Annotated in this window: 50 protein-coding genes, 2 tRNA genes and 1 pseudogene; 8 read left to right on the forward strand and 45 right to left on the reverse strand. The window is 41.2% G+C overall.

Features of this window, described 5'->3' with window-relative positions; genetic code table 11:
• Window positions 1–439: 439 nt before the first annotated feature.
• The 11 genes and pseudogenes from lysS to nhaC form a co-directional block, all read right to left on the reverse strand.
• Complete coding sequence (lysS, locus tag KTHG_RS20160; RefSeq protein WP_370362829.1) at window positions 440–1921, reverse strand: lysine--tRNA ligase; 1482 nt, start codon at window positions 1919–1921, stop codon at window positions 440–442.
• Between the two features lie 219 nt (window positions 1922–2140).
• Window positions 2141–2629, reverse strand: coding sequence for a 2-amino-4-hydroxy-6-hydroxymethyldihydropteridine diphosphokinase (folK, locus tag KTHG_RS20165; protein ID WP_139996200.1), 489 nt, complete (start codon window positions 2627–2629; stop codon window positions 2141–2143).
• Window positions 2629–2994, reverse strand: a complete 366-nt coding sequence (gene folB / locus KTHG_RS20170) for a dihydroneopterin aldolase (RefSeq protein ID WP_126988965.1) — start codon at window positions 2992–2994, stop codon at window positions 2629–2631. The genes folK and folB overlap by 1 nt, the downstream gene beginning before the upstream one ends.
• Window positions 2995–3005: 11 nt before the next feature.
• A complete protein-coding gene (gene folP, locus KTHG_RS20175; protein WP_126988964.1) occupies window positions 3006–3833 on the reverse strand; it encodes a dihydropteroate synthase in 828 nt (275 codons plus the stop codon).
• Window positions 3834–3835: 2 nt separating this feature from the next.
• Window positions 3836–4660 carry an aminodeoxychorismate lyase gene (gene pabC, locus KTHG_RS20180; RefSeq protein ID WP_139996202.1) on the reverse strand — a complete coding sequence of 275 codons (825 nt, stop codon included), beginning with the start codon at window positions 4658–4660 and terminating at the stop codon, window positions 3836–3838.
• Window positions 4661–5239 carry an aminodeoxychorismate/anthranilate synthase component II gene (pabA, locus tag KTHG_RS20185; protein WP_139996204.1) on the reverse strand — a complete coding sequence of 193 codons (579 nt, stop codon included), beginning with the start codon at window positions 5237–5239 and terminating at the stop codon, window positions 4661–4663.
• Between the two features lie 4 nt (window positions 5240–5243).
• A pseudogene (locus tag KTHG_RS20190) lies at window positions 5244–6636 on the reverse strand (anthranilate synthase component I family protein).
• Between the two features lie 137 nt (window positions 6637–6773).
• Window positions 6774–7712 carry a cysteine synthase A gene (cysK, locus tag KTHG_RS20195; protein ID WP_126988960.1) on the reverse strand — a complete coding sequence of 313 codons (939 nt, stop codon included), beginning with the start codon at window positions 7710–7712 and terminating at the stop codon, window positions 6774–6776.
• Between the two features lie 133 nt (window positions 7713–7845).
• Window positions 7846–9321: an aldehyde dehydrogenase family protein gene (locus KTHG_RS20200; RefSeq protein WP_139996255.1), complete on the reverse strand. Its 1476-nt coding sequence runs from the start codon at window positions 9319–9321 to the stop codon at window positions 7846–7848.
• A gap of 46 nt (window positions 9322–9367) precedes the next feature.
• Window positions 9368–10729: a putrescine aminotransferase gene (locus tag KTHG_RS20205; protein ID WP_139996206.1), complete on the reverse strand. Its 1362-nt coding sequence runs from the start codon at window positions 10727–10729 to the stop codon at window positions 9368–9370.
• A 16-nt stretch (window positions 10730–10745) separates the two neighbouring features.
• Window positions 10746–12215, reverse strand: a complete 1470-nt coding sequence (nhaC, locus tag KTHG_RS20210) for a Na+/H+ antiporter NhaC (RefSeq protein ID WP_139996257.1) — start codon at window positions 12213–12215, stop codon at window positions 10746–10748.
• A gap of 328 nt (window positions 12216–12543) precedes the next feature.
• Here nhaC and gabR point away from each other — a divergent pair, with 328 nt between their 5' ends.
• Window positions 12544–13926 carry a MocR-like transcriptional regulator GabR gene (gabR, locus tag KTHG_RS20215; protein WP_139996208.1) on the forward strand — a complete coding sequence of 461 codons (1383 nt, stop codon included), beginning with the start codon at window positions 12544–12546 and terminating at the stop codon, window positions 13924–13926.
• 44 nt (window positions 13927–13970) lie between these two features.
• Here gabR and hslO read toward each other — a convergent pair whose 3' ends face one another.
• From hslO to tilS, 4 genes are all read right to left on the reverse strand, one after another.
• Entirely contained in the window at window positions 13971–14867 is an 897-nt protein-coding gene (gene hslO / locus KTHG_RS20220; protein WP_139996210.1) for an Hsp33 family molecular chaperone HslO, read from the reverse strand.
• A 140-nt stretch (window positions 14868–15007) separates the two neighbouring features.
• A complete protein-coding gene (gene ftsH / locus KTHG_RS20225) occupies window positions 15008–17047 on the reverse strand; it encodes an ATP-dependent zinc metalloprotease FtsH (RefSeq protein WP_139996212.1) in 2040 nt (679 codons plus the stop codon).
• A gap of 333 nt (window positions 17048–17380) precedes the next feature.
• Window positions 17381–17923 carry a hypoxanthine phosphoribosyltransferase gene (hpt, locus tag KTHG_RS20230; protein WP_126988955.1) on the reverse strand — a complete coding sequence of 181 codons (543 nt, stop codon included), beginning with the start codon at window positions 17921–17923 and terminating at the stop codon, window positions 17381–17383.
• Window positions 17924–17948: 25 nt separating this feature from the next.
• Window positions 17949–19355 carry a tRNA lysidine(34) synthetase TilS gene (gene tilS / locus KTHG_RS20235; RefSeq protein ID WP_139996214.1) on the reverse strand — a complete coding sequence of 469 codons (1407 nt, stop codon included), beginning with the start codon at window positions 19353–19355 and terminating at the stop codon, window positions 17949–17951.
• Window positions 19356–19572: 217 nt separating this feature from the next.
• Between tilS and KTHG_RS20240 the strand changes: the two genes are divergently transcribed.
• Window positions 19573–19649, forward strand: a tRNA-Met gene (locus KTHG_RS20240).
• 5 nt (window positions 19650–19654) lie between these two features.
• A tRNA-Glu gene (locus KTHG_RS20245) sits at window positions 19655–19726 on the forward strand.
• A 791-nt stretch (window positions 19727–20517) separates the two neighbouring features.
• On the opposite strand, the gene KTHG_RS20250 is transcribed toward KTHG_RS20245, so the two are convergent.
• From KTHG_RS20250 to KTHG_RS20270, 5 genes are all read right to left on the reverse strand, one after another.
• Window positions 20518–20976 carry a S1 domain-containing RNA-binding protein gene (locus tag KTHG_RS20250; RefSeq protein WP_139996216.1) on the reverse strand — a complete coding sequence of 153 codons (459 nt, stop codon included), beginning with the start codon at window positions 20974–20976 and terminating at the stop codon, window positions 20518–20520.
• A gap of 122 nt (window positions 20977–21098) precedes the next feature.
• A complete protein-coding gene (locus tag KTHG_RS20255; protein WP_126988952.1) occupies window positions 21099–21509 on the reverse strand; it encodes an FtsB family cell division protein in 411 nt (136 codons plus the stop codon).
• A gap of 233 nt (window positions 21510–21742) precedes the next feature.
• Window positions 21743–22033 carry an RNA-binding S4 domain-containing protein gene (locus KTHG_RS20260; RefSeq protein WP_139996218.1) on the reverse strand — a complete coding sequence of 97 codons (291 nt, stop codon included), beginning with the start codon at window positions 22031–22033 and terminating at the stop codon, window positions 21743–21745.
• A 5-nt stretch (window positions 22034–22038) separates the two neighbouring features.
• Window positions 22039–23493, reverse strand: a complete 1455-nt coding sequence (yabN, locus tag KTHG_RS20265; RefSeq protein ID WP_139996220.1) for a bifunctional methyltransferase/pyrophosphohydrolase YabN — start codon at window positions 23491–23493, stop codon at window positions 22039–22041.
• Between the two features lie 19 nt (window positions 23494–23512).
• Window positions 23513–25114 (reverse strand): putative polysaccharide biosynthesis protein, encoded by a 1602-nt coding sequence (locus tag KTHG_RS20270; RefSeq protein WP_139996222.1) that lies wholly within the window; start codon window positions 25112–25114, stop codon window positions 23513–23515.
• Window positions 25115–25211: 97 nt separating this feature from the next.
• On the opposite strand from KTHG_RS20270, the gene KTHG_RS20275 reads away from it, so the two are divergent.
• A complete protein-coding gene (locus KTHG_RS20275) occupies window positions 25212–25460 on the forward strand; it encodes a hypothetical protein (RefSeq protein ID WP_139996225.1) in 249 nt (82 codons plus the stop codon).
• A 32-nt stretch (window positions 25461–25492) separates the two neighbouring features.
• On the opposite strand, the gene mfd is transcribed toward KTHG_RS20275, so the two are convergent.
• The 6 genes from mfd to KTHG_RS20305 all read right to left on the reverse strand — a co-directional run bounded on the left by mfd (window position 25493) and on the right by KTHG_RS20305 (window position 34331).
• The gene (gene mfd / locus KTHG_RS20280; protein WP_139996227.1) at window positions 25493–29011 is read right to left on the reverse strand and encodes a transcription-repair coupling factor; all 3519 of its coding nucleotides are present in this window, start codon (window positions 29009–29011) and stop codon (window positions 25493–25495) included.
• Window positions 29012–29093: 82 nt separating this feature from the next.
• On the reverse strand, window positions 29094–29657 hold the full coding sequence (gene pth, locus KTHG_RS20285) for an aminoacyl-tRNA hydrolase (RefSeq protein ID WP_126988947.1): 564 nt from the start codon (window positions 29655–29657) through the stop codon (window positions 29094–29096).
• A gap of 157 nt (window positions 29658–29814) precedes the next feature.
• Window positions 29815–30447, reverse strand: coding sequence for a 50S ribosomal protein L25/general stress protein Ctc (locus KTHG_RS20290; protein ID WP_126988946.1), 633 nt, complete (start codon window positions 30445–30447; stop codon window positions 29815–29817).
• Window positions 30448–30676: 229 nt separating this feature from the next.
• Window positions 30677–31636, reverse strand: a complete 960-nt coding sequence (locus KTHG_RS20295; RefSeq protein WP_126988945.1) for a ribose-phosphate diphosphokinase — start codon at window positions 31634–31636, stop codon at window positions 30677–30679.
• 39 nt (window positions 31637–31675) lie between these two features.
• Window positions 31676–33031: a bifunctional UDP-N-acetylglucosamine diphosphorylase/glucosamine-1-phosphate N-acetyltransferase GlmU gene (gene glmU / locus KTHG_RS20300; RefSeq protein WP_139996229.1), complete on the reverse strand. Its 1356-nt coding sequence runs from the start codon at window positions 33029–33031 to the stop codon at window positions 31676–31678.
• Window positions 33032–33239: 208 nt separating this feature from the next.
• Window positions 33240–34331 (reverse strand): IscS subfamily cysteine desulfurase, encoded by a 1092-nt coding sequence (locus KTHG_RS20305; RefSeq protein ID WP_139996231.1) that lies wholly within the window; start codon window positions 34329–34331, stop codon window positions 33240–33242.
• Window positions 34332–34417: 86 nt separating this feature from the next.
• Here KTHG_RS20305 and nadB point away from each other — a divergent pair, with 86 nt between their 5' ends.
• From nadB to nadA, 3 genes are read left to right on the forward strand one after another with little or no spacing between them, the layout of a single operon-like run.
• Window positions 34418–35926, forward strand: a complete 1509-nt coding sequence (gene nadB, locus KTHG_RS20310) for an L-aspartate oxidase (RefSeq protein WP_139996233.1) — start codon at window positions 34418–34420, stop codon at window positions 35924–35926.
• Window positions 35880–36731 (forward strand): carboxylating nicotinate-nucleotide diphosphorylase, encoded by an 852-nt coding sequence (gene nadC / locus KTHG_RS20315; protein ID WP_139996235.1) that lies wholly within the window; start codon window positions 35880–35882, stop codon window positions 36729–36731. The genes nadB and nadC overlap by 47 nt, the downstream gene beginning before the upstream one ends.
• Complete coding sequence (nadA, locus tag KTHG_RS20320) at window positions 36731–37834, forward strand: quinolinate synthase NadA (RefSeq protein WP_370362830.1); 1104 nt, start codon at window positions 36731–36733, stop codon at window positions 37832–37834. Before nadC ends, nadA begins: the two co-directional genes overlap by 1 nt.
• 51 nt (window positions 37835–37885) lie before the next feature.
• On the opposite strand, the gene spoVG is transcribed toward nadA, so the two are convergent.
• The 10 genes from spoVG to metG all read right to left on the reverse strand — a co-directional run bounded on the left by spoVG (window position 37886) and on the right by metG (window position 46530).
• A complete protein-coding gene (gene spoVG / locus KTHG_RS20325; RefSeq protein ID WP_126988939.1) occupies window positions 37886–38176 on the reverse strand; it encodes a septation regulator SpoVG in 291 nt (96 codons plus the stop codon).
• A gap of 176 nt (window positions 38177–38352) precedes the next feature.
• Window positions 38353–38724: a RidA family protein gene (locus tag KTHG_RS20330; RefSeq protein ID WP_126988938.1), complete on the reverse strand. Its 372-nt coding sequence runs from the start codon at window positions 38722–38724 to the stop codon at window positions 38353–38355.
• Window positions 38725–38727: 3 nt separating this feature from the next.
• A complete protein-coding gene (gene purR / locus KTHG_RS20335; protein WP_126988937.1) occupies window positions 38728–39555 on the reverse strand; it encodes a pur operon repressor in 828 nt (275 codons plus the stop codon).
• Between the two features lie 67 nt (window positions 39556–39622).
• Window positions 39623–40477 (reverse strand): 4-(cytidine 5'-diphospho)-2-C-methyl-D-erythritol kinase, encoded by an 855-nt coding sequence (gene ispE, locus KTHG_RS20340; protein ID WP_139996239.1) that lies wholly within the window; start codon window positions 40475–40477, stop codon window positions 39623–39625.
• 206 nt (window positions 40478–40683) lie between these two features.
• On the reverse strand, window positions 40684–40944 hold the full coding sequence (gene veg / locus KTHG_RS20345; RefSeq protein ID WP_029501085.1) for a biofilm formation stimulator Veg: 261 nt from the start codon (window positions 40942–40944) through the stop codon (window positions 40684–40686).
• Between the two features lie 138 nt (window positions 40945–41082).
• Window positions 41083–41961: a 16S rRNA (adenine(1518)-N(6)/adenine(1519)-N(6))-dimethyltransferase RsmA gene (gene rsmA, locus KTHG_RS20350; protein WP_139996241.1), complete on the reverse strand. Its 879-nt coding sequence runs from the start codon at window positions 41959–41961 to the stop codon at window positions 41083–41085.
• Window positions 41954–42517 (reverse strand): ribonuclease M5, encoded by a 564-nt coding sequence (rnmV, locus tag KTHG_RS20355; protein ID WP_139996243.1) that lies wholly within the window; start codon window positions 42515–42517, stop codon window positions 41954–41956. Before rnmV ends, rsmA begins: the two co-directional genes overlap by 8 nt.
• 139 nt (window positions 42518–42656) lie before the next feature.
• The gene (locus KTHG_RS20360) at window positions 42657–43379 is read right to left on the reverse strand and encodes a 3D domain-containing protein (protein ID WP_126988933.1); all 723 of its coding nucleotides are present in this window, start codon (window positions 43377–43379) and stop codon (window positions 42657–42659) included.
• A 138-nt stretch (window positions 43380–43517) separates the two neighbouring features.
• Window positions 43518–44291: a TatD family hydrolase gene (locus tag KTHG_RS20365; RefSeq protein ID WP_126988932.1), complete on the reverse strand. Its 774-nt coding sequence runs from the start codon at window positions 44289–44291 to the stop codon at window positions 43518–43520.
• Window positions 44292–44556: 265 nt separating this feature from the next.
• Window positions 44557–46530 carry a methionine--tRNA ligase gene (gene metG / locus KTHG_RS20370; protein WP_139996245.1) on the reverse strand — a complete coding sequence of 658 codons (1974 nt, stop codon included), beginning with the start codon at window positions 46528–46530 and terminating at the stop codon, window positions 44557–44559.
• A 361-nt stretch (window positions 46531–46891) separates the two neighbouring features.
• On the opposite strand from metG, the gene KTHG_RS20375 reads away from it, so the two are divergent.
• Window positions 46892–47170: a transition state genes transcriptional regulator AbrB gene (locus tag KTHG_RS20375; RefSeq protein ID WP_126988930.1), complete on the forward strand. Its 279-nt coding sequence runs from the start codon at window positions 46892–46894 to the stop codon at window positions 47168–47170.
• A gap of 226 nt (window positions 47171–47396) precedes the next feature.
• Here KTHG_RS20375 and rsmI read toward each other — a convergent pair whose 3' ends face one another.
• From rsmI to tmk, 9 genes are all read right to left on the reverse strand, one after another.
• Window positions 47397–48266 carry a 16S rRNA (cytidine(1402)-2'-O)-methyltransferase gene (rsmI, locus tag KTHG_RS20380; protein WP_126988967.1) on the reverse strand — a complete coding sequence of 290 codons (870 nt, stop codon included), beginning with the start codon at window positions 48264–48266 and terminating at the stop codon, window positions 47397–47399.
• A complete protein-coding gene (locus KTHG_RS20385) occupies window positions 48244–48534 on the reverse strand; it encodes a GIY-YIG nuclease family protein (protein WP_139996247.1) in 291 nt (96 codons plus the stop codon). The genes rsmI and KTHG_RS20385 overlap by 23 nt, the downstream gene beginning before the upstream one ends.
• Entirely contained in the window at window positions 48518–49267 is a 750-nt protein-coding gene (locus KTHG_RS20390; protein WP_126988928.1) for a tRNA1(Val) (adenine(37)-N6)-methyltransferase, read from the reverse strand. Before KTHG_RS20390 ends, KTHG_RS20385 begins: the two co-directional genes overlap by 17 nt.
• A gap of 49 nt (window positions 49268–49316) precedes the next feature.
• The gene (yabA, locus tag KTHG_RS20395; RefSeq protein ID WP_126988927.1) at window positions 49317–49676 is read right to left on the reverse strand and encodes a DNA replication initiation control protein YabA; all 360 of its coding nucleotides are present in this window, start codon (window positions 49674–49676) and stop codon (window positions 49317–49319) included.
• A 20-nt stretch (window positions 49677–49696) separates the two neighbouring features.
• Window positions 49697–50515: a PSP1 domain-containing protein gene (locus KTHG_RS20400; RefSeq protein WP_139996249.1), complete on the reverse strand. Its 819-nt coding sequence runs from the start codon at window positions 50513–50515 to the stop codon at window positions 49697–49699.
• Window positions 50508–51515, reverse strand: coding sequence for a DNA polymerase III subunit delta' (gene holB, locus KTHG_RS20405; protein ID WP_126988925.1), 1008 nt, complete (start codon window positions 51513–51515; stop codon window positions 50508–50510). The genes KTHG_RS20400 and holB overlap by 8 nt, the downstream gene beginning before the upstream one ends.
• Before the next feature lie 107 nt (window positions 51516–51622).
• On the reverse strand, window positions 51623–52060 hold the full coding sequence (locus KTHG_RS20410; protein WP_126988924.1) for a YaaR family protein: 438 nt from the start codon (window positions 52058–52060) through the stop codon (window positions 51623–51625).
• Between the two features lie 19 nt (window positions 52061–52079).
• The gene (locus KTHG_RS20415) at window positions 52080–52409 is read right to left on the reverse strand and encodes a cyclic-di-AMP receptor (protein WP_029501099.1); all 330 of its coding nucleotides are present in this window, start codon (window positions 52407–52409) and stop codon (window positions 52080–52082) included.
• A gap of 60 nt (window positions 52410–52469) precedes the next feature.
• Window positions 52470–53096, reverse strand: a complete 627-nt coding sequence (gene tmk / locus KTHG_RS20420) for a dTMP kinase (protein WP_139996251.1) — start codon at window positions 53094–53096, stop codon at window positions 52470–52472.
• Window positions 53097–53300 lie beyond the last annotated feature (204 nt).

Raw genomic sequence — 53300 nt, forward strand, 5'->3', positions numbered from 1 at the left:
CGTTGTCAGTAAGTTTCCTTAGCGACTTAATTATTCTAACATAACTCATTTTCGATGTCAAGAACTTTTTTCAAATTCTTTTTTCGAATTTTTTATCGTTTTGTTAGCGTCACCTCTTAGCGACTTAAATATTATATCAAGTAGAGAACTTAATGTCAACAACTTTTTTAAAAATATTTAAATGCTTTATTTCAGCAACTTTATTAGTATACAGCTGCTAACGAAGTTTTTCAAGTGTGAATACCTCGTTGATGACAAATACTATTCTAATGTAATTTTGCAGTTATTACAAGACTTAAATTGAACTATTATTGCTCTCATAAGAACGTCTTTCGCTATTTCAAGTTCTCTCATTTTAAACATCCTTATAAAATCACTGTTTTTAAACAAAAAGAAAAGGAGCTAGCATAAATCTAGCTCCTTTTTCTACTATTATTAATTAGCGTTGGCGCATTAATGGGAATAATAATACGTCACGAATTGACTGTGCATTTGTTAATAACATGATCATACGGTCAATACCAATACCTAGACCACCTGTTGGCGGCATACCATACTCTAAAGCTTCTAAGAAGTCTTCATCCATATCATGCGCTTCATCATTACCTTGTTCTTTTTCTACCATTTGCGCTTCGAAGCGTTCGCGTTGGTCGATTGGATCATTAAGTTCTGTGAATGCATTTGCATGTTCACGACGTACGATGAATAATTCGAAACGGTCAGTGAAACGAGGATCTTCAGGGTTTTTCTTAGCTAATGGAGAGATTTCCACTGGGTGACCATAGACAAATGTAGGTTGTACTAATGTTTCTTCTACTTTTTGTTCGAAGAATTCATTAATAATGTGACCAACTTCCATTGTATCTTTGATATCAATGTGATGTTCTTTCGCAAGAGCTTGTGCTTCTTCTTTCGTCATTTCTTGGAAGAAGTCAACGCCTGTAGCTTCTTTAACTGCATCTACCATGTGTAGACGTTTCCAGCCTTTAGATAAATCGATAACGTCGTCGCCGTATTGTAATTGAGTTGTACCAATTACTTCTTGTGCTACGTGTACGAATAAATCTTCTGTTAAGTCCATGATATCGTTGTAGTCTGCATATGCTTCATATAACTCAAGAAGTGTAAACTCTGGGTTGTGACGAGTTGATACACCTTCGTTACGGAATACGCGGCCGATTTCATACACTTTTTCCATACCACCAACGATTAAACGTTTTAAGTATAGTTCGATTGCGATACGCATATACATTTGTGCATCTAAGGCATTGTGGTGTGTCACGAATGGACGTGCTGCTGCACCACCTGCTACTGCATTTAGCATCGGTGTTTCTACTTCTAAGAAACCTTTTGTATTTAAGAACGAACGAATTGCGCTAATAATTTGTGTACGAGTCACAAATGTTTTCATGCTATCATCACTTGTAATTAAATCTAAGTAGCGTTGACGGTAACGTTGCTCAACATCTTGTAAACCGTGGAATTTCTCTGGTAATGGGCGTAAACCTTTAGAAAGGAACGTAAATTCAGTAACTTTAACTGTTAATTCACCTACATGTGTTTTGAATAGATTCCCTTTTACACCGACGATATCGCCAAGATCGGATTTTTTCACGATTTCATAAGGATCTTCACCGATTGCATCTTTACGTACGTAAATTTGAATTTGTCCACCGAAGTCTTTGATGTTTGCGAAAGTTACTTTACCTTTACGACGTTTCGTCATGATACGACCTGCTAGTACTACTTCTACAGGGTTTTCTTCGAATTCTTCTTGCGTTGTGTCAGCGTATTGAGCGCGTAAGTCACTTGTTAAGTGCGTACGGTCAAAACGGTGACCGAAAGGATCGATGCCTTGTGAACGGATTTCATCCATTTTATCGCGTCGAACCTGTTGTTGGTCATTAATTTCTTCTGCCACGATTATTTCACTCCTTAGTATTGTTACAAAAACAGTCCATAATGGATTAATTGTACACAAAAATGCGTGCTAATTCACTACTTCTGCTTAAATTATTTGAAAATCTACCCTTCTATAATAGCAGAAATGAACGAAGTCGCCACTAATTCCTCTACAGCTTACGTCCATTCCACTGTGTTTAAAGGCGCTCTTATGCAAAAGTACACGCTCTGAAATTTTTTAGAATGAGCGATAAATACGTACGCCACCATCGCCAATTTCTTGTAGATGTTCACGAACCGTACGTTTTGTTGTTGGCAATGCGATGGCTTTGTCTAATTCCATTAATGGTACGAGCACAAACGCACGCTCATGCATACGTGGATGCGGTACGCTTAATGTATCGGTTTCAATTACTTCATCATTAAATAATAAAATATCTAAATCAATCGTACGTGGCCCCCAGCGAATGATACGCACACGCTTTAATTCCTGCTCAATTTTCTGGCACACTTCGAGTAATGGCTGTGCGGCGAGTGTCGTTTCAATTTTTACGACAATATTCAAAAACACATCCTGCTCCTCATAGCCAACGGGGTCCGTATCATATATAGAAGAAACTGCTAACACACGGATGCCTTCATGTTCATTTAAAAGCGCAACGGCATGGCGTAGTGCCTCCTCTTTATCGCCCATATTGGACCCTAGTGAAATATAAGCTTCATTCATTAAAAGTCACCTCGTGTAATTTCCACAGCGACCTCGCGGTAATGTCCACGAATCGGTGGATCGGGCTTAATGACTTCAACACGAATGCCTTTCACTGCTGTTGGATACGCCTCACGAACCGCTTTTGCGATGTGCTCTGCTACCGCTTCAATTAATTGATACGGCTTGCCTTCAACGATTTTTTGGCAAATCTCAAATACCTCCGCATAGCTTACCGTATCGGTTAAATCATCCGTTTCCCCTGCATGCTGTAAATCAACCGCAATCGCAAGTGTCACACGAAAGCGCTGACCAAGTACAGTCTCCTGCTCAAGCACACCATGGTAGCCGTAAAATTCCATATCCTTAATATGAATATAATCCATTTGTTTTCCTCCTATTTCAGTGCATCCATCATTTTCATCATGCGTGCAATCGGCTTCACATCATGCACACGTACCATATGACAGCCCTTGTCTACACCATAACAGCATGTAGCAGCTGTTCCTTCCATTCGCTCGTCCTTCGGTAAATCAAGTACATCACCAATGACGCGCTTACGCGATGTCGCCAATAGAACGGGATAGCCCATATCACTTAGCTCTGGTAGACAACGCATGATTTCTAAATCCTGCGCGCGTGTTTTCGCAAAGCCTACACCTGGGTCGAGCCAAATATGCTCATCAGGAACACCAGCATTTTTCGCAATCGTAATGCTTCGCTCGATATCAGCTTTTGCAGACGCCCAGAAGTTATCGCCGTAATCGGTATTAACACGATTATGCATTAAAATAATCGGGACATGCAGTTCTGCTGCCACATCCGCGATTTTCGGATCATGCTGTGCACCCCAAATATCATTAATAATATGAACACCCGCTTCAACTGCTGCGCGTGCTACCTCAGATTTGAATGTATCGACGGATAATAACACATCAACTTCACTACGAATCGCACGGATGACCGGTAAAATTCGTGCCATTTCCTCTTCAGCAGAAATTGGTGTATGCCCTGGGCGTGTAGACTCGCCACCAATATCGATAATTTTTGCGCCATCTGCGACCATTTGCTTTGCATGGGCAACGGCTGTTTCGACCGTATTAAATTGACCACCGTCAGAAAATGAATCTGGGGTCACGTTTAAAATACCCATCACAAAGGTTTCATGTTGAAAATCTAATGTATGTCCAGCTATCTCGACTGGCTTATAATGCTCTAAATTCACCGTTAAGACTCCTTTATCGTTTCAATATAACGTGCATGCAGTTCTTGATAGACCGCACCATCACTTCCCGCAAATTGCTTATCACCTACTGCACGAATCGGAATCAACTCCTGAATCGACGTCGTAATAAAGCATTCATCTGCTCGTAGCATATCCTCTTTTGTAAATGTACCTTCTATCACCGGGGTAAGTGTCATGACATGTGCACGCGTAATTCCTGGTAAAATACCTGTTGATAGGGCCGGTGTATAAATGATACCATCCGTTACCCAAAAGATATTCGACGTAATGCCCTCTGCTACATAGCCCTGATCATTTAAAAAGAAGCCTTCAAGCGATGCTAATGAAGGTACTTCAAAGCGAGCTACGATATTATTCGCATAATGATGTGACTTAAAACGGGTATGTTGCTCCGGCGAATTACGCACCGTATCTAGCCACACCGCATTTTTTTCCGCACCACGAGGCGGTAGCTCAAGCGGCTTGCGAAAAACGATAACAGTTGGCTCGTCGTAAGTCGTCTTCGCAAGACCAATGCCCGCTTCCCCTGCTGATACATTCACACGAAAATAACCATCATCACCGCCATTACGCACATTTAATTCCATTATAACATCGTGTAGCTCCTGCTCTGTATATGGCAATTGAATATGATAGACACTAAGCGCCTCCTGCATTCGTGTAAAATGTTCATGCCATAAAAAAGGCTTGCCGTCATAAGTTCGCAGTGTTTCAAAAACACCTAGGCCATACAAATAGCCATGATCAAACGGTGAAATGCGTAAATCCTCTGCCTTTACATACATACTATTATGAAAACACCACATTTATCCGACCTCCACATATGCATCAATAAAGTTTTGGAGCAGCTGCTTGCCACTTTCGGTCATGATTGACTCGGGGTGGAACTGCACCCCTTCGACTGCAAGCTCCTTATGTCGTAGCCCCATGATCTCCCCCTCTGCTGTCCATGCTGTAATTTCTAGACAATCTGGTAGGGTCTTGCGGTCTACAATTAGCGAATGATAGCGCGTCGCCAAATATGGATTTGCGAGTTGCTGATGGACGCCGGTATTGTTATGAAGAATTGGTGAGGTTTTACCGTGCATTAAACGCGTTGCGCGCACAACATCACCGCCAAATACTTGCGCAATCGCTTGATGCCCCAAGCACACACCAAAAATCGGAATCTGTCCCGCAAAGTAACGAATCACCTCAAGGCTAATGCCCGCATCATCTGGTGTACGTGGTCCTGGTGAAATAACAATCATTTTTGGCGCTAGCGCCTCAATGTCTTGAAGTGTCAGTTGGTCATTGCGTACAACACGAAGCTCCTGACCAAGCTCGCCAAAATACTGTACTAAGTTATACGTAAATGAATCATAATTATCAACCATTAAAATCATCGTGCTACGCCTCCGCCATCTGTTTTGCCTGCCACATTGCCTTCGCCTTATTAAGTGATTCGATATATTCACGCTCTGGTACCGAGTCAATGACAATGCCAGCTCCCGCTTGAATATATGCCGTATTATGCTGAATATACGCAGTGCGAATAACGATATTTAAATCAAAATCGCCATTGAAGCCAAGCCAGCCAATCGAGCCGGTATACAGACCACGGCGTACGGGCTCCAGTTCTTCAATAATTTCCATCGTACGAATTTTCGGTGCACCCGTAATCGTTCCTCCTGGGAATACGGCTCGAATCATATCTGCATTCGTTTGGTCTTTGCGTGCTGTACCTCGCACATTCGATACAATATGCTGCACATGGGAATATTTTTCGATAACCATAAATTCATCGACATGAACGGAGCCATATGCTGCTACACGCCCTAAATCATTGCGCTCTAAATCTACAAGCATCACATGTTCTGCACGTTCTTTTTCATTGTCGATTAATTCCTTCGCTAAGGCTAAATCCTCCGCATCATTTGCACCGCGTGGACGTGTGCCAGCAATCGGACGCGTCGATAAAGCGTCGCCCTTTTTCTCAATCAAGAGTTCCGGAGAGCCAGATGCTACCGCAAACGTAGGTGCCGCGATATAGGACATATATGGTGATGGATTAAATGTACGTAGCGCCTCGTATACATCAATTGGTGGGACATCAAGGGTTTCCTCCTGGCGCACCGATAAATTGACCTGAAAAAACGTCACCTGCCGCGATATAGTCCTGAATTTTTGTCACAGCTGCTTCAAACTGCGCGCCTGACATTGATTTTAAACGACGTACATCCATCGCTACCGGTAAGGCGTCTGTTTGATTGAATTTTCGCATAGTAAGCCCTACAGTCGCTGCCGCTTCGTAGTCTCTTGCCGCCTGCTCGACATCGATAGAGCTACTTTCTAGCTTCATCATACGTGCGGTATTTGTTGCGACATCTAATACTGCCCAGTGATCAACAACATAAAAGAAAATATCCGGTACCTGTAAGTCATCTTCAGCAATCGTCGGTATTTTTTCGATTTGACGTACATAATCATACGTAATAAACCCAATTGCCCCGCCATAAAAATAATCATGCGGGCAATCAGTGCGATACTGCATAACAAAATCTTCCGCAAGCTGTAGTGCCTCACCGTATTGCTGCTCTACGCGACCATCACGCCACGTAATTTTGATACCACCTTCAATTGCTTCCACAATAGCGAGTGGATTCCATGCGGCAATGGATTGCTTTCCACCTCGGCCGCTCTCTAAAAAAAGATGATGTGCTAGATGCGCTGTTTGCTGCTTATAGCCGTAAAAAAAGGCATCTGGTGTTAATGAAAAAGTGTTTGACTGTACAATGTTCACGTCTCGCTACCTCCAACATGTTCTCTGTCTTTTTTCTTACCTACGTGCATCATATAACATAAATTGTGCTCTGGGACACTTTTTTTCATTAAAAAAAGGAACCGCGTAAAAACGCGATTCCTCTTGCTTCAAACGAATTAATCGTCGAAGTGATATAAAGGAGTTGATAGGTAACGTTCACCGTTAGAAGCAAGTACTGCTACAACGTTTTTGCCTTTACCTAATTTTTTAGCTGTTTCAACAGCAGCCCAAATCGCAGCACCTGAAGAAATACCACCTAAGATACCTTCTTCTTTTGCTACTTTACGAGATGTTTCGAATGCATCGTCATTTTCTACACCGATTACTACATCATATACTTCTGTATCTAGCGTAGCTGGTACGAAACCTGCACCGATACCTTGGATTTTGTGAGGACCTGGTTTACCGCCTTCAAGAACTGGCGAATCTTTTGGTTCAACAGCGATGATTTCAACGTCAGAGAAGTTTTCTTTTAACGCTTTACCAACGCCTGATACTGTACCACCAGTACCAACACCTGCGATGAATGCATCTACTTGAAGATCAGCTTCTTTGAATGCTTTTACGATTTCTTGACCAGTTGTTTCGTAGTGCATTACTGCGTTCACTGGGTTTTCGAATTGTTGTGGTAAGAACCAACCGTTTTCTTTAGATAGTTCTTCCGCTTTCGCGATTGCACCTTTCATACCGTCCGCACCTGGAGTTAAAATTAATTCAGCACCGTAAGCGCGTAATAGGTTACGACGTTCTAGAGACATTGTATCAGGCATTACGATGACTGATTTGTACCCTTTTGCTGCAGCAATCATCGCAAGACCGATACCTGTGTTACCTGATGTTGGTTCGATTAATGTGCTACCTTCTTTTAGGATGCCATCTTTTTCTGCTTTTTCTACCATTGCTAATGCTAAACGGTCTTTTACAGAAGAACCTGGGTTCATATACTCTAATTTCACGTATACGTTTGCATCGTTCGGGCCTGTAGCGTGATTTAATTTTACTAATGGTGTGTTACCAACTAAGTCAGCAACAGAATTTGCGATTTGGTATGTCATAATGTTTTCCACTCCTAATTCCTAGTAATTTTATATGTTTTAAGTTTACTCTCACCGTTTCCGAATGTCAACGAAAAAACACACAATATTTTTTAGAATATTGTGTGTTTTTACATAATTCACTTTTTGTATATTACTCTGCCAGGAACCAGCCGTTTGGTTCGACAGATAAACGAATATTAATTTGCTTCACTTCTTGGAATTCTTCAAGGCTGTACTTGCCTAAGCTACGACCAATCCCAGATTGCTTGTAGCCACCCCAAGGAGCTTCTACATATGTTGGATGGTAATCATTCACCCATGTAATCCCAGCGCGTACTTTTTTAATGACGCGCAGCGCCTTCGCACCGTCACCCGAGAACACGCCCCCTGCAAGGCCATAATCGGTATCATTTGCGAGACGAATTGCTTCTTCCTCTGTTGAGAATTTTTGAATCGTCACGACCGGTCCAAAAATCTCCTCTCGTACAATACGCATCTCTGGCGTACAATCTGCAAACACTGTTGGCTCTATAAAGAATCCTTTATCAAGATTATTATCGACAACACGCTTCCCGCCTGCAACAAGACGCGCGCCTTCTGATTTACCAATCTCAATATAGTCTAAAATACGATTCAACTGTTTCTCACTAACGATTGCACCCATATTCGATGTAGGATCTAACCCTGGTCCTACTTTGATCAACTGCGCACGCTCTGCAAAGCGCTCTACATAGCGGTCATAGATACTTTCCTCTACTAGGATGCGGCTCCCTGCTGAGCACACTTGTCCTGAGCCAAAGAAAATACCAAATAAACCATAATCAACCGCCGTTTCTAAATCGGCATCCGCAAAAACGATATTTGGCGATTTACCACCTAGTTCAAGCGAAATCTTTTTCAAATTACCAGCAGCGGCTTTCATAATTTCACGGCCAACTGCTGTACTTCCTGTGAATGACACCATGTCCACCTCATGGCTTTCTGAAATTGTCTGACCGACCGTTGGACCGTCGCCGACAACCATATTTACCACACCGTGTGGGACACCCGCTTCTTCAAAAATCTCAAATAAACGCTGTGCATTCATTGGTGTTACCTCTGAAGGCTTATATACAATGGCGTTCCCTGCTGCTAACGCTGGTGCAAGTTTCCATACAGACATTAAAATTGGGAAATTCCACGGTACGATTAAACCCGTCACGCCAACTGGCTCCTTCACGACCATCGCTTGTACGTTGTCCGGCACGTGATAGGTTTCGCCATCTGGGTGCATAATAATGCCCGCGTAATAACGGAAGCATGTCGCCGCATCAGCTACATCAAATTCGGCTTCGGCTAAGATTTTACCATTATCGATTGTCTCTGCTTTTGCGAGTTCTTCTGCTTCAGCTTCGATTAAATCAGCAATTTTCAACAGGACAGCTGCGCGCTCATGCGTTGTTGCGTCAGCCCATACACCACTATCAAATGCTTGACGTGCGGCATCAATTGCACGCTCCGTATCCTCTTTTGTTGAAAAGGCAATTTTCCCAATCACTTCACCTGTCGCTGGATTAATAACATCTTCCACGCGGTCTGATGAAGGCGCCTGCCATTCACCATTAATATAGTTTTTTAATGTTTTCACTGCTTGCGTTGCTTCCATTTTTGTCATCCCCTTTTCATATGATTTGTTATTTTACTAACGCTTCGTCAAACTTCTCTGCTAATACTTTTTTAAATGTCCCAATTACTTGGTCTGCCTCTTCATATGAAATGGTTAGTGGTGGCTCAATACGAATTGTTTTCGAGTTGATTAATGTACCTGCTACAAGCACGCCCTCATCGAACATTCCTTTTGATACCTCATAGCCGATTTCATCTGTGTGGAATTCGATACCGATCATTAAGCCGATACCACGAATTTCTAATACTTTATCACCGTGTGCTTCCGCTGCCTCGCGAAGACCTTTTAGCATATATTCACCGACTTCTGCCGCACGTTGTGGTAGCTCGTCCTCGATTAAAACGCTAATTGTCGCAAGTGCTGCTGCACAAGCAAGTGGGTTCCCACCAAATGTAGTCGTATGCATGAATGGATTTTCGAATAATACCGAGAATACTTTTTCATTCCCAACAACTGCACCTGCTGGCATAATACCACCGCCGAATGCTTTTGCTAGCGCTAAAATATCTGGTGTTACGCCGAATAACTCGGATGCGAACATCGCACCTGTACGCCCCATCCCTGTTTGTACTTCATCAAAGATTAATAATGTGCCGAACTCGTCACATAAATCGCGAACACCTTGTAAGTATTCACGCGTTGGGATGATAATACCGCCCTCACCTTGGATTGGCTCTAAAATAACCGCTGCTACGTCATCACCTGTTGCCTGACATGCTTCAAATGTTTTACGCATATAATCTAAATCACCGTATGGTACATGGCGGAATCCTGGAATTAACGGTTGGAATGGCTTACGGAAAATGCCTTTTGCTGTGCTTGATAATGCACCTAAACTTTTACCGTGGAAGGCTTTTGTTGCTGCGATAAAAGTTGAGCGCTCTGTATTGTACATTTTCGCAATTTTCAGCGCACATTCTACAGATTCCGTCCCACTATTTGTGAAGAATGAATATTTTAAATCCCCTGGCGTAATTTCTGCTAATACTTTGCCAAGCATACCGCGTAGTGGATCTAATAAATCTTGTGAGTGAAGCGCTTGGTGTTGTAATTGATCTGTTACCGCCTTTAATACTTTCGGGTTACGGTGACCGACATTGTAAATACCGAAGCCGCCTAAGCAATCGATGTATTCTTTACCATTAACATCTTTAAAATGAGAGCCCTCATCTGACCATTCTACTGCGGCAAATTGGTTATCAACTGTTACCGTTTTACGATACTCTAAGAAGCCCGGGTTAATATTTTCGCGGAAGCCTTCAACTGTTTCTTCTGTAATCCATTTTGCATCCTCTGGCGTTAACTCTTTCTTTTCTACTAAGCTTAAAACTTGGTTAATATAATTTGCTACTTGTTGGTTTTTTGTCATGATTATTCTCTCCTTTTTAGTCGAAATCAACTTTATTATTTAAAATATATGGACGTTGTTGTTGTTCTTCAGTTGGTTCCTCATCGTCATGTGCATGAATTTCATCATACGTATCAAGCTTCGCAATTTTAATATCGAAGTAGCCAAAGATGACGGCGATGATTGGGCTGATGATACAAAGAAAAGCGTACGGGGCATATTGGACGGTGGCAACGCCAAGTGTAGCCGCCATAAAAGCACCGCATGTATTCCAAGGTACGAGCGGGGAGGTCATCGTTCCAGCATCCTCGATTGTTCGGGACAATGCCTTTGGGTGTAACCCGCGTTTCTTATACGCTGAAAGATACATGCGACCTGGTAGAAGGATTGAAAGATATTGGTCGCAAGCAATGACATTTGCTGAAATACATGTCACTACCGTCGTAGCAATCAAACTACCTGTCGACTTCGCGAACTTTAGTAAGCTCGTCACGAGCGTTTCCAAAATGCCTGTGCTTTCTAAAATCCCGCCTAAACTCATCGCGAGCATCACGAGACTAATCGTGTACATCATGGCTTCGATACCGCCATTATTCAGTAAATTGCTGATGATTTCATTGTCTGATTTTTGTGTGTATCCTGATACCATCATCGCGAGCATTTCCTTTATCGAAACACCCTGCACAACCACTGCCATCACAAGTCCTAAAATGGAACCGATTAATAACCCCGGTATCGCTGGCATTTTTAAGCCAATCAATACGAGCACAACGACCGGTACAAGCAATAGCCATGGTGAAATGGTGAATAATGCATCTAAATCGTTTTGTAATGTTGTAATCGTATCGGCGCTTCCACCTTTACTATGCTGTGTCCAGCCTAAAAAGAAGAACAGAATCACCGAAATCACCCAAGCGGGCATCGTCGTAAACATCATATTGCGAATATGGTCGAACAACTCAACACCTGTAATCCCAGGCGACATATTCGTCGTTTCAGATAGAGGGGACATTTTATCACCAAAGTAACAGCCCGAGATAACAGCTCCCGCAACCATCGCTGGGTTGTAACCAAAAACCGTTCCAATACCCATTACCGCAATCCCAATCGTTCCCGCTGCGGTCCAAGCATTCCCAGAGGAAACAGCAACAAGACTACAAATGATAATGGCAAGCGGTAAAAATAAACCTTGTGATAAAAACTCGACCCCGTAATAAATCATCGTCGGTACAATTCCGGCTGCTAACCATGTCGAAATCAATGTTCCTAAAATAATTAGAATAAGCAATGCCTGTAAGGAAAGGGTAATTCCCTTGATAATCCCTTGCTCTAATTCCTTCCAAGAAAATCCTAAGTACAATGCAACTAAACTCGCAACGACAGCGCTGATCATGATCGGTATGTGCGGGTCAGCTCCATAAATGAAAATCCCTACAAATAACACGATGACCATGGTGATAATGGGTATTAGAGCAATACCCACTGTTGGCACTCTTTTCTCTCGCATTCCCAAGCGAAGTCCCCTCCTTCAAGCTCCTGTTTATTCAGATTATGATGATCCGTTTAACTGACTATGTGCATGACGCCTCCTTTTTGGTATGTCCTGATTATTTTTCAGAAAAATAAGAATATGGTATAATGACTCTGAGTCATTTTTAGTGCAAAAAAAATTAAGTTTTCTTTTTACATCACACTATTTCTCGTTCGAGCATTTTTACGCTGTAAATAATCTTATTTTTCTAACATTACTGAAATTATGCCGATTTATTCAGCAAAAGAAAAGAACCACTTTCGAAAAAAATAAGAACCAGTTTTCTTAAAGGGAGTTGTGCCGCATGATTCTTCAAGATAAAAAATATAAATACCAAGTTGTGTACGAACGCATCAAAGAACAAATTTTATCAGGAAACTATCAGCCTCACGAAAAACTATTATCAAAACGTAAAATTTCCGAGCAATTTAATGTCAGCATTAATTCCGTCATTGTCGCACTCGACCAGCTAATCGTTGAGGGCTATCTCTATAGCTTAGAACGTAAAGGGTATTTTGTTGAGGACATTACGCATTATAGTCAGGATACGCAAAAGTGGCCGAAACTACCTGAAGAGTTAAAAGAGCAACCTTATAAACATCGCCATGTCACATCGTTTTCGCATATGGCGACGAATCTTCAGCAATTTCCTTATAACGAATGGGCCAAATGTGAGCATAAAGCATTCCACGAATTTCGCGATGAGCTCTCTCATCTTTCTCATCAGCAAGGTCCTTACACAGTACGTCAAACACTTGCGAAACATTTAAATTTCAAACGCGGCGTACGCTGTGAGCCCGAACAAATCATCTTTCATTCCTCTAGCCAAGGTCTAATGAGTCAAGTACTGGCGCTATTTGAACCTGGTACGATTGCGCTTGAAAATCCTGGCTATGCACGCTATCGCACATTAATTGAACAAGAGCAGTGGCAGGTGCACCCTGTACCCATTGATGAGCAGGGCTTTAATGTAGCGCATGTAAAAAGTGATGTAAAGCTGCTGTATACGACGCCTGCGCATCAATTTCCAATGGGCGTCATCATGCCGATTTCACGACGCTTTGAGCTACTGAACTGGCTTAATGTTCCACAGGAGCGTTACATTATCGAGGATGACTATGATAGTGAATACAAGTATGAAACTGCGCATATTCCGTCACTGCAAAGCCTTGATAAAAGCCAGCGCACGATTTATATGGGCACCTTTTCAAAAACATTGTTTCCTGGCATTCGCATTAGTTATATGGTGCTACCTCCAGCATTATTAAAACGCTATAAGGAACACTTCTCTCACCTACTTCCTTCATGTAATACGCTCAATTTATATACACTGCACTATTTTATGAAGGACGGTTACTACCAAAAGCATCTAGCGACGATGGCCCAACATTTTGAGAGCATTCGTAAAAAACTAATTCAAGAGTTGCGACATGTATTCGATGAAAAATTAACAATTGTTGATATACCAGCAGGGCTACATTTCATCATTCATTATGACACCACTACGTCATACGAGGAGATTATCGCAAGAGCTCAGGAGGAAAATGTGGAGCTTTTCACACTCGAGCGATTTCTATTAACGATGCTACCTACAAACAATCGTTCGTTTATTATTGGGTTTGCGAATCTACAAATGAATGAAATACCAAAAGCGGTACAAAAACTAAAGACTGTTTTAACGGCATAAGAAAAGAGGTCAGGAATCAACTCCTGACCTCTTTTACGTGTCAATTAGCGAGATGCTTTTTGTACGCGAATTTCTTCGATTATACTTGCAAGCTCTTCTTCTGAATATTGATATTTTTCCATACAGAAGTGGCATTGTGCTTCAGCACCATGATCTTCATCAATCATCGCTTGTAGTTCCACTTCACCAACACCGATTAAAGCGTTTGAGAAACGTTCTTTTGAACAATTACATGCGAATGCAACTGGTTTTGTATCTAAAAATTCAACGTTATCTTTACCTAGTACTGCTTCTAAAATTTGTTCTGGCGTATAGCCTTTTTCAATCATTTTAGAAACGGGTTCGATATTTGATAATGCTTGTTCGATTTGTGTAATCGTTTCGTCATCCACACCTGGCATTACTTGAACGATAAAGCCGCCCGCTGCAAGAATCGAATCGTCTGGATTTACAAGTACACCTAAGCCTACTGCTGATGGTGTTTGCTCTGATTTTGTGAAGTAATATGCGAAATCTTCGCCTAGTTCACCTGAAATTAATTCTACTTGGCCTGTGAAATAATCACGTAAGCCTGTATCTTTTACAACAGATAGAGAACCTGTTGTTCCTACTGCGCGACGCACATCTAATTTTCCTTGTGCATTTAAATCAAAGTGTACATGAGGATTCACAGCATAACCGCGTACTTCACCTTTTGCATTAGCATCAACGATAATTCCTTTAATATCGCCATCACCTTGTACTTTAATTGTTAAAAGGTCATCACCTTTTTGCATTGCGCCCATCATGGCAGCAGCTGTCATCGTACGACCTAGTGCTGCTGAAGCTGTTGGCCATGTATCATGGCGACGTTGAGCTTCACCTACTGTGTCTGTTGTACGAACGGCAAATGCACGCACGCTACCACCAAAGCCTAAAGCTCGAACTAAATAATCTGACATGCTAAAATTCCTCTTTTCTATAAATGACTTGCGTAAGTTCTGAAAGAATCATAACATAATTTGTTTTGGTTACAAAAGAAACTGTTTGAAGCAACAAAAAAGCGGCTAAAGTCAATGCCTCAGCCGCCTGTTTGGATTAATTAATCTCGTTCTTCTTGAATACCGTCATTATTTTTTCCAGTAACATTTTCATCAGGTAGATCTTTTTTCGTTGGGTCTGTATTTTTCCCTAAAGATACTTTATCTTCAGATACTACTTCTCCACCGCGTACATCACCCTCTAAAGCTTCTTCCTTTTCTTTAGCAGAAAGGCCTTCAGAGTTGACTGTATGTGTACTACTATACGTACGTTCTGGTAATTTACCGTATTTTTCAAGGTGTTCGATTTGTTCTGCATCTAATGTTTCTTCCACTAATAGTGTTTGAGCGATTAGTTCTAGCAGTTCGCGTCGTTCAGTTAAGATTTCTTTCGTACGTGCGTATTGTTCTTTTACCATACGTTGCATTTCTTCATCAATTTCTTTTGAAATCGCGTCTGAGAATGCTGCACTTGATTCGCCGCCAAGGAACATGTTCCCGCCGCCGCCTTGTTTGCTCGTATATTGTAATTGACCAATACGATCACTCATACCGTACTCTGTCACCATCGAGCGAATAATGCCCGTTACGCGTTCAAAGTCATTATGAGCGCCTGTAGAAACTTCACCAAATGTGATATCTTCTGCAGCACGACCACCTAGTAAGCCCGCTACTTTATCAAGTAACTCTGGTTTTGTCATGAAGTAACGATCTTCTTTTGGAAGCATTACTGCATAACCGCCCGCTTGGCCACGAGGTACGATTGTTACTTTATGAACTTTTTCCGCTTCATCTAGCGTTAAGCCGACAACAACGTGTCCTGCTTCATGGTACGCTACAATGTTACGTTCTTTTTCAGAAATAACGCGACCTTTTTTCGCAACACCCGCGATTACGCGGTCTGTTGCTTCATCGATATCGCCCATGTCGATTTTTTCCTTATTACTACGTGCCGCAACAAGCGCTGCTTCGTTTAATAAGTTTTCTAAATCTGCACCAGAGAACCCTGGTGTACGTTGAGCGATAGCCTTTAAATCTACAGTTTCATCTAAAGGTTTTTTACGAGCATGTACTTTAAGTACTGCTTCACGACCTTTAACGTCTGGGCGACCGACAGTAATTTGACGGTCAAAACGTCCTGGACGAAGTAATGCAGGGTCTAAAATGTCTGGGCGGTTTGTTGCAGCGACGATAATAATACCTTCGTTTGCACCGAAACCATCCATTTCAACAAGTAATTGGTTTAATGTTTGCTCACGTTCATCGTGACCACCACCAACACCTGCACCACGTTGGCGACCAACTGCATCAATTTCATCAATGAAGATGATACATGGTGCATTCTTTTTCGCGTTCTCGAATAAATCACGAACACGACTTGCACCAACACCGACGAACATCTCTACGAAATCAGAACCTGAGATCGAGAAGAATGGTACGCCAGCCTCACCCGCAACTGCACGAGCAAGTAATGTTTTACCAGTACCCGGAGGCCCTACTAATAGGATACCTTTCGGGATACGAGCTCCGATTTTCTCGAATTTCGTATGGTCTTTTAAGAAATCAACCACTTCAACAAGCTCTTGTTTTTCTTCATCCGCACCAGCAACATCTGTGAAACGAACCTTTTTCTTCTGATCGTCATACAGTTTTGCTTTGCTTTTACCAAAGCTCATCATGCGATTACCGCCGCCTTGAGATTGGTTCATTAAGAAGAAGAACAGAATTAAAATGATCACGAATGGGATAATGCCCGTAAAGAATTGAACGAAGCCGTTCGTTTCTGGGGCTTGTTTGAAGTCAAACGCGTTATCTTTCGCAGCAGCTCGAATATCATTCATAAGCTCTTGGTCATCACGAGGGATGTTTGCTACGAAGCTTTCGCCTTTATCATATCCTTCTAACTTACCTTTAACGACATACACTAGATTATCGGGCTGAATATCAGCTTCGGTAATTTTACCGTTCTCTAATGCTGTCACAAAATCGTGATATGATAATTCTTTCGTTGGTTTGTTTGCACTATTGAATGTGCCAAAAATCCCAACAATAACAAGGAAAATTAATAAATAAAGTATGGTGTATCGAAATATTCGATTCATCCCTAGCCTCCTCACAAGGTAAACAGAAAAACTTTATTGAACCTTTTTCCTACGAACAATGCCTACGTAATCCTACCTGTATAAATTACGCTATCATTTCTATTAGTAGACAATCCCCGTAGCTCAAACGGTTGTTGGTATACTCAGCTGTAATTCCAATCGGGTTTTTTCAATACAGATAATCCCGATTCTCTTATACAACTAAAGTTGGGAATACTTTCAACTTTACAATAAATCTTATCATATGCAATTTTCGGCGTACAATAAAAAGCACTAAAAATGACGAACTTTCAAATGATTGTTCGCCATAAATTTCTCACAAGCAATTAAGACTTAAAATGAGTAAACAGATTTTTTTAATACACCGATGTAAGGAAGATTACGATAACGTTCTGCGTAGTCTAAACCATAGCCAACTACGAATGCATCTGGAACGTCAAATCCAACGTAATCTGCTTTTAAATCTACTTTACGGCCTGTTGGTTTATCTAGTAAAGTAACGATTTTGATTGATTTCGCTTTACGGTGTTTAAATAGCTCTACTAAGTAGCTAAGTGTTAACCCACTATCGATGATATCTTCGATAATAACGATGTCGCGACCTTCAACGCTTGTGTTTAAATCTTTTAAGATTTTTACTTCACCTGAAGATACCGTTGCGTTACCGTAGCTAGAAACATCCATAAAATCGATTTCTACATATGTGTCAATACGTTTCATTAAATCTGTCATGAAAGGCATTGCACCTTTTAAAACACCAATTAATAACGGGAATTTATCTTGGTATTCTTCTGTTAATTGAGCACCTAGTTGACCAATTTTCTCCTGAAGTTGTTCCTCTGAAAGTAGTACTTCTTCAATATCTTTTTGAAGCATTGTAAGTTCCTCCTTGATTGTCCTTCTAGACATTATAAGTTGTCGGCGCAATCATAACAGCGACATCATCCGTCGCACGTCGCGTTTTTGAAAACGATGCACTCATTCGTAAGCCAATGACAGCGAGTATGTCTCCATGCTCGTTCACGAGTAGTGGCCATGTTTCCCTTGCGGTATCTGGTATTTTGGCATCAATAAAGATGCGCGATACCTTTTTTGTGCCGCTCATGCCAAGAGGCCGCATTCGGTCCCCGTCCTTTTTCGTACGAATTTGGAGTAATTGCCCCAAATCCGAACGATTCGCATAATAGGTCTGTGCATTTTCGACAAACAAATCATTTGAAATAAGTCGTACACACACGCGCATTTGGTTGGGAACTGTCAGCCATTCGTTTAGCTGTATATTTGCCGAAAAGGCTTCAGCTTGCGTTTTGACCGCCATTTCGATAACAAACTTATCGTAATTGCGACGTATCTGATACCCTTCTGGTAATGTAAGTAATTCATTTCCTACATTAGACTTAGCGATGTCGAGTACACGATTCAAAAGCGTATAACTTTGTATAATCGTCCTATCTTTGTAAAGATATTTTAATAGTAGTTGAATGATTCTCCTTTGTAAAGCTACTGGCTGTAGTTGAAATCGTTTTACATCAACATCTATTAAATTATTTTCACGTAGTATGACAATCTCATCGTAAACTTGCTGCGCCATCATTTGAAAATAAGCCTCATCTTGCTGACGCTGCTCTGTAAATACGCGCACTGCCTCTGCAATATTAGGATTTTCAGCACGTAATAATGGTACGACATGATGACGTAGACGATTGCGTACATACTCATCACTATTATTTGTAGAATCTTCCCGGTAGACGAGCTGATGCTTCGCTGCATAGTTCTCGATTTGCTGACGCGTTGAGGATAGAAATGGACGCACAAGTTCTGCGTTTCCTAACGCACGTCGAACCGGCATCCCTTGCGTACCTTGTTGCAGCCCTTTTGCTAACGCCATGATGACATTTTCAATTTGATCATCTGCATGGTGAGCGAGCGATAGTGTCGCAAAATGCTCTTTGTGCATCACTTCTTCAAAAAAGCGATAGCGCTCGCGTCGTGCAATCGCTTCAACATTTCCTTGCTCTTTTGCTACTAATGCCGGAATCGGAATCGCTTTTAGAAAAAGCTGAATACCGCGCGCCTCACAGTAAGCTTCGACAAACGCTGCATCCTCATCTGATTCTTTGCCACGTAGCATATGATTCACATGAACTGCTGCAACAGAAGTTAAATTTAAGCGCTGTTTTTGTGCTACAAGATAATCAAGTAATACCATTGAATCAATACCACCTGAACAAGCAACGAGGACATTCGTTTGTGCTTTATATAATTGACATTGTTTAATAAAGTCATACGCTTGTTTTTCAAGTTCCAAATGATTTCACCTCGCTATTAGTTTAGCATCGATTAGAAATTCATTCGCTACTTCCCTTTAATTAAACGCTGCAATAGGTTCTAAAGTCGCTCGTTACTTTCGTATTACCCTAATATTTGTAAGAACAAGCACCCGATGAAAAAAATTTATTATTTCTTCGAAAAAAATGTTGACGTCTCAAGCGTTGTCTTGTAATATTAATTTTGTTGTTGCAAATGGCGGCCTAGCTCAGCTGGCTAGAGCGTCCGGTTCATACCCGGGAGGTCGGGGGTTCGATCCCCTCGGCCGCCACCAATAACGGCCCCTTGGTCAAGCGGTTAAGACACCGCCCTTTCACGGCGGTAACACGGGTTCGAATCCCGTAGGGGTCATACTAAAGAAGCACTTACTTGATAAGTGCTTCTTTTTTTATGCCGTTTTCACGATATGATTTTAAAATTTTAATCCATTCGGCAGCAATCAACATAACGACTAACAGATACCAAAAAATAGTCAATGACCTTAGAAAGCGTCTTTTAGATACGACATATAATTAAATATGTGTCATCTATAGTCGAATACGTCTAGTTATTGGCTAATCATTTGCTTGAAATGAACAGCATCATAAATAATTACGCATTATTTGGCGATAATTACGATGAATTTATACAAACTTGAAACAATAACGGGATTATACAATCCCTTTTTTCGTATTTTTGAGCCTATTTTGAGTCTCTGACGGACTATTTTTGCAGCAATTATTTTTTAAGCGACGTTGACTTGACGCATTTTGTACCTTTTTAAATAAATGACATGTATTCTGTTCATCAAAGATTTTTTACATAAAAAACACCCGTTAGAGCGCGAAAATAGCCTCGTTTTTTTGATTTCTGTCTCTATTACACTAAGTGTCGTTCTTAAAAATCATAATGATTTGATAAAAAATTAGTAAATAAAAATTTTCATTGACAAGATATGCAAAAAAATTAAAAATACCTTATTTTTTCATGAAGAAATAGTCTTTAGATGACACTTATTTTTAATTATGTCGTAGCCAAAACCCGCTTCTTGGGGTCATGAGCGATTTCATCTAGATTATTTGAAATGGCTCTAAAAAAAGAGACTAGCAAAAATGCTAGTCTCTTGCTCAACTCATGCAATAGCTGAGCTGTATTCCAACGTATTAGCCTCGGCGAGCGCCGCGACCTCCGCGTTTTGATTCAGTTGCACGTTTTAATGTTGCTAAACGTTCGTCACTATCTTTAATGAAGCGCGCCATTTTTTGTTCAAAGTTCTCTTGTGGTTGACGAGTTTCGTGACGACCGCCTCCACGATTGTTGTTACGTGGGCGATGCGGACGATCTTGACGTTGTGGACGATCTTGACGTTCTGCTTGACGTTCTGATTCTGGTTTGGCTTTACGAATAGAAAGACCAATTTTACCGTCAGCTTCTACGTTCATTACTTTCACTTCAACTACGTCACCAACTTTTAAGTGATCGTTGATATCTTTTACATAGTTATCAGCAACTTCACTAATATGCACAAGACCTGTTGATTTGTCCGGAAGTTCTACGAACGCTCCGAAATTTGTAATACCTGTTACTTTACCTTGTACTTTGCTTCCTACTTCGATTGACATAAAAAAAATGCTCCTCCTTAAAATTTAAGCGACTCGTAAGTCAGTCAATAAAATCGATTGCGCGTATTTTTTCGCGCTACTACCTACTTATTATAACTAACAAAAGAACAGTGTCAACAACACTAATTTGACGACTCATCATTTTTTTGTTTCTTTTCATCTTTCTTTGGAAGAGTGAATAGAACCTCACCTTTTTCAGATAAAAATAGCTTTTCCCTTGCTAGCTGGGCAATATAGTCATCATCGTTCAGTTGTTTAATTTCTACTTCAAGGTCTTTTTTTAATTCTTTTTGGTCTTTTAACTCCTGAGTTAAAGCCTGACTTTGTTTTTGTTTTTCTTCTAGTACTTGGCGTTGTTCATGATACGTAAACGCCAATCCACCAATGATAAGGAAAAAGACACCAAACATAAGCATAAGGCGATTGCGGGCAACTTTACGCTGTCTTTTTTTATAATTAATTTTGCGCTGTTGTTGCTGGTTAAACTCCGGGTGCAATTGTGTCGTTTTGTTTTGAGGATTGCTTTTCGCCATATGTACTCCCTCTCTTTCGCACTCATTATATCGGAATTTTAAACGATTTTTAAGTAGCATCCTTAAAATTTCTATATTCAGGAAATAACACTTAGTCGAATGGCAAACATTAGACCTGTTTCTTATAAAAAATAGTAAATTTTCCAGAAAAAATGTTTTTCTGCATCATTGTAATTTTTCCCGATTTCTAAAAAAATAAACCCGGTTACCTAAAATGGCAACCAGGCTTATAATTAATCTTCGTCATCAATAAATTGAAGTTCCACTTTTTCTAGCTTCTCTTCACTTAAAACTGTATACATCAAATGCGCTTCATCTTTACGTACGATATCTTTTAACATTTCAATGCGAGCTGTAACGATTTTTTGACCAAAACGAATAGCGAGCACATCGCCAGCTTTTACTTTCGTACTTGGTTTCGCTACTTTGTCATTGATGGTAATACGTCCTTGCTCTGAAACCTCTTTCGCTAATGTACGACGTTTAATTAAACGTGATACTTTTAAAAATTTATCTAAACGCATCGTATCTATCCTTTCGCTTCCGCCCAAAATTGCAGTAACTCATCGACTGAAAAATCTTTCCACTCTTTGCCGCTCTCTTTTACGCGTGCTTCCATTTTACCGAAGCGTTTCGCATATTTCACATTGGCATGTAGCATAGCTTCTTCTGCAGAAATTTTATAATGACGTCCTAAGTTTACAAAGGCAATTAAGGCGTTACTGTATTGATCCATTTTGTTTTCGTTATTCGCTAAAGCAGCATCTTTGAAATCAGATAACTCTTCTTCAAAGTTCCACCAGTATTGTTCATCTTCAGGCCATTCAAAGCCTAATTTAGCAGCGCGACGTTGGTAATTGTACGCGGTTTGTAATGAAGACATCGCACGGTATTCACCGTCCATAATTGGTGCATCATTTGCTCCTGCTGCTTCATGCTCTTCTTTTTTGATTTTTTCCCAGTTTGCATTAATGTCCTCAACACTATTTACAACCGTATCACCAAAGACATGTGGGTGGCGACGCATCATTTTTTCAGCGGCCCCTGCTAATAGGTCCTCTAAGTTGAAGAAACCGGCATCTTCACCGATTTGCGCTTGCATGAAGACAAGCATCAGCATATCACCAAATTCCTCAATCATATGCTCGTCATCTTGCTCATCAATCGCTTGAAGTGCTTCATGCATTTCTTCAAGCATATAGCGTTTCATCGTCTCATGCGTTTGTGCTTTATCCCACTCACAACCATTTGGACCGCGCATCGTTGACATAATGTCACGGAATGTTGACCATTCGCGTAGCGCATCCTCACGCTTCGTTACAGGCGGCACATATACAGTCGTTAGATTACTAATTTCTGCGACGTGGTCTAGCTCGTAAAGAGGTACAGTAATAACTGACTCCTGTTTTGAACCAGCCGCTGTCACAATCGTTACGGGATATTCTGCATGGTATTTATCCATTAATGTTAATTTCACTTCTGAGGCGCTAAATTGATCGTACACTTGCGCGATTAGTAAATGATTGTTCATATTGACATGGTGAATCGAGAATGTTGCACCATCAACAAGCTGGAAGCCATCGATTGGATCAATTTTCAATGTTGCAAATACGGCATCTAAAAAGCTTTGACCGCCTTCGATTTTCAACTTCACATTGCCTTGTTTTTCTTCTTCAATTAATAGTTCCACAGTCATTTCAGCTACAAGTGGATGTCCTGGCACTGCATAGATTACATCATCATGTTCCGCATAGCCTTTTAATGTGTCGACGATTTCTTGATAGACGGGTAAAAACTCGCCATGTTTTTCATAAATAAGGTCAAAACTTTCGAACGTTACGCCCTCCTCTTTTAATTCGTCCAACACGGGATGGTCTTCCGTACGAACATAAATTTTCGGAGCGTTTTTTAACGTTTTATAAACACCCATTGGCAGTTGTTCAAAATCACCTGCGCCAAGCCCAATTACTGTAATTTGATGCATAATAAGTTCACCTGTTTCTTTATTTTTTAACGCGATTTACATAAAGCTGGAATGCGGCCACTCGTCGTCCTAATGGAAGAACCGACCAGTCCTCGACTGACAGCACCTCTCGTTTTGCACAAACGGTAAGAAATGCGATTGCTCCTACACAGACTGCTGTAAGTGCCGTAATCGTGGCGGTCATTCTAAATGACACATTATAAGTGGCGCACATGAATGTGATGCCGAAAATCCAAATTTCAACTGCAAACGCCATCGCCAATGTAGCCAACAGCACGCCACGTGTAAATGTGGGTGAAACGAGCGAGATAGGATACACTTTTTTGATAAAGCGAATAAGTAGTAGTGCAGTGAAAGCTAGACCGGCATTACTTGCAAGTGCAGCGCCTGCAATACCAAACCATTGGATAAAGACATCATTACATAAAAGTTTAACGATTAAACCGCCAATGAGCAATAGCGAAGGGTGTTTTGTATAGCCAAGTCCTTGTAAAACCGCCATCATCGGCATAATAATCGACAGCCAAACAATTTGTAGCACGAATAACGACAACACCCCTGATAGCGCATTTGTTTTAAACATCATCGCATTCATATAAGGCATAACTAGCATTAATCCAGCCGTTGCTGCAACACCAACGAGCATCGACACACTAAAGGTAAGGCGCATATAATTCGCCGCCTCCACCTTTTGATGACGCTTCATCGCCGTCGTAATCAGTGGCACAATTGCCATCGATAAGGACGAGGCAAGCACAAGACCAACTTGTACAAGCGGCTGCCCACGGTCGTATATCCCCTTCTCCGCCATCGCTTCGTTGGTGGCCATTCCTTTATCTACTAATGTCTCAAAAATTGTAAAGGAATCGACAAGCTGAAATAAAATAAGCAATAAGCTACTCAAGCTAATGCCGATACTATAAATCGTTAAGCGTTTCATTAGATGCCACTGGCGCGCGCGTGAAATGGTCGTACGCTTCCATGAAATATGCGCTTTTTTACGTAGCAATACGTACAGCACTAAAACCCCTGCAACCTCACCAACTACCGTCCCAATCGTTGCAACCTCGCCTGCGATATAAAGGGATGCGCCGGCACGCATGACAAGCCATGTACCAACTAAAATAATCGCGACGCGTACAATCTGCTCAGCGACCTGTGACTTAGCGACAACATGTAAATCCCCTGTTGCCTGCGCATGACCTTTATAAAGCGCTAAAAATGGAATGGTGAGCGCAATGTAACTACCAACTTTAAGTAGTGGTGCAAGACCGCTATCACCCATCATCGATGCGAAAAATGATGACAGACTATATAAACCAATAAATAATACGAGCGCGAGTGCTACTAAATAGCGTAGCATAACACGCATCAATTCATCCCAGGATTCGTTCGACTCCGTTAGTACACGAGAAATCGCAATCGCGAGTCCACTTGCCGTCCATGTCATAAATACGGCGACGAACGGATATACTTGCTGATAAATATAAAATCCTTCGTCTCCTACTAAGTTTTGGAAAGGGATGCGATATACCATGCTGAGTACTTTCACAAACAGCATCGCAAGCGTCAGTACCATGACGCCCTTCGCATAGTCCTTCATTCCATTGCTCTTAGACATTCGGCAACCTCTTTTCGTTTAAAATTTCTACGTCAGTATAGCATATAATCAATGTTCTAGGCTTGTGGCCGATAGGTAAGAAAAAGGGGGTGATGATATGCGTTTATCGAAAATTAATTCTTTTCACAATACAGCTTCGTACAACCAAACAGCGTCAAATCGCCAGTCATCAAATGTTTTTGCGGTGAATTTGAAGGCGGCGTCTAAGGCACGAATCATTACCGAGAAGAAGGGGGGCTGGATTCGCCTGTATCTTCTTCATCTAGATGGCACACGTGAATTACTAAGTGAAGAAATCGATACCGCAACGAGTGATTTAATAAAGCAATTAAATACTAGACGTTAAAAAAAAGAGGTCGGATGCACCCGACCTCTTTTTTATGCTTCTTTTAATGCATCTGGTAAGCTAAGTACTAATTTTTCAAGTACATCAAATGGCAGCTCACCACTTACTTTACGCTCATCAATTGTGAGCGCCAATTTATTTTCTTCAAATGAGAAGCCGACTGCGCGGCCAAATTGCATCGAATCTGAAACGATTTTAGCACCGTCAACCATACTAGAGCCCATTTCTGAAAACTGGATGCGTACGATTTTGTTTTTCTCTTTAATCGACTCAACGCCCACCTTCATCGCAGACGCACGAATTAACGCGATATGCATTAGACGTTCAGTTTCAGCTGGCATATCACCGAATCGGTCCGTCATTTCATCGATTAATTCGTCATACATTTCCTGTCCATCAATTGCTTTAATGCGCTTATACATCTGGATTTTTTGGAAGCCATCCGGGATATATTCATCTGGAATATACGCATCATATGGCAGCATGATTTCTGGGTCTGGTAGACGCGGTTTAGTATCTTCTCCTTTTGCGGCACGACGCTCATTCACCGCTTCTTCAAGCATTTGTGAATACAAGTCGAAGCCGACAGAATCAATAAAGCCATGTTGCTGTGCACCGAGTAGGTTACCCGCACCACGAATCGATAAATCACGCATCGCAATTTTAAAGCCTGAGCCAAGCTCTGTAAACTCTTTAATCGCTTGTAGACGTTGTTCTGATACTTCGGTTAACACTTTGTCTCGTTGGTACATAAAGTACGCATAGGCGACACGATTTGAACGCCCTACACGTCCACGCAACTGATACAGTTGTGAGAGGCCCATATGGTCAGCATTGTTGACGATTAACGTATTGGCGTTTGGCATATCGACACCGGTTTCAATAATCGTTGTCGTCACAAGAACATCATATTCACCCTCAAGGAAACCGTAAATCATTGATTCAAGTTCAGATTCAGTCATCTTACCATGCGCATGCCCAATGCGTGCTTCTGGTACAAGCATCTGGATTTTTTCTACCTCACGTGCCATATCCTCGACACGATTGTGTAAGTAGAATACCTGACCACCACGTGACATTTCACGCTCAATTGCCTCGCGCACAAGCGCTCCGTTATATTCCATGACATATGTCTGTACTGGGAAGCGGTTTGCGGGCGGTGTTTCAATAACCGATAAATCACGTACCCCAACCATCGACATATGCAGTGTCCGTGGAATCGGTGTCGCCGTTAATGTCAGCACATCCACATTCGCACGTAATGTTTTAATTTTTTCCTTATGTGTCACACCAAAGCGCTGTTCTTCATCGACAATCAGTAAGCCTAAGTCATTGTAAATAACATCCTTCGATAATAAACGATGTGTGCCGACCACAATATCAATCGTGCCGTCTTTTAAGCCTTTAATCGTTTCATTTTGCTGCTTACGCGTACGGAAACGACTTAGCATACCGACATTAACGGCCTCTTCTTGGAATCGCTCCTGAAGCGTCTCAAAATGTTGCTGTGCTAAAATCGTCGTTGGCACAAGGAAGGCCACTTGCTTGCCATCTAAAATCGCCTTATATGCTGCACGGATTGCTACCTCCGTTTTACCGTAACCAACATCACCGCACACAAGTCGGTCCATCGGGCGTTCACGTTCCATATCTGCCTTCACTTCACGAATCGTCCGCAGTTGATCGTCCGTTTCCTCATACGGGAAATTCATTTCGAATGAACGGATTTCATCGCCATCAGGAGAGAAAGCATAGCCGCGCTCCGCCTCACGTTTGGCATAGAGCTTAATTAAATCATCCGCAATGTCCTGCACCGCAGAAGATACTTTTCGCTTCGTTTTTTGCCACTCTGCGCCGCCTAATTTATGCACTTTCGGGGTTTTATCCTCTGAAGCCACATATTTTTGAATTAAATCAATTTGGTCAACCGGTACGAATAATTTATCGTCACCGCGGTACATAATATTCAAATAATCCTTATGTTTGCCGCCTACCTCAAGCGTTTCAATACCGATGTATTTACCAATCCCGTGATGCACGTGGACGATATAGTCACCCGGCTTAATTTCACTATAACTTTTAATACGCTCGGCATTGGTCATTTTTTGAGGGCGTGTTTTTTTCTTCGGCTTCTGCTTAAATAGCTCTTCTTCCGTTACGACCGCAATACGCTGTAACGGTAGCTCAAACCCCGCCGATAAATTGCCAGCCATCGCATAAACACCAGGTCCTTGGGGCGCCCCTAGCTGCACATGAATATTATATTCATCAAACATCGATTGAATAACTGGCAAACGTTCCTCGTCTTCAGTCATAAATAGCACTGTGAAGGCACTATTTAACCAGCGCTCCATTTCATTTTGTAACATCGCCATTTGACCGTGGAAATGTTGCATCGGTTTACATGAAAAGGCCTCGGTTTGTTGGAATCGAACGCCCGCAAAACTACGTGCAAATAACGCAAAGTAAACGGATTGTTGCGATAGATTTGCCATAATCTCTTTTAAATTAAACGATGGCTTTACCGCGTGAACCATTTTGCCCGCTTCAATTAACGATAAGAACCATTCCTGCTCCTCATTTTCCCATGCCTCCATTACTTCTTGCACGCGACCAAGCTCGTCATAAATGACAACGCCATCTTTCGCAAAATAGTCACCTAAAAATGCCGGTTTATCATAAAGTAATGAGCCAAAACGATTCGTGTAATCCGGTAGCTCTGCTTGCTTTAATAAATCAATATCCGCTTGAATGTTTTCGTAGAGTAATGTTTTAATGTCATCCGACTGCACCTGCTTCAAGCTATCCGCTAGTGCCGTCTCAAGTCGTGCTGCCAATTGCTGACGTTGTACTTTTGTTAACACAAACTCCGTAGCAGGTAATATCATCATGTGTTCTAGCTTATCAATCGAACGCTGGTCATCTGCTGAAAACGTACGAATCGAATCAATTTCTGTATCGAAAAACTCCACACGTATTGGCGTTTCCATATACGGAGGATACACGTCTAAAATGCCACCACGCAGCGCAAATTCGCCAGGAGATGTCACCATTTCACCGCGGCTGTAGCCCATCACAACGAGCTGTTCGAGCACCGCATTTATATCGACGTCCTCACCAACAACTAATGGCACACGTAGTTTTTTCCATTCCTCTTTAGGTTGCATCATCTTACGCATACCAGCGATTGGAATAATGTACACACCACGTGCATCATGAATTAAATGATCGAGTGTTTCGATACGCGCCGCACGTAACTCCGGACTCGCTACGGTCATATCTGCAGCGATAAATTCATCCGCAGGATAATAATGCACAACGTCATCCCCTAATAATTTTGCGAGGTCGTCATACATTTTTTGTCCTTGTAATAAGTTTGGTGCCATAATATAAATCGGTTTATTTAATGCTTTAAAAATTGTGTCGATAAAGGCAGGTCTTGCACTTCCTGATAACCCTGTTACGAGCACATTGCTTAAACCTTGCTCAAGCTGCTCGATGAAATGGCTAACATGCTGATCCTGCATAAGTAGCTTGCGTAAAGCTTCCATTCGTGTTCCTCCCGTTTTTGCTATATATAAAAGGCTTTGACCTCACATTCGGCCAAAGCTCATTCCTTATTCGCTGAATCCATTATTTTTGATTAAACTTGTTCATTACTTCTGCAAATGGTTTTTCTGTGAAGAAAGCACAGGCATCCGCCGCCTTGTCGAATGCTTTTTCCATATCAGGCCATTCTTCTTTAGAAAAACGCGATAATACGTAATCCGGTACTTTCATGCCTTGTGGCGGACGACTAATGCCGATGCGCACACGGTTGAAGTTTTGTGTACCTAAATGCTGAATCAATGATTTAATACCATTATGGCCACCAGCACTACCTTTTTGGCGTAAGCGAAGGGTGCCTTTATCAATATCCATATCATCGTAAATAACGACAATGTCTTCGATATCGATATCATAATAATCCATTAATGGGCGCACTGCTTCACCAGATAAGTTCATATACGTTAATGGTTTCATTAACACAACCTTACCTTCTGGGCGGTGAGCCATTCCAAAAACAGCGTTAAATTTCGTTTGGTTCATATCGATGCCCCATTTATCTGCTAATACATCGATTGTATCGAACCCAACATTGTGATGTGTATGTTCATATTGCTTCCCTGGATTTCCAAGGCCAATAAATAATTTCATATGTGAAACCTCTTCCTTTTCAGTTGCTAATCATCCTTTATTTTAACATATGTTGTATGAAATAGCCGAGGAGACTCACTATCGCAAAAATAAAGGCGGGCATCACGCCAACTGCGCAATCCCCGCCTTTTTTATTTATAAGCTTTTCAATTCTAGCTTATTCTTCTTTAGCCTCTTCATCAACCGTACCGTTATCTGCAACTGGTTCAGTTGTTTCAAGATCTGCCTCAAGCTCAGCCTCAGATACTGGTGCTGATACTGTTACTAATACAACGTCATCCTCATCGACAATTGTAAAGTCTACTTTGTCGCGGATGTCGCCAACTGTTAACGTATCACCAATTGCTAATTCTGTAATATCGACTTCGATATTTTCAGGAATATCAGATGGTTTCACCGTTAATTTCAGCTCACGATTTGGTTGTTGTAATACGCCGCCTTCTTTAACGCCGACAGATGTACCTGTTGCAACAACTGGCACCTCAACCTCAAGTTCTTGACGCATGCTTACTGCTAAGAAGTCTAAGTGAATTAATTTGCCTTTAAGTGGCTCTTTTTGTACTTCTTTTAATACGGCATTCACCTTTTTGCCATCTACATCTAACGATAAGATTGCATTACGGCCCTCCGTACGAATTGTTTTTTCCAATTCTTTTTCGTTTACTGCGATTGGGGTAGACTCTGTTTTAAAGCCGTACACGATTGCTGGCACGTACCCCGTCTTACGCAATTCTGTTTTTACTGAACGCTTATGCGCTTCTCGAGCTTTTGCTTTGATTGATGTACTCATAAAAAAATTTCCCCTTTCTCATCTATCGAAAAAATTTATATTTGTTTGTGTCACATATAATCTCTTCCCAATATGAACGGAATTAAAACATTTACGAGTAAAAAGCACTACTTTTCAAGCAATTAAAACAAGCCCCTAACATGCATCGTAATAGGATTTGGCAACATTTTAATATAAAAAAAGGAAACTCGATAATTTTACCGAGTTCCCTTATCAAATACGTTAAATATTAATCAAATAATTTACTTACTGATTTGTTTTCGTAAATACGTACGATCGCATCAGCTAATAATTTTGCAACAGAAAGTTGGTGAATCTTTGGTGATTTTTTCTCTTCTGATAATTGGATTGAGTCAGTTACAACTAATTCTTTAATTACAGAGTTTTCGATACGTTCGATTGCTGGACCAGAAAGAACTGGGTGAGTACAGCAAGCGTAAACTTCTTTCGCGCCAGACTCTTTAAGAGCTGCAGCACCGATAGTGATTGTACCAGCAGTATCGATGATGTCATCGATTAAGATACATGTTTTGCCTTCAACATTACCAACGATGTTCATTACTTCAGCAACGTTTGGTTTTGGACGACGTTTATCGATGATAGCGATTGGTGCTTTAAGACGTTCAGCCATTTTACGCGCACGAGTTACGCCACCGTGGTCAGGTGATACGATTACTAAATCATTACCTTCGAAACCTTTTGATTTGAAGTGATCAGATAATAATGGAACACCTACTAAGTGGTCGATTAAGATATCGAAGAAACCTTGGATTTGTGGAGCATGTAAATCTAGTAATACTACGCGAGTTGCGCCAGCTGTTTCTAGAAGGTTTGCTACAAGTTTTGCCGTAATTGGTTCACGTGAACGTGCTTTACGATCTTGACGAGCATAGCCGTAATAAGGCATTACTACGTTTACTGTGCGTGCAGAAGCACGTTTCACAGCGTCGACCATGATTAATAACTCCATTAAGTTTTCGTTTACTGGAGCTGAAGTTGACTGCACGATAAATACGTCACAACCACGAATACTTTCCTCAATACTGATTTGAATTTCTCCATCACTGAAGTGTTTTACAGAACTTTTACCTAGCTCTACGCCCATTTCCTCGGCGATTGCAGAAGCAAGGGGTTCATTTGAGTTTAGTGAAAAGATTTTTAAATTTGAGTTAGCATATTGATACGGCATGATGGCCTCCTGTTTGATTATAAATTATTTTAAATTTAATTACTTCACGTAGTTTTCTTTGTTCTCTTGACGAGAGCGACCAATTGCAAGCGCGTTGTCCGGTACATCTTTTGAGACCGTCGTGCCCGCTGCAATTAGCGATTTTTCACCTAAAGTGACTGGTGCCATTAAGTTTGCATTACAACCAACGAACGCTTTGTCCTTGATGATTGTTTTGAACTTATTAACGCCATCATAGTTCACAGTAATTGTACCACAACCAATGTTGACGTCAGTACCAATCTCAGCATCGCCTAAGTAAGTTAAGTGAGAAGCTTTACTTCCCTCACCTAGTGTTGTTTTCTTCAATTCAACGAAGTTCCCAACTTTTGCGTGGTTGCCCACATTCGATGCCGGACGAAGATGTGCGAAAGGTCCAACGGCTACGTCTTCTCCAATAACACTTTCTTCTACAACCGAATTTTTCACGTTTGTACGATCGCCGATTTGGCTATCTTTAACGTGCGTATTCGGTCCGATAACACAATCTTCCCCGATAACTACTTTCCCTTCAAGCATTGTGCCTGGCAGTAAAATCGTATCGCGGCCGATTTCAACGTCGGTACCGATATACGTATTATCTGGATTAATGATTGTGACACCGTTACGCATATGTTTCTCATTGATGCGAGCGCGCATAAGTGTTTCCGCTTGTGCTAAAGCAAAGCGGTCATTAACACCAAGCGTTTCAGAGAAGTCATCGCAGATTGAAGCTGCAACGATTTCACCTTGCTCTTTTAGAATGCTAATAACGTCCGGTAAGTAGTACTCACCTTGAACGTTGTCATTGTTTACTGATTTCAATGCAGTAAATAATGCTTTGTTGTCAAAGCAATATGTGCCTGTATTGATTTCAGTTACTAAACGTTGTTCTTCTGTTGCATCTTTATGTTCGACAATCGCTTCAACTTGACCGTCAGCAGCGCGTAGAACACGACCGTAACCAGTTGGATCCTCCGCTACTGCAGTTAAAATTGTTGCTTTTGCGTTTTCAGATTCATGATGTTCGATAAGCGCTTTCATTGTTTCTGGACGAATCAATGGCGTATCACCACAAATAACGATTGTTGTCCCTTCAAGGTCGCCTAGTAATGATTCTGCTTGTTGAACGGCGTGACCTGTACCAAGCTGTTCGGCTTGTAGTACATATTCACTCTTATCGCCAAGTTGTTCTTTTACTTTTTCTGCACCATGACCAACAATTGATACTGTACGTGCTACATCAAGCGTTTGAATATGGTCTACCACATGTTCTACCATTGGTTTTCCACATACAGAATGAAGAACTTTATATAATTTAGACTTCATACGTGTGCCTTGGCCAGCAGCCAAAATAACGGCATAAATATTTTTCATGTCAGTAAGTCCTCCAATTAGCTGATTTTCTATTATGACTATATAGCAAATTTCGTTACTTTTCAAGGCTTTAAGACTTGACAAAAAGATGTCATACAACTTAAAATTAAAGCCTTTTGTTTTTTTATATAAGCAAAAATCTCTCGAAACTCTTGTGAAATCAATCTTTCAAGGAATGATTTGACAACTTGTCACTACAATTTACGTCTTAAAAATCATTTAAAATTTCACAAAGAATTTCAATTTCCTTTATCGTTGTCCGAGTACCAAATGAAATACGGAAAAATTGGCGCGCCTCATCAATTGACGCGCCCATTGCCATAATGGCTTTTGTTCCCGCTTCATGCGAACTATCACAAGCACTTCCAGTCGAGACCATCACCCCTCGTTCGCTTAGCCGTAACATGACATACTGCCCCTCATAGCCATGCACGAGTAAGCCACAAATACCAGGATACTGAACAGACGCTTCTAGTAACGTGTATTTATTACCCGCTAAACGCTTCTTTAACACGTTTCGAAGCGTTGTAAAATGCCGATGGTTTGTTTGATTACTACATGCCTCAGCTGCAACTGCAAACGCGCCATTTGCAGCCACATCCACTGTGCCACCTCGTAAGCCCTTCTCATGTGTTAATCCTGGGAAAAGAGGGACTATCCTGCTTCCCGGCTTAATATAAACCGCTCCACAGCTTTTAGGCCCGCCTATTTTATGAGCCGAACACGAAAAAGAATCAATATGCCGAACAAAATCGAGTGGCACTTTCGCAAAAGACTGTACACAATCTACATGTAGTAATACATCATGGCGCCGTGCGATTTCTGCAAGTTGCGCAATTGGCTGAATACTACCGATTTCCGGATTAATATGCTGTAGCGCAAGCATGCACGTATCGTTATCAATCATGCGCTCCACCTCATCACAGTCGATTAAGCCATTTTGCTGTAGCGGCAAACGCGTCACACGATAGCCCATGCGTTCAAGCGCATTCATCGCCGCATGTACCGACGTATGCTCGGCCATTGACGTAATAATGTGCCGCTTCTTTGATGCGAGTGCGAGCGACATAATGCCAATTAAATTAGCCTCGGTGCCACTGCCGGTAAAATAAATTCCTCGTGCCTCAACGCCTGCAATACGCGCAATCATCGCCCGTGCATTGTCGAGTACTTGCTTTGCCATCCAGCCATCCTCATGCAAGCTAGATGCATTACCATAATATTGTCGTGCAATTTTTTCATACGTTTCAAGCGCCGCCTCACTCATCGGTGATGTGGCCGCATAATCTAAATAAACCATCGCAATCCCCTTTTCTAGCTCTTGTCTTATTGAATATTTTATGTAAATATATGTGACAAGACAACTGTAAAAGAAGGTATGTACACATGCATGTAGACATTATCATCCTCGGTAGCGGCATTGCGGCACTTCAAACGGCACGCCTGCTACCAAAACACAAGCACGTCTTAGTTATTACGAAAGGTGATTTGCGCACGAGTAGCTCATATATTGCGCAAGGTGGCATTGCGTCTGTCACACAGCCAAAGGATTCATTTGCGAGCCATATCGCAGACACACTTGCTGCTGGTGTCGCGCATAATTACGAGCCACATGTTAACAACCTTGTTACGGATGGCAAGACGGCGCTTGATGCGCTCATCACGCAAGGCTTTGCTATCGATGCGCACGTTGGTTTAGAGGGCGCACATAGTCATCACCGCATCGTTCATGCTGGCGGTGATGCGACCGGGCGACATTTAACCGAGCATTTAATCAACCAGCTTCCTAGCAATGTACACATCCATACACATGAACTTGCCTATGCGCTATTGCACAATACAGCAGGTGACATTATCGGTGTTCGGACAACAACGCAATGTTATTTTGCAGCGCAGACGATTATCGCAACGGGCGGGGCTGGCGCGCTCTACACGTACACATCTAATCAACCTAAAAGTTTCGGTGATGGTATCGCAATGGCCGCACTCGCCGGGGCAGCTGTTGCCGATATGGAATTTATGCAATTTCACCCAAGCTTATTGTATAAAGATGAACGTTGCTTTGGACTTGTATCTGAAGCGGTGCGCGGGGCCGGTGCACGTTTTGTAGACGATACCGGCGATTACTTTATGAATGGACAAGACCTTGCACCTCGTCACATCACAGCACGCGCCGTCTATGAGCGTCGTGCAGCCGGTCATGACGTCTATTTAGACATTTCAGCGATTGCAAATTTTGAACAACATTTTCCGACTGTTAGTGCCATTTGTCAGCACGCAGACGTTCCACTATCCACGCAGCGTATTCCGATTGCACCGGGTAGCCACTTTTTAATGGGCGGCATTTTAACCGATGATGTTGGGCAAACGTCACTGCGAGGCTTATATGCGGTCGGCGAAGCGGCATGTAGTGGCGTCCACGGGGCGAATCGCCTCGCGAGCAATTCATTATTAGAAGGACTGGCGTTTGGTATGCGCCTTGCAGAGCATTTAGCACAAGCGCCAGCACAAACAAATTGGCACTTGCGGCATGCACCTGTCGCACCAAATACGGCGCTATTGCCGCTTGAACAACTTCAACAACTTATGATGCAGCACGCCGGTATTATGCGAAGCGGACTTACGTTACAACAGCTTAAAAATAAGCTCCCGATTATCCACCAGATTGCGCCGGACCAGGCCGAGCTCGCACTTGCACATGTGACTGCACGATTGATTGTCAGCGGAGCACTTGCACGCCAAGAAACACGCGGGGCGCATATACGCGAAGATTACCCTCAACAAAATGACGCGCTATCAAACCGCTTATTGATACAACAACAGCACACCATCATTAGGAGGACATGGCATGAATTTATTCAAACTACAGCACATGCTGAAAGAATTTTTTATTGAAGATATTGGCGACAATGATTTATCGAGTACGACGATTTTCCCAGCAGATGAAGCCGGACAATTTTCTTTTTATGCAAAAGAAGACGGTATTTTTTGCGGCACGCCTATTATCGAAACGGGCTTTGCGCTATTGCATCCATCTATTCGCGTCACAATGCACGTAGCAGAAGGTGCGCGCATTGCATACGGCGACAAACTTGCAACGATTGCAGGGCCGATTCAACTCTTATTGTCAGGCGAACGTGTCGTACTAAATCTCGTACAGCGCCTTTGTGCAATTGCTACGATGACACACGCTGCCACTTCGCAAACAGCCGGCACAACGACAAAAATTTGCGATACGCGTAAAACGACACCGGGGCTACGAATGCTCGAAAAGTATGCCGTACGTATCGGCGGTGGCTACAATCATCGCAGCGGCTTATATGACTGCATTATGTTAAAGGACAACCATATCGCGTTTTGCGGTTCGATTACTGAAGCAGTGACGCGCGCACGCCAAGCGATTGGGCACACCGTCAAAATCGAGGTCGAAATCGAAACGCGCGCGCAACTTCAAGAAGCGATCGAGGCGCACGCGGACATTATTATGTTTGATAATCAAACACCTGAAACGATTCGTGAGTGGCAACAGCTCGTACCAGAGACGATTGTCACCGAGGCATCAGGCGGTATTACACTCGACACGATTGCTAGCTACGCACAAAGTGGCGTTCACTATATTTCACTTGGCTTCCTGACACATTCGGTGAAAGCTTTCGATATTTCTGCACTTGTTGAACTGAAAGGAGCGTTAAACGCATGATGAATCCAACATTATTCGATCAATTATCAAAATTACCTGAACGTTATAAAACGATGTCTACAACGGAAATGGAGGCGCGCGTTCGAGCGATTAAACAACAGCTTGGTGAGGAGCTTTTCATCCCAGGTCATCACTATCAGCGCGATGAAGTCATCCAATTTGCCGACGCGGCAGGTGATTCTCTGCAGCTCGCACAAATTTGCGCGAGCAACACGCGCGCGAAACATATCGTTTTTTGCGGCGTGCATTTTATGGCCGAGACTGCCGATATGCTAACAAAAGATGACCAAACAGTTTACCTACCAGACATGCGTGCTGGTTGCTCGATGGCCGATATGGCAAATATCGAGCAAACAGAAAGCGCTTGGCAACAACTTCAGCAGTTATTCGGCGATACGATTGTGCCGCTGACATACGTCAATTCGACTGCGAGCATCAAAGCTTTTGTCGGTCGTCACGGCGGGGCATGTGTCACGTCATCAAATGCAAAAACGATGGTCGAATGGGCCTTTCAGCAAAAGTCTCGCCTATTATTTTTACCAGACCAGCATCTTGGACGTAATACCGCATTTGCGCTCGGTGTGCCACTTGAACATATGGCTGTCTGGGACCCGATTCGTGAAAAGCTCGAATATGATGGTGAGCTTGAAGACGTACAAGTGATTTTATGGAAAGGCCATTGTTCGGTCCATGAAGGTTTTAATAAATGGCATATTGACGACATTCGTAAAAATGACCCGGACATGCGCGTTATCGTCCATCCTGAATGTAGTCATGACGTCATACAGGCGGCCGATGATAACGGGTCGACAAAGTATATTATCGACACGATTGAAAGCGCTCCTACAGGTTCTCGCTGGGCGATTGGCACCGAGATGAATCTCGTGAAGCGCCTGATTACGAAGCACCCTGATAAACACATCATTTCTCTCAATACGAATATGTGCCCTTGTTTAACAATGAATCGAATTGATTTGCCACATCTATTATGGGCGCTTGAGACGATTGTAGAAGGCGGTCGCGGCAATGTCATCACCGTTGACGCCGACACAACAGCGCAATCAATTCACGCATTAGAGCGCATGTTACAATTTGCGAAATAAAAAAAGAGGCCTCCCGCCAAAAGGAGACCTCTTTTTTTATGACCTTTTATTTTATACTTGTTCAACAATGCTCTCTTCCTCATTCGTTTCTTCCGCATTTTCATACGCGATTAAGACAGATTGTTGAATCTTTGTACGCATATCTGAGTTAATCGGATGTGCAATATCTCGGAACTCACCATCGGGCGTACGTTTGCTCGGCATAGCGACAAACAGTCCCGTATTCCCGTCAATCACGCGAATATCATGCACAACAAACTCGTTGTCTAGTGTGATGGAAGCGATCGCACGCATGCGACCATCCGTTTGAACACGGCGTAATCGTACATCAGTTACTTCCATTCTTTTCACCACCTCTCATCTTAGATGCAAAAATTAACTCTTTCCTACTGTTATATTCGGCAAAAAAACATTTTTTCCTTCTTTTCATAAAAATATTTTTTGGAAATTTCAAAAAACTTACTTTAAAAAGAAAAAAAGAGAACCTGCTTATGCAGATTCTCTCCTCTCTATTGAAATTATACGAGTGCGATAACTTCGATTTCTACTTTAACATCTTTAGGTAAACGCGCTACTTCCACACAGCTACGTGCTGGTTTGTGGTCGCCGAAATGACGTGCGTATTCTTCGTTTAACTCACCGAATTCATTCATATCTGAAATGAATACCATCGTTTTCACGACTTTGTCTAATGAAGAACCCGCTTCAGCTAATACCGCTTTTAAATTTTCGAAAACTTGGTTTGTTTGTTCCGTAATTGTTCCTTCTACAAGGCTACCATCCGCAGTTAATGGGATTTGACCTGAGCTATAGAACATGTTGTTCACAATAACACCTTGCACGTACGGACCGATTGCCGCAGGTGCATTATTTGTTGCTACTACTTTCATTACTTAGTTTCCACCCTTCGAAAAATAATTACCCTCCGTTAACTCAATCGTACGATCCTTCTCATTGACTTCTCTTAATTTCACTAATGAATAATAATCATCGACTAAGCGTTCATCGGGATGTTCAGCCTCAACTAGCACAGCAATGCCCGCTAGTGTACAGTCGAACTCTTCTAATAAATTCTTCATCCCGTTCATCGTACCGCCAACCTTCATAAAGTCGTCGGTGATAAGCACGCGCTGACCACTCTTCATACTACGTTTTGATAGCACCATCGTTTGAATACGACGTGAAGAGCCTGATACATAATTAATACTTACAGTAGAGCCTTCTGTCACTTTATTATCGCGACGTACAACCACAACCGGAACATTCAAATGACGTGCAATCGCATGTGCAATTGAAATCCCTTTCGTTGCTACGGTCATAATAACATCTATTTCTTGATCACAAAATGCTGAGGCAAATACTTTACCAACTTTGTTGATTAACTCGGGGTTACCAAGTAAGTCGGTCATAAATAAATAGCCACCAGGCAGCAGGCGATCGGAATGACTTAATTCTTTAATTAGCTCTGTAATAACTTTCTTAGCTGATTCTTCAGGAACTTTAGGGATGTATTTTACACCACCAGCCGCACCTGGGACTGTAATTAAATGGCCAATCCCTCTTTCTTCAAATGTATCTTTCACAATCGATAAGTCTTCGCTAATGGAGGACTTTGCCGACTGATATGATTCAGCGAAAAATGTAAGGGGGATTAATTGTTGTGGATGCTCCAATAAATAATGCGTCATGTCTACAAGACGCTCACTACGCTTCCATTTCATGAAACCCTCTCCTAAATACGAATGTTTTATACAAAAAATACCATAATTATACGTGTTTATGCAAGCACTATCGGTCGCCGAGTAGGCGCACTGCATATACTTCATCACAAAAACCTTTGAGTCCATTTACAATACGAGTTGTACGCGCCTCTGTCTGCACGAGCGCAAACACTGTCGGGCCGCTACCGCTCATAAGCACACCGTCCGCACCAAAGCGTTTCATTTGTTCTTTAATGCTAGATACTTCAGGGTGCATATCAAGCGTAACGCTCTCTAATACATTGCCTAGTGTACCACACATCTTAGCGTAATCATTCGTCTTAATTGCTTCGACCATACGAGCTGTATCCGGGTGCTTCACATCATCTAGATTCAAGCCACCATAAACTGCCGCAGTCGATACACCAATTGTTGGCTTCGCTAAAATAACCCAACTGCTTGGTGGTGCTGCGATATGTTCGATCTTTTCGCCGCGTCCGCGCGCAATTGCGGTACCGCCATATACACAAAATGATACATCTGAGCCAATCTCTGCACCTAATTCAGCTAGCTCATCAAGTGATAACCCAAGGCTCCATAATTCATTTAAACCTTTTAAAGTTGCTGCTGCATCACTACTACCACCTGCAAGTCCAGCTGCTACTGGAATTTGCTTATCGATTGAAATTGAAACGCCTGAATTTACATTGAAGCGATCCTTCAATAGCTTCGCTGCTTGATACGCCAAATTACGTTGGTCATCTGGAACAAAGTTATTACTTGAATGAATGAAGATTTCGCCATCTTGACGTAACTCCAAACCAACACGGTCTGCTAAATCAACCGTCGTCATAATCATCTCTACTTCATGGTACCCATCTGGACGTTTATGTAATACATCCAATGTTAAATTTATTTTCGCAGGTGCTTTTACGTAAAGCATATGCTTACCTCACTTTCCTATCTGGCCATCATCGCCCTTTGTTACTGTGTATTATTTTAACACATCAAGACTTTCACATGACGGTTTCAGACATGAAAAAAGCCACGCCAAAAATTCTGCGTGGCTCCGAAAATAAAACACTTATAAAACGGCCCTTCAAACAAGAAGGAATGTTTTATAAGTGCCCGAAAAAATATAAATGCTTACTATTCGGCGATAGCCAGTTTCGACTCGCCTTCGAATGTAATCTCTACTGCTTCTGTTAAGATATCTGTGTAACTGTAAGAAACGCGTTCAAATGCGTTTTCATCTTGATCAAGGTCTACAACGAATACTGCACGATATGTTTCGCGAAGTACACCTGCTCGCTCGATTGTTTTCTTACGGCCACCATTTGCTTTCAATTGCATGCGTTGGCCTAAATGACTGTCTAACGACTTTTTAATGTCGGCTAATGTTTTTGGCATTATGCTTACACCTCACTATAACCTAGTATAACAAGGTACCCTTTAAAAGTCAAGCACAAATTTATATTTTATCAATCTACATTTTCTATGTCAATTATTTTATAGCATTTTTTCTATGATTTTTTTTCATAGACGCTATTAGTTAAAATATGGGTGCAATGCATCCGCTAATGCGCCAAATTCTGCGATTGATAATGTTTCACCGCGGCGTGATGGCTCTACGCCAGCTTGCTTAAGCGCACGTAAAATATCTTCTTTCTTCGCTTTACCATTTGGTAGCTGTGATTGAAGATTGTTTAGTAACGTTTTACGACGTTGTGCAAAGGCTGCACGCGTTACGCTAAAGAAGAACTCCTCATCGATTACAGTAACTGGTGGCTCTTCATGACGGATTAATTTTAAAACAGCTGAATCAACATTTGGTTGTGGCATAAATACCGTTTTTGGCACAATCATTGCCACTTCCGCTGTACAGTAATATTGAACCGCAATTGATAGTGAACCATATGCTTTCGTTCCTGGTTTCGCTGAAATACGATCTGCTACTTCTTTTTGCATCATCACCACAAAGCCACGTAACGGCAGATTTTCTGTTAATAATTTCATTAAAATCGGTGTCGTCACGTAATACGGTAAGTTTGCGACCACCATGATGTCTTTAAAGCCCGCAAGCTCTGAGTCGATTAAACCCTTCACATCCGCCTTTAAAACGTCTGAATGAACGATTTTAACGTTATCATACGGACTTAATGTATCTTCTAATACTGGTAATAGACGTTGGTCAATCTCAAATGACATGACCTTGCCTGCTTCGCGTGCTAAATGCTCTGTTAAAGCGCCAATCCCAGGCCCTACTTCGATTGCTGCACTATCCTTTGTTAAATCTGCGTGGCCTACAATATTACGTAAAATATTTGGGTCGATTAAAAAGTTTTGACCTAAGCTCTTTTTAAATGAGAAACCATATTTCTTTAAAATTTCCTGCGTACGAATCGGTGTTGCGATATCTTTATGCATTCTCTTCCTCCTGATTAACTTGCGCAATTGCTGCGCCAAATTGTTGCTCGGTAATTTGGAACATTTCCAAACGTTTTACGAGCTGCTTGCCGTTTGTAGAACCAATATTTAAAATTTCCCCTAGACGATCACGACGTTTTTTTGCAGACGGGTGACCAATTAGATGAGCCATTAATATATCTTCTCGCGTAATCGTACACGCCGGAGCATCCTCTTGTACGGTATAGACATTTTCAAGGGCATAGCGAATATCTTCTGACTTCGCATGTTCAATACCTAAGCTCTTGCCATTTTTAGCAATGGTTTTCTTCTTCGGTAAAAACGCATGCTTGATTCCCTTCACATGCTCCTCAATAATTGCACGAATGCGGCGGCCAGGATAATCAGGGTCCGTAAAGACGATGACCCCTCTCACATCTTGTGCATGCTGAATGCGTTGTAAGCACTCTGCAGAAATCGCTGAACCATTCGTTTCAATCGTATCGGCATTTACCGAACGCTTAATCGCTGTCGTATCATCCTTACCCTCAACAACAATAATTTCTTTTATGTCCACTTGTGTGAATCCTCTTTTCGTTAATTACTACGTTCTAAAAATAAACAATATGCTTATTATAATATGTTCGACGCAAAATAAAAAGTGTCGCGTTTTTGGCATAAAAAAAGCAGCCTCACTTTTATGAAGCTGCCTACGATTATTTATAAACGGTTACCGTTACTGAACGACGACCCCAGTTTAAAGCTTTTGATTTTGATGACATGAATACGTCGATTTTATTCCCTTTAATTGCGCCACCTGTATCGCCTGCTACAGCTAAGCCGTAACCTTCAACGTATACTTTAGAGCCTAATGGGATGACACGAGGGTCAACTGCGATTACTTTTTTGTTTGGATTCGCACGTAAGTTGATACCTGTTGCTGTGCGTCCCGAACAACCTGCACAGTATGCAGTGTATGCTGTTGATGACACGGTAAATGTACGAGCGCTAGAACCCGTTTTTGTAATACCTGATAAGTATTTAGAGTTTACATAACCTTTTTTGCCTTTGTAAGAAACTTTTACCCAGTTTCCTTTACGGCCACCAACGTATGTAACTTTTTTACCTTTTGGAATTTTGTACTTAATGCGGTAGCTTACACCTGCACCAGCACGAGCATTTAAATATGCTGTTGTTTTCACTGTTTTATTTGCGACAGTTGAAATTTTTTCACCAGCGAAGCGATTCGCGTAATCTGTTGCTGCTTTATCTTGTTGTTCTGTTGTTTTAACTTCTTTTGTTGCCTGTTCATTAGTTGCAGTACTAAATACTGTAGCTACTACAAACGCAATCATAAGTGTAAGTGCTGTTAACAGCATTACGGTTTTAGAGTTTTTTAATGATTCCGGGAACAGTTTTTTCATGGAATTGTTTGACATGAAAAATACCTCCTTATTCACTCGTTGGATTATATAGAGTGTCTTTAGTCCCTGTCAACAGCAGATGAATTTTACATAAAAAGGAAAACCTTATTGTACCAACGTTTTCGTGAGTTTGGAGGAATTAGTTCCAAAGTTTCATTTTATGTTATAGAAACGATGTGCATTTTCGGTCGTCACACGCTCTACCTCTTCGACCGCTATTCCGCGTAGTTGCGCGATTTCTGCGGCGATTAGAGGGATGTATGACGGCTCGTTCCTTTTACCCCGATTTGGATGTGGCGCAAGGAAAGGTGCGTCCGTTTCTAAAATAATTCGTTCAAGCGGTATTTCTGCGGCGACTTTTTTAGGTGTTTTTGCATTTTTGAATGTTACAGGGCCACCTAATCCGACGTAGAAATTTAACTTTTCGATAATCACTTCTGCGATTTCGACGCTTGCGCTGAAGGAGTGCATGACGCCTCCCACCTCTTCCGCATGTTCTTCCATTAACATGCGTACACAATCACCAGTTGCCTCGCGATTATGAATAATAATTGGGAGTTTTACGCGTTTCGCAAGCTGAATTTGCTTGCGGAAGATTTCTTCTTGCACATCTTTGGGTGACTTATCCCAATGATAATCCAATCCTGTTTCTCCAATGGCGACGACTTTGTTATGTTCAGTTGCTAATTTTTCAATCCATGCTAGATCTTCGTCTGTACAATCGATTGCATCAACTGGATGCCAGCCGATCGCTGCGTAAATAAAATCGTATTGCTCAGCAAGTTCAAGCGCTCGCTCAATCGTTGGTCGGTCAAAACCAATCACAACCATCTCTTTGACGTTGTTTTCAAAGGCGCGCTCAATCACCTGATCTAAATCTTCGTTGTATTGCTCGTTGTTTAAATGGACATGCGTATCGATAAACATATGACATGCTCCTTTTCTGAGATTTATTGTACTCATTAAAACCATTTCATAAATAACTTCTATATTACATTTATATTACAAATATTATAAATAGCTAAAAAATCGTCACCTTTTTACGTAAAAAGAAAGTGTAATTTGACATATAAAGTAACTTATTCACACTATATAATTATTAATTCTAAACATATTTTTGCTATTTTTTGGTAAGTATAATAGAAAAGGACCGCGCTAACAGCACGATCCTTTCATTAAAATCATCCAATAATTAACGTACGCGAGCGCCGTTTTCTAACGTTGGATCTACTTGTGCAAGTTTTAATGTATCCCCTACACCGCCAGCTAAAATCATCCCTTGAGATAGTTCGCCGCGAAGTTTTACTGGTTTTAAGTTCGCCACAACGATTACTTTTTGACCGACTAATTCTTCTGGTGTGTAGTAAGCAGCAATACCTGATACAACTTGGCGTTGTTCATAGCCAAGATCCACTTGAATTTTTAATAACTTGTCTGCTTTTTTCATTTTTTCAGCCGCTAATACTGTACCGACACGAAGCTCTACTTTCATGAAATCATCAATTGTAATTTCTTCTTCGTGTTCGATATCTTCCGCTGCCGCTTCTTCTTTTTTAGGCTCTTCCTGAACTGTTTTTACAGAACCACGCATTTGCTCACGGATATACGCTACTTCTACTTCATTGTCTAAACGAGGGAAAATAGGTTCACCTTTTGAAATAACCGTTGTACCAGCTGGAATCACGTTTGTAGCCGTTAATGTATCCCATGCTAATAACTCTTCTGATAGCCCTAATTGACGTAAAATCTCTTTTGGCGATTTTGTCATAAATGGTTGAATCATGACCGCTACACGGCGAAGATTTTCAGCTAAGTTATACATAACTGTACCTAACTTCGGTTTTAATGCTTCGTCTTTCGCTAGTACCCATGGTTCAGTTTCATCGATATATTTGTTTGTACGAGACACTAATGTCCAAATATCAGCTAACGCAACGCTAAATTGCATTTTTTCCATATTGTTTTCGAATTTTGTTAATGATTCTTTTGCAGTTGCTTCAAGCGCTGCATCAAAATCTGTAGGCTCTAAACCTTCAGTTGGAATGACACCACCAAAGTATTTATTCATCATTGAAACAGTACGGTTTAATAAGTTACCAAGGTCATTGGCAAGGTCAAAGTTTGTACGTTCAACGAATGATTCTGGTGAGAATACACCATCTGAACCGAATGGTAGCTCACGTAATAGGAAGTAACGTGTTGCATCAAGGCCGTAGCGCTCGATTAACATTTCTGGATACACAACATTGCCTTTTGATTTCGACATTTTGCCGTCTTTCATCATAATAAAGCCATGTGCGAATACTTTCTTCGGTAATGGTAAATCTAATGCCATTAAGAAGATTGGCCAATAGATTGTATGGAAACGTACGATATCCTTCCCTACTACATGAACATTTGCAGGCCAGTATTTTTTGAAGTCTGCATCATTGTCTGTATCATAGCCTAATGTTGTTAAATAGTTTGTTAAAGCATCTACCCATACGTAAATAACATGCTTCTCGTCGCCAGGGACACGGATACCCCAATCAAATGATGTACGAGATACAGATAAATCTTCAAGACCTGGTTTAATGAAGTTATTCACCATTTCATTTTTACGAGACTCTGGCTCGATGAAACCTGGGTTTTCATCATAATATTGAAGTAAACGATCCGCGTATTTCTTCATATTAAAGAAGTAAGACTCTTCTTTTACTTTATGCACAGGACGACCGCAGTCAGGACAATTGCCATCTACTAATTGTGTTTCTGTAAAGAATGACTCACATGGTGTACAGTACCAGCCTTCATATTCACCTTTGTAAATATCACCATTGTCTAGGAAGCGTTTGAAGATTTTTTGTACAGCTGTTGTGTGACGTTCTTCTGTTGTTTGGATAAAGTCATCATATGAAATATCCATTTGAGCCCATAATTTTTTCGCAGCATCTGCAATTTCATCGACATAGACTTTAGGAGCCTTGCCTGCTTCTTCTGATTTCTCTTGAATTTTTTGACCGTGTTCATCCATCCCTGTTTGGAATCGTACGTCAAATCCTCGTAAGCGTTTGTAGCGTGCCATCGTATCAGCAGCTACTGTTGTGTAGGCCGTGCCAATATGGAACTTGCCGCTTGGATAATAAATCGGTGTTGTGATATAAAATGTTTCTTTTTCTTTGTTCACGAAAGCTTCCTCCAGTGTTATACAGTATACCTACTATTCTATCTAAGTAGACAAATTGAAGCAACGATAGTTTATTTTGTCGATTTTGTGTAGAAATTTGTCGAATTAATATCTCGAATTAAAAACACTATTATAAGCGTGAAAATCATCGAAAAAAGCAGTTTTTGGCTAATTAAATCATTTTTTTACGCAATCCTACCTCCATATAAACCATATATTTGAAAAAAAGTTTCGAAACTAGGAGAAAAAATAATTGACGATTATGGTATTAGTTGGTATGATTAGTTCCAGACAAAGAAATGATGTCGAATTTTGACGAAACAAAAAAATAGATCAAACAATTATTAGGAGGAGATTCATCATGAAATCTACAGGTATTGTACGTAAAGTTGACGAATTAGGTCGCGTGGTTATTCCTATCGAATTACGCCGCACATTAAGCATTGCAGAGAAAGACGCTTTAGAAATTTATGTGGATGATGATAAAATCATCTTAAAAAAATATATGCCTAACATGACTTGTGCTGTAACAGGTGAAGTATCAGACGATAACTTCCGTCTTGCTGGTGGTAACTTAATCTTAAGCCCAGAAGGCGCACAAATCTTAGTAAAAGAAATCCAATCTAAATTAAACAAATAATTTAGTAGTGTAACATCCCATTTTCCAATCCCTTAAAATAGTTAAACCCTTGTTTTTGTATGTGAAAATTATATAAATAGAGGCCCCGATGAATTTTCGCCGATTCATCGGGGCTACGTTTTTATTTGGAGTTTCTTCTATAATATATAGGAATAGACTTTTCAGGTTTTATACCGCTTTAGTTATAAAAAAAGAGCCACAATCAACTAATGATTGCGGCTCTTTTTTAGTCTTCTACGTGATATGCTTGGTAGACGTCACGTTTTGGTAATTTACGTTCTTTAGACACTTCCTTGATGGCTTCTTTCGAGCTTTGGCCATTTTCAATAAGTTTCTCAATATGTTCCACAACACTAAGCGCTGACCACCATGTTACCTCTTCTTCAATGACACTTTCATCTGCACCTTCAACAATGACAACAAATTCCCCTCGAATTTCGCTGCTGTTTGCCCATTCAAGTGCCTCTTCAATCGTACCACGTAAAAACTCTTCAAATTTCTTCGTTAATTCCCGCGCTAAAACGATTTTACGGTCACCTAAGATGGCATGCATATCTTTTAATGTATCCTTCATACGATGCGGTGCCTCATAAAAGATAATCGTTTCATGACGTTTTGCTAAGCCTTCAAGCGATTCCTTACGCTCTTTCTTTTGACGACTTAAAAAACCATAAAATAAAAATGGCTGTGCGGGTAACCCAGAGCCGATTAATGCTGTTAATGCCGCATTGGCACCTGGTAATGGCACAACAGCAAAACCTTCTGCCATCGCCTTCATTGAAATATCTTTCCCTGGGTCTGAAATACAAGGCATTCCCGCATCACTTACAAGTGCCACTGTTTTTCCCTCACGTAGCATATGCAGCAACTTCTCGCCGCCCTGCTCCTGATTGAAGTCATGATAGCTTGTTAGTGGCGTTTCAATTTCAAAATAGTTACATAAGCGTTTTGTGTTGCGCGTATCTTCTGCCGCAATCACATCCGCTTCCTTTAAAATACGCAAGGCGCGCATTGTCATATCTTCTAAATTGCCAATCGGCGTCGGGACTAAATACAAAGCACCGCGTTCGTGCTCAGCGCTCATTTGTGATTGAATCATCCGTACGACCTCTTTCTTCTATATAATTTAACTTTTGTTGACGCGTCAAGCGCTTGAAATGATATTCAGCGCTCATCGCCTCATGCTTCGTTTCAAACTGCTCATAATAAATACAGCTTACCGGTAGACGTGCGCGCGTATACTTGGCACCCTTCCCGGCGTTATGTGTCGCAAGTCGCTTCTCTAGGTTATTCGTATACCCAGTATATAAAGTCCCGTCGCTACAACTAACGACATACATGACTTCTTTATTCGGCGTCGCCATAAAGCATCCCACGCACTTCGTCTGTATATTCATTGTCATCTCCGTACACATAAAGTGGTGGCAAAACTTTTAAGCCTGGCTTCCCGTCCTTAATACCTTCAATCAACAACGTATTTGCCTCTTTCCCCATTTTTGGGTACACAAGCTGAATTCGTTTTGGTTCAATACGATTTGCACGCATTGCCATGACGATGTCGAGCAGACGCTCTGGGCGATGTACATACGCCGCTTTCCCACCTTGCTTTAATAAGCGTCCTGACGTATAAATCATTTCATCAAGCTTCAAATAAATTTCATGACGCGCGATTTTCACATGCTCTTTCAAGTTTTTATCGCTCGCCTCATGTGCCAAGAAATAAGGAGGATTGCATGTCACGACATCGTATTTTTCAATACCTAAATCTGTCGAAACCGTACGCACATCTCCTTGCATGATTGTAATTTGTTCTTCAAGCTCATTGTATTTTACGCTACGGCTCGCCATATCAACAAGACGATCCTGCAATTCTACCGCTGTAATATGCGCTTTTGTACGCGCGCTTAAAAATAACGGAATCGCTCCATTCCCTGCACATAAATCAACAATTTGTCCTTTATGATGTGGAACATTTACGAAGCGAGACAATAATACGGCATCAAGAGAAAATGAAAATACCGATGGACTTTGTATAATGCGTAGCTCCTCCGCTAGCAAATAGTCCAATCGTTCATCATCCTTTAACCATTGTTCCATGAACTTACCCTCCAACAAACTAAAAGAGGCTTATAGAAGAAGCCCCTTTTTAGTCATTTTGTTTATTTAAAAATGAAAGACAGAACAAGCAATCTTCACCTTTACGCGATGAGCCAAAATGTACATTACATACATGGTAGCCCTCGTGGTAAAGACGTGCTAAATTATCGTATCCTTCACCAACATCTAGCACATCACGTTTTTCTACCGCAATCTCAGGCAACTGCTCTGGTTGTTGTGATAGTACTTCTTCCAAACGCGTACGCAAATGATGATTTTCCATTTGTAGTGTCTGATGTTCCTCCATCATTAAAGCTACAAACTTTTTTAATGCCTCAAATTGAGTTTGCATCGACTCAAGCTGTTGTTCGAATTCCATAACAGTGTCTAAGAAATTATGGTCCTTCACGCAAGCCACCTCATATTCCCCTATTGTACTGAACTTTTTTCAAATTCTACAATTTCATCTAATGTATATTCTAACACACGATTCTCTTCAAACAGTTCTACTTGCAATAAACGTTCTAAAATATTCAAACCAACGACCTTCCCTTTACCGTCAGGCGTTGAAATTGTACGACCGATATCTGGCATTTTTGAACGAGCGTCTTCATATTCATCATTTTCATATTTTAAGCAGCACATTAAGCGACCGCATAACCCTGAAATTTTTGATGGATTTAACGATAGATTTTGGTCCTTCGCCATTTTAATTGACACGGGCTCAAAATCACCTAAAAACGTTGAACAACATAACATACGACCACATGGGCCAATGCCACCTAACATTTTTGCTTCATCACGTACGCCAATTTGACGTAATTCAATTCGTGTACGGAATACAGAAGCTAAATCCTTTACTAGCTCACGGAAGTCAACACGACCTTCTGCGGTAAAATAAAAGATAATTTTATTGCGATCAAAGGTATATTCGACATCTACTAATTTCATTTCTAGCTTATGCGTTGAAATTTTTTCAGTAGCAAGCTCAAATGCACGCTTCGAGTCTTCAAGATTTTCAGATACTTGAATACTATCGTGCTCATTTGCTTGGCGAACAACTTGCTTTAATGGCAAGATGACATCATCATCTTCCACTTCTTTTGGCGGAACAACTACTTTACCATATTCAATCCCACGTGCGGTTTCGACAATGACATATTCGCCATTTTCAAGTGTATTTTCATTAGGATCAAAATAATATATTTTACCCGCTTTCTTAAAACGGACTCCTACTACTTTATACAAAGGACTTTCCCTCCTGCAGGTTTAGCATTAATTGTTCCATCAGCAATGTACGATTCATATTACTATGCAATGTTTTTCGTGCATGTAATACTGCTTGCAACATTTTTGAAAGTTGCTCGTATGTTAAACGTAATCCTGTGGTCACAAAGAAGTCCTTCATGTCAGGATACGTTAACGCTGCTGTTGGATTTGCCTTTACTGCTACAATATCGCGATACGCATATAGCAGTAAATCCAATGCTAACTCCATTTGGTCTCTTTCTTTAAAAGTTGGCAACCAATCCTCATGCACAATTAATAATGCCTCATGCACATTTTTCGATAGCGTCGCTTCTATTAATTTTAACACTGTTTTTCTCGCCTGTGCAAACTCGTCATCTTTTGTTAAAGCAATTGCTTCATCTACGTCGCTCGTTACCATACTAACCGTCGCCGCAAGAGATGCACTAATGCCTTGATTACGCAGTTCATCTAATAATAAATGCTTTGGAATTGGTTGAAACGCAATATGCTGACAGCGTGACCGAATCGTCGGCAAAATCGCATTAATATTTTGTGTTGTGAAAATTGCCGTTACTTCACCAATCGGTTCTTCTAAGAATTTTAGCAATTTATTCGCAGATTTTGCATTTAAGCGTTCCGCATCATGTACAATATATACCTTGCGTCCTGCTTCCATACCACGCTTACTCATTTCTATCAGTAGCTCCTCGATTGCCGCTACTTTAATAAATTGCCCATCTGGATACACTTGATGAAAATTAATATGGTTCCCCGTTTCTAGGCGCTGACAGCTACGACATGTATTACATGGCTCGCCATCGATTGGTTGCTCACATAATAATAACTTCACAAAAAAATGTGCGACTTCTTCCGTTGCCGTCCCTTTTTTACCTTCAAATATGTAGGCTTGACCGATTCGATTTTTACGTTCAATGATTTGTAACTGCTTCATAACGACCGGTTGCAATTGTTTCAGTTGTTCTGTTGTTTTTTCCATTTCCATCACCTTTAAAAAATGAAGCTGTGACACAAGTACAACCGATGCGCTTCATGCCTAAGCATGAATGTTCATCATCAGATGTTTTCCCTAATGCCACAGCTCCGTTATGTGTACAGATTAATGAGTAACCCTTTAATCTCTCCGATTTTCGCTAGAAGATCTACAGAGTCCTTTTCCTCATTCAAAATATCTTCCGTTAATTCAATTAGCTTTTCATCAATTGTATCAACAATCTTTAAACGACGGCCCTCACCAAAACGATTCCACGTATGAGACTGTTTCAACTCCATACCAAACGATACAGACTCTTTCAAAAAGCGTTTAATCAACATTTTAAATTTTGCAAGATCACGTAAATTACGCGACTTCGTAATACGTTCACCCGCAGTCGAAATATCACCTAACAAACGTGTTAGCTGTTCCGTCTGCATTTTTTGGCCCTGTTTTACAACAAGACTACCAAAATTATTCGTCGCCTGTTGCTGCACTTGTCGAGTCTGTGCCTGGTTTCTCCCAACGTGTATGTCTTGGTTAATTTTCATTTATACGGTCGCCTCCACTCTAGAAATGATGGAATTGTTCAATTGGTAATACAAATACCGTTGCGCCGCCTACTTCTACTTCTACAGGATAAGGAATATATGAGTCCGCATTGCCTCCCATAGGTGAAATTGGCGCTACCATTTGTTCACGTGAACGGCAGTTGTCACGAATGACATCTAGCGCTTTAGGAACGAGTGAATCCTCCGTACCAATTAAGAAAGTGGTATTTCCTGATTTTAAGAAACCACCTGTACTGGCTAATTTCGTTGCTCGAAAATTATTTTTCGTTAAAGCATTTGAAAGACGGTTACTATCCTGATCTTGTACTACTGCAACTACTAATTTCATCGGCATTCACTCCTGATTCTTTTCAACTATTATATCATAAAGTCAAATTTTTCATCATGGCTAAACAAGGGGTGCAATACATTGCCATGCTGATTCTACTACTTCTTCTAAAGATTTGCTCGCATCAATTACTTGAATGCGCTCTGGGAAACGTTCTGCTAAATGTAAATACGCCTCATGTACAGATTGGTGAAAAGCTAAATCTTCTTTATCCAAACGATTCACTTCACGACCCGCATTCGCATTGATACGTGCTAAACCTACTTCTGGTTCTAAATCAAATAACACCGTCACATCCGGCATTCTGTCGCCAATTGCAAATTCATTAATCGCTTTCACTGCATCGATTCCTAAATTACGACCAACACCTTGGTACGTTAATGAAGAGTCAATAAAGCGGTCACATAATACTACTTTACCCTCTTTTAGTGCTGGTTCTACAGTTTCTGCAAAATGTTGACTACGTGCAGCCGCATATAATAAAGCTTCTGTACGAGGATCCATTTCAGTATGATTTTTATCTAAAATAATATGACGAATTTTTTCGGCAATCACACTACCACCTGGTTCACGTGTTGCAACAACATCTACACCACGCTCAGCTAGACGTTCCTCAATTTTTTTTAACACAGTTGTCTTACCTGCACCTTCTGGACCTTCAAATGTAATAAACACTGTTTTTCCCATTGAACTCTTACCTCTTTCAATCAATAAATACTATTTTGCTTTTTTAGGTTTTGTTAATAAAGTAATCGTAGCTACAGTCGTTGCAGCAACTAATTTTACAAAAGTCGTTTTTTTCATATTCTGCACCTACTCTCTTACTTCTATTGTAAGTAACTTAGCATGAAAATTCACTTCATATGCCATTTTAAAGCATAAAAAAAGTAC

It is taken from the genome of Kurthia sp. Dielmo (assembly GCF_000307285.2).
Classification (GTDB): domain Bacteria; phylum Bacillota; class Bacilli; order Bacillales_A; family Planococcaceae; genus Kurthia; species Kurthia populi.

Bases quoted from the DNA above. Each gene is read 5' to 3' on its own strand.
- nadC (WP_139996235.1), top strand. From the start codon at position 35,880: ATGAATTTATTCAAACTACAGCACATGCTGAAAGAATTTTTTATTGAA.
- pth (WP_126988947.1), bottom strand. From the start codon at position 29,657: ATGAAATTATTTATTGGCCTTGGAAATCCAGGGAAGCAATATGAACAT.
- KTHG_RS20330 (WP_126988938.1), bottom strand. From the start codon at position 38,724: ATGAAAGTAGTAGCAACAAATAATGCACCTGCGGCAATCGGTCCGTAC.
- nadB (WP_139996233.1), top strand. From the start codon at position 34,418: ATGCATGTAGACATTATCATCCTCGGTAGCGGCATTGCGGCACTTCAA.
- hpt (WP_126988955.1), bottom strand. From the start codon at position 17,923: ATGCTTCAAAAAGATATTGAAGAAGTACTACTTTCAGAGGAACAACTT.
- nadA (WP_370362830.1), top strand. From the start codon at position 36,731: ATGAATCCAACATTATTCGATCAATTATCAAAATTACCTGAACGTTAT.
- ftsH (WP_139996212.1), bottom strand. From the start codon at position 17,047: ATGAATCGAATATTTCGATACACCATACTTTATTTATTAATTTTCCTT.
- veg (WP_029501085.1), bottom strand. From the start codon at position 40,944: ATGCCAAAAACATTAGCCGACATTAAAAAGTCGTTAGACAGTCATTTA.
- ispE (WP_139996239.1), bottom strand. From the start codon at position 40,477: ATGCTTTACGTAAAAGCACCTGCGAAAATAAATTTAACATTGGATGTA.
- KTHG_RS20375 (WP_126988930.1), top strand. From the start codon at position 46,892: ATGAAATCTACAGGTATTGTACGTAAAGTTGACGAATTAGGTCGCGTG.
- gabR (WP_139996208.1), top strand. From the start codon at position 12,544: ATGATTCTTCAAGATAAAAAATATAAATACCAAGTTGTGTACGAACGC.
- KTHG_RS20270 (WP_139996222.1), bottom strand. From the start codon at position 25,114: ATGTCTAAGAGCAATGGAATGAAGGACTATGCGAAGGGCGTCATGGTA.
- rsmA (WP_139996241.1), bottom strand. From the start codon at position 41,961: ATGCATAAAGATATCGCAACACCGATTCGTACGCAGGAAATTTTAAAG.
- KTHG_RS20205 (WP_139996206.1), bottom strand. From the start codon at position 10,729: ATGACAAAAAACCAACAAGTAGCAAATTATATTAACCAAGTTTTAAGC.
- KTHG_RS20385 (WP_139996247.1), bottom strand. From the start codon at position 48,534: ATGGCGACGCCGAATAAAGAAGTCATGTATGTCGTTAGTTGTAGCGAC.
- tmk (WP_139996251.1), bottom strand. From the start codon at position 53,096: ATGGGAAAAACAGTGTTTATTACATTTGAAGGTCCAGAAGGTGCAGGT.
- holB (WP_126988925.1), bottom strand. From the start codon at position 51,515: ATGGAAAAAACAACAGAACAACTGAAACAATTGCAACCGGTCGTTATG.
- KTHG_RS20260 (WP_139996218.1), bottom strand. From the start codon at position 22,033: ATGCGTTTAGATAAATTTTTAAAAGTATCACGTTTAATTAAACGTCGT.
- KTHG_RS20410 (WP_126988924.1), bottom strand. From the start codon at position 52,060: ATGAAAATTAACCAAGACATACACGTTGGGAGAAACCAGGCACAGACT.
- KTHG_RS20390 (WP_126988928.1), bottom strand. From the start codon at position 49,267: ATGGAACAATGGTTAAAGGATGATGAACGATTGGACTATTTGCTAGCG.
- KTHG_RS20290 (WP_126988946.1), bottom strand. From the start codon at position 30,447: ATGAGTACATCAATCAAAGCAAAAGCTCGAGAAGCGCATAAGCGTTCA.
- folK (WP_139996200.1), bottom strand. From the start codon at position 2,629: ATGAATGAAGCTTATATTTCACTAGGGTCCAATATGGGCGATAAAGAG.
- KTHG_RS20255 (WP_126988952.1), bottom strand. From the start codon at position 21,509: ATGGCGAAAAGCAATCCTCAAAACAAAACGACACAATTGCACCCGGAG.
- glmU (WP_139996229.1), bottom strand. From the start codon at position 33,031: ATGAAAAATATTTATGCCGTTATTTTGGCTGCTGGCCAAGGCACACGT.
- KTHG_RS20250 (WP_139996216.1), bottom strand. From the start codon at position 20,976: ATGTCAATCGAAGTAGGAAGCAAAGTACAAGGTAAAGTAACAGGTATT.
- KTHG_RS20295 (WP_126988945.1), bottom strand. From the start codon at position 31,636: ATGCCGTATCAATATGCTAACTCAAATTTAAAAATCTTTTCACTAAAC.
- cysK (WP_126988960.1), bottom strand. From the start codon at position 7,712: ATGACATACCAAATCGCAAATTCTGTTGCTGACTTAGTTGGTAACACA.
- mfd (WP_139996227.1), bottom strand. From the start codon at position 29,011: ATGGAAGCTTTACGCAAGCTACTTATGCAGGATCAGCATGTTAGCCAT.
- folB (WP_126988965.1), bottom strand. From the start codon at position 2,994: ATGGATTATATTCATATTAAGGATATGGAATTTTACGGCTACCATGGT.
- yabN (WP_139996220.1), bottom strand. From the start codon at position 23,493: ATGCATCAAATTACAGTAATTGGGCTTGGCGCAGGTGATTTTGAACAA.
- KTHG_RS20360 (WP_126988933.1), bottom strand. From the start codon at position 43,379: ATGTCAAACAATTCCATGAAAAAACTGTTCCCGGAATCATTAAAAAAC.
- hslO (WP_139996210.1), bottom strand. From the start codon at position 14,867: ATGTCAGATTATTTAGTTCGAGCTTTAGGCTTTGGTGGTAGCGTGCGT.
- pabA (WP_139996204.1), bottom strand. From the start codon at position 5,239: ATGATTTTAATGGTTGATAATTATGATTCATTTACGTATAACTTAGTA.
- nhaC (WP_139996257.1), bottom strand. From the start codon at position 12,215: ATGCGAGAGAAAAGAGTGCCAACAGTGGGTATTGCTCTAATACCCATT.
- KTHG_RS20275 (WP_139996225.1), top strand. From the start codon at position 25,212: ATGCGTTTATCGAAAATTAATTCTTTTCACAATACAGCTTCGTACAAC.
- spoVG (WP_126988939.1), bottom strand. From the start codon at position 38,176: ATGGAAGTAACTGATGTACGATTACGCCGTGTTCAAACGGATGGTCGC.
- pabC (WP_139996202.1), bottom strand. From the start codon at position 4,660: ATGTGGTGTTTTCATAATAGTATGTATGTAAAGGCAGAGGATTTACGC.
- purR (WP_126988937.1), bottom strand. From the start codon at position 39,555: ATGAAATGGAAGCGTAGTGAGCGTCTTGTAGACATGACGCATTATTTA.
- KTHG_RS20365 (WP_126988932.1), bottom strand. From the start codon at position 44,291: ATGTTTATCGATACGCATGTCCATTTAAACAACGAGCAATACAACGAA.
- KTHG_RS20305 (WP_139996231.1), bottom strand. From the start codon at position 34,331: ATGGTTTATTTAGATTATGCGGCCACATCACCGATGAGTGAGGCGGCG.
- KTHG_RS20415 (WP_029501099.1), bottom strand. From the start codon at position 52,409: ATGAAATTAGTAGTTGCAGTAGTACAAGATCAGGATAGTAACCGTCTT.